This is a genomic window from Sinorhizobium fredii NGR234 (assembly GCF_000018545.1).
Classification (GTDB): Bacteria; Pseudomonadota; Alphaproteobacteria; order Rhizobiales; family Rhizobiaceae; genus Sinorhizobium; species Sinorhizobium fredii_A.
In genome coordinates, this window is record NC_012587.1 from 2,711,230 (window position 1) to 2,755,000 (window position 43,771).

Genomic DNA, 43,771 nt, shown 5'->3' on the forward strand with positions numbered 1-43,771 from the left:
CAGATCGAGCTAACGCGGTCGGGTCGCTCGGACGACATGACCGTCCATGTCGAATGCACGCTGGAAGCCGCCGATGAAGCGGCCCGAGCCGGGTCGGCAAGGGAGCTCGCCCACCATATCAAGAGCGTCGTCGGCGTCAGCACGACGATCACGGTCCATGATCCGGGCGGCGTTGCCCGCTCGGAGGGCAAGGCGAAACGCGTGGTCGACAACCGGCCGAAGGAATGAGCGCCGGACGGACGGTCGTGGACCTTCTTTGCCGGAGGACTTTACGGTCCTCCCCTATTCGTGGAATTGGACAGGTACAGAGTTAACAGGATCAACATGGCACGAACGCGCGCAATCGATTTTGAGGAAAAACAGCGTGGCATTCTGGCGAGCGCCGCGGCAGTCTTCGCCGAGATGGGCATGGAAAAGGCCTCGATGGCGCAGATCGCCGCGCACAGCAATGTCTCCAAGGCTCTCCTCTATCATTACTATCCAAGCAAGGACGCTCTGATCTTCGACATCATCCGCTCCCATCTGACCGAACTCGACGCCGAAATCGAAGCCGTTGACCGACCGGAGCTTGCTCCCGGGGAGCGGTTGCGCCTGCTTGTCCGTCAGGTGCTCGAAAACTATCGCGATGCCGACGACCAGCACAAGGTCCAGTTGAACGGCACGAGCGCTCTCTCGGCCGAGCAGATGGCCGAGATCCACGCCATCGAGCGGCGCATCGTCAAGCGCTTCTCGACCGTGATCAGCGCCATCAACCCTGACCTCAACAAGGACCGGCCGCTGCTGATGCCGGTTACCATGTCGCTCTTCGGAATGATGAACTGGGTCTATATGTGGTTCCGGCCAGACGGCCCTATCAGCCGCGACGACTATGCCGATGTTGCCACGACGTTGATTCTTGAAGGTATCAAGGCGGTGCGCTGATATTGGCTGCCGGGCAGAGGGGGTATCAACCCCCGCGTTACCGGCTTCCGCCACCGTCTTCAGCCTCTCGTCTTTGCCACCATCGTCAGCACGTCGTACCCGGCAACGGTCGCGCCCGTCTGGTTGGTGACGCGGCAGTCCCAGCGCACCTCGCCATGCTCGGCATTGATCCGCGGATTGATCTCCTTGCAGGTGAGCCGGACCTGTAGCGTGTCGCCGGGATAGACCGGCGTCAGTAAGCGCAGATTGTCGACGCCATAATTGGCCAGCACCGGCCCTGGTGCCGGGTCGACGAAGAGGCCGGCCGCGAAGGAGACGATCAGATAGCCGTGCGCGACACGTCCGTCGAAGAACGGATTGGCGCGTGCGGCTTCCTCGTCCATGTGGGCATAGAAGGTATCGCCGGTGAAACTGGCAAAGTGCTCGATATCTTCGAGCGTCACCGTGCGGGTCGCGGTCACCAACTGGTCACCGATCCGAAGCTCGGCAAGCGACTTGCGGAACGGATGTTCTCCGTCGACACGCGCCTCGGCGCCCTCTACCCAGCGGCCGGTAACCGCCGAAAGCAACGATGGCGCACCCTGGACGGCGGTGCGCTGCATATAATGCTTGACGCCGCGCATCCCCCCAAGCTCTTCGCCGCCGCCGGCCCGACCCGGCCCGCCATGGACGAGCCCAGGCAGCGGCGAACCGTGCCCGGTCGAAGACTTCGCGCTCCGGCGATTACCGATCATCACGCGGCCGTGGAACGGCGCGATGCCGAGCACCAGCTCCTCCGCAATGCGAGCGTCGTTGGTGAAGACGGAGGTGACGAGGCTGCCCTTGCCGCGCTTCACGAGCTCGATCGCCTCGTCCGCCGTGTCGTACGGCATGACGGTGCTGACCGGACCGAACGCCTCGACATCGTGCACCGCCCCGGCCGCGGCTGGCCTGTCGCAATAGAGGAGAACCGGATTGAGGAAGGCGCCCGCTTCCGGGTCACCCGACACAACCAGTGCGCTTGAGGGGTCGCCGACGACGATCTCCGCATCGGCGGCGAGATCGCGGAGGCGAGCCCGCACCTCCTCGCGCTGCCCGAGGCTTGCAAGCGGTCCCATCTTGACGCTCTCGTCGGCGGGGTTGCCGAGGGCGACCTTGCCGAGCCGCTCGCCGAGCGCGGCGATGAGCGCATCGCAATGGGCGCGCGGAGCGATGACGCGGCGGATGGCGGTGCATTTCTGCCCGGCCTTCGCCGTCATCTCGCGGGCGACCTCCTTGACGAAGAGTTCGAACTCCTCCGTTCCGGGACCCGCGTCGTGACCGAGAACGGCCGCGTTGAGGCTGTCGGCCTCCATGGTGAAGCGCACGGAATTCTCGACGATCGCCGGATGCGTCTTCAGTTTGCGCCCGGTCACGGCCGAGCCCGTGAGAGTGACGACGTCCTGACTGTCGACATGATCGAGGAGATCGCCGATCGAGCCGCAGACAAGCTGCACGGCACCTTCCGGCAAAAGGCCCGTCTCCACTATCCGCCGCACCATAAGCTCGGTGAGGTAGGCGGTCTGGCTCGCCGGCTTCACGATCGCCGGCATGCCGGCCAAGAGCGTCGGGGCGAGTTTCTCGAGCATGCCCCAGCAGGGGAAGTTGAAGGCGTTGATGTGGATCGCCACGCCTTCGAGCGGCGTCAGGATGTGCCGGGCCGAAAACGTCCCGTCGCTCGACAGGGTCTCGACGTCGCCGTCGACGAGCACGCGGGTATTCGGCAGTTCGCGCCTGCCCTTCGAGGCATAGGAGAACAGCGTGCCGATGCCGCCTTCAATGTCGATCCAGCTATCCGTGCGGGTGGCGCCGGTGGCCGTGGAGAGCGCATAGAACTCGTCCTTGCGCTCCATCAGCGCCTGGGCGAGCGCCTTCAGCATCGCCGCCCGCTCATGGAACGACATGCGACGGAGCGCCGGGCCGGCCTTATCGCGGCCATAGGCGCGTGCGGCGGCAAAGTCGATACCGGTGGAATCGACCAGCGCCACCGGGGCGCCGGTCGCGGCATCGAGCAAGGCCACGCCTTCCTTCGCACCCCTCGTCCAGACGCCGCCGACATAGCTTTCGAGCCGGCGCGGGCGGTCTGCCATTGCGTTCATCGCGACTTCCTTCCGTCAGTTCAATTTCAGTGCGGCAAGCTCAGCGTCGATCGCCGCCTGCCATTCGGCGAGCAAAGTCTCATTGGGCGTGTGGCGGAGACCGAGACGGGCGAGCGTCTCGTAGCGCGCCGAGCCGGCAAGTCCGAAACTCGCCGTCACCCGCGGCCGCCAATAGGAAACCGCTTCCCGCGCCGCGCGCCGCCCCTCCTCCGACGCGGCGATGCGCAGCAGTCCCTCGACCCCGAGCTCGGCGTGGCGCGCCTCGCGCGGCAGGATCGCCCGGAACACTTCGGCGAGCGGCTGGTAGGAGACGCGCGCCAGTTCGCCAAGCTGGATGGCGACCGCCCTGCCCATCAGCACGTTCATGACGACCGCGTCGACCCAACCTTGGAGCGGGTAGTGCAGCACTGAAAGCCGCATATCGCCGCCCCGGCGCTCCGCGCCGATATCGGCATCGCGGGGAAGCCTGGCGGCCCAGGGATGGTGGACCGCATAGCGGGCCGTATCGGCTCCGAAACTGCCCATGATCTCGAGCACCCTTCCGGCGTGATCGGCTTTCTCCAACACAATCCGCGCCGCCGCGATGCGTTCCTTGATCCCCGGGGCATCGTTGATGACATCGGCAAAGCCGGCCGAACCGGCGAGTTCGCTGTCGACGAAGCTCGCCATCAGCCGCAACAGCTCGCCGCGATAGCGGGGCGGCACATTGTCCGGCGAGGTAAGCACGCCGCCCTGGGCGAGGTAGTCCTCGATCGGCATCGTGTCGAACATCGAACCGGAATTTGAACCGGACTTTGAACCGGACATGGCTTCCTCCCGGCGGTCGGCCGCTCACTGGTCGTAGCTGACGACGATGCGGTCGCTCAGCGGATAACACTGGCAGGTCAGCACATATCCCTGTTCGACCTCGTAATCCTCAAGCGCATGGTTGGTCTCCATCTCCACCTCGCCCTCGATCACCTTGGCGCGGCAGGTGGAACAGACGCCCGCCTTGCAGGCGTAGGGCGCGTCCATCCTGTTTTCGAGTGCCGCTTCGAGGAGGCTCTGCCCCTCTTTCGGAAAGCTGAAGTTGCGCGTCGTGCCATCGAGGGTGACGGTCGCCTCGCACGTTGCGCGCCTGTCGGCACTGTCAGCGCTTACCACCTTGCGACGCGCAAGGCCGGGCTGCGAGGAGGCGAACAGCTCGAACTTGATCTGCTCGTCGCGAAGGCCGTGCGCGCGAAGCGCCGCGGCGATCGCCAGCATCATCGGCTCCGGACCGCAGATGAAGACGGTGTCGACCGACTTGAGGTCGATCCAGCTGCGGAACAGCGCCTCGCATTTCTCCGCGTCGATCCGTCCGGTGAAGAGGTCGATATCCTGGGCTTCGCTTTCGAGGACATACAGTGCCGCAAAGCGCCCGAGATGGAGGTTCTTGAGGTCTTCGAGCTCCTCGCGGAACATGATCGAGCTAACGTGACGGTTGGCATAGACCAGCGTGAACTGCGCCCGCGGCTCGCGCGCAAGCGTCGTCTTGATGATCGACAGGATCGGCGTGATGCCGCTGCCGCCGGCAAAGCCGAGATAGTGTTTTGCCACCTCGGGCTCGATCGGCGTGAAGAAGGCGCCCATCGGCGGCATCGCTTCCAGTGTCTCGCCCGGCTTGAGCTCCTCGTTGATCCAGGTGGAGAAGCAGCCGCCGTCGACCCGCTTGATGCCGACCTTCAGTACGCCTTCGTCCTTTCCGGCGCAGATCGAATAGGAGCGGCGCAGTTCCTCACCGTCGAACCGGCGGCGGAATGTCAGATATTGCCCTTGCGTGAAATCGAAAGCGGCCCGGTCCTCCTCGCGTGGCTGAAGCGTGATGACCACGGCATCGCGGGTTTCGCGCCGGACCTCGGTGACTTGAAGAGGATGGAATCGTGCCATTTAAGCGAGCCTCACTCCTGGCATTTGCGTCAGATGCACTTGAAATAGTCGAAGGGTTCGAGACAGTCGCGGCAGCGATAGTTCGCCTTGCAGGGCGTCGAGCCGAACTGGCTGATCTTCTCGGTCCGGGTGGAACCGCATCGGGGACAGGCAACCGTCAGGTTTGAGCCGCTGGAAAGGCGCTCGATCCGCTTCAGGAGCCGGCCATCGGCAGCGGTGCCGTCGATCGGCGGCGCGATGCCATAGGCATTGAGCTTCCGGCGCGCCTCGGTGCTGATCCAATCCGTGGTCCAGGCCGGCGAGAGCCGACGTTCGAGCCGGACGCTTTCGATCCCCTTGTCGTTCAACGCCTGTTCGATATCGAGGTTGATGGCCGTCGTGGCCGGGCAGCCCGAATAGGTCGGCGTCACCGTCACCACCAGCGTATCGCCGTCCCACGCGACATCCCGGACGATGCCGAGGTCGGTGACCGAGACGACAGGGATCTCGGGGTCCGGCACCTGCGCCAGCCAGTCCCAGATATCCTTGACCGAGGGATGTGCCGCAGCCACCAACGCCGCCTCCCCCTACCAGGTGGCGCCCGGATAGGCGCGCTGCAGGAACTGCAACTCGGCGAGGATATAGCCGAGTTGCTCCGTATGGATGCCGCGCTTGCCGCCCTTGTGCATATGGCCGTCGGCCGGCCTTTTCAGCGTCGCCACCGAAAGCGCTTCGGCGACCAGCGCATCCCACTCGGCCTTCAGGCTTTGCGGCTCGGGGGCCACACCGGCCGCGGCAAGAGCCTCGTCGGAGGTCTCGCCGACGAACATTTCCCCGGTGTACGGCCAAAGGTCGTCGAGCGCCTCCTGCATACGGGCGTGGCTTTCCGCCGTTCCGTCGCCGAGGCGGATCACCAGATCGCGGCTGCGTTCAAGGTGGTAGGACACTTCCTTCGACGCCTTCTCGGCGATTTCCGCAATACGCACGTCGGACGAGGCGCGCAGCGCATTCAGGATGACGTAATGCCACGCGTCGAACAGGAATTGGCGCATCATCGTCTTGCCGTAGTCACCGTTCGGCCGCTCGGTAAGCAAGAGGTTACGAAATTCGCGTGCGTCGCGGAGATAGGCGAGATCGTCCGCGCTGCGGCCACCGCCCTCGACCTCGCCGGCAAGTCCGAGCCAGAGCTGCGTCTGGCCAATGAGGTCGAGCGCCGTGTTGGCAAGCGCAATGTCCTCCTCGAGTGCCGGCGCATGGCCGCACCATTCCGAGAGCCTATGGGCGAGGATGAGCGCATTGTCGCCCGTCCTCAGCAGGAATTCGAAAAGTGCGGCCCGGTCGACGGCCGCTTCCCCTATGATCGCGGTCGTCATCACATGTGCCCCACTTCGTCGGGAATGTCGAAGAAGGTCGGGTGGCGGTAGACCTTGGAATTCGATGGTTCGAACAGCGGGCCTTTCTCGGAGGGCGCGCTAGCGCTGATGTCGGCCGATCGCACGACCCAGATGCTGACGCCCTCGTTGCGACGGGTGTAGACGTCACGCGCGTTGTTGATCGCCATTTCCGCGTCCGGCGCATGCAGGCTGCCGACGTGGCGATGATTGAGGCCATGCTGGCCGCGGATGAAGACTTCCCAAAGGGGCCATTCGCTGGACATCGTTTCTCTCTCCCAAATTCCTGCGCCTTATTCCGCAGCGGCCGATTTTTCGGCGCGGCGGGCCGAGGCCTTCTCGGCGTGCGCCGTCAGTCCGTCGCGGAACCATGCGCCGTCGTCCCAGGCCTTCCGGCGTGCGCCGAGGCGTTCAGCGTTGCAGAGGCCGTTGCCGGCGATCACCTCGAAGAACTCCTTCCAGTCCGGCTCGCCGAAATCGTAACCGCCCTTTTTCGCGTTCCATTTGAGGTCCGGGTCTGGGACCGTCAGGCCGAGATAGTCCGCCTGCGGCGCGGTCTGATCGACGAACTTCTGGCGGAGTTCGTCATTCGAGTTCTGCTTGATTTTCCAGGCCATCGACTGGGCCGAATGGATGGAGGCATCGTCCGAGGGGCCGAACATCATCAGCGACGGCCACCACCAGCGGTCAAGAGCATCCTGCACCATCGCCTTCTGGGCCGGCGTGCCCTTCACCATCTTCGCGAGGATGTCGAAGCCCTGGCGCTGATGGAAGCTTTCCTCCTTGCAGATCCGGACCATGGCACGGGCATAGGGCCCGTAGGAACAGCGCTGCAGCGGCACCTGGTTCATGATCGCAGCGCCGTCGACCAGCCAGCCGATGGCGCCGATATCGGCCCAGGAGAGCGTTGGATAATTGAAGATCGACGAATACTTCGCCTTGCCGCTGTGGAGCTGCTCATACATCTCGTCGCGGCTGATCCCGAGCGTCTCGGCGGCGCAATAGAGGTAGAGTCCGTGGCCGGCTTCGTCCTGGACCTTGGCGAGCAGGATCGCCTTGCGTTCCAGCGTCGGCGCGCGGGTGATCCAGTTGCCTTCCGGAAGCTGGCCGACGATCTCCGAATGGGCGTGCTGGCTGATCTGCCGCACCAGTGTCTTGCGGTAGCCCTCCGGCATCCACTCCTTGGGCTCGATCTTCTGCCCGGCATCGATGCGCTCCTGGAAGGCGCGCTCCTCGGGCGCCATCTCATCGAGCGATTTGACGCGGGCCGCGTCGGTTTTCACCATTTGCGCATACATGGGCTCTCCTCCGCCGGACGCGCTCGAGAATGATGGCGATGCCCTGGCCGACGCTGATGGACATCATGCACAGCGCGTAACGGCCACCCCTGGCGATGACGCTGACAGACGGCCGTCGTCACCAGCCGCGCACCGCACATGCCGATCGGATGACCGATCGCGATGGCGCCGCCGTGCGGAATCAGATGGGGCGCCTCATCGGCCAGGGCCGGAACGAGGTCGTCGGCGAAGACGCCGGCGTCGGCGCGACTGACGCCGAAATCCTCCGTAACATTGTCCGCCGTCTCCGGCATGGAATCAACACCGGCCGTCGCCTTGAGCCTTGGGCTGACGAAGGGCGCCTTCCCATATCCGCCAATCCGGATGCGTAGCGCATCGCAGCCGAAAGTTTCGGACATGCATTTCCTCCCTACCGGGTCGGCCACTTTCATTAACCGACCGATCGGTCAGATATATAGGGCAAAATATGTCACAATTCAACAGAGATTACGAATATTTCTGTGACATAGCCAAAACTGAGCTGCCAGCGCGTGGGACCTGCCAGAGCGGGCTATTTGAATATGTTCCGTCGCTCCGCGGTGACCTGAGCGCGACCTCAAATGTTAGTTTCCCCTAAGAGGCTTGTGGTCAATGGGAGAGAACGCATGGTTTCATCCGTGCCGCAGGAGGCGGTGGGGCGTGTTCTGATCGCGGAACGCAATCCGCTCGTCATTGCTGCCTTGCGTGGATTGTTTTCCGAAAATGCCCGCTTTTTCATCGTCGATACTGCGCGTACATCGGCCGAGCTTTGCGAGAAGCTTGCCTTGGTGGAAGCCGATTGCGTGCTGCTCTCCTGGCAGCTCGAAGATGCCGATGCCCCGGACGTGCTGGCGGATATCGGCCGCCTCGGCTTCGATCCGAAGATCGTCCTCTTTGCCGATACCAATAATCCCGCCGTCGTCAACGAGACGATCCGGCTCGGGGTAAACGGCCTTTGCTACCATTTCGAGGATCCGGAAATTCTTTTCGCGACGCTGACCGCCGTGATCAAGGGCCGGATCTGCATCCCCTATACGGCGCTGTCGAAGATCTCCAACCCGCCGTTTCAGCAACTCACCGCGCGCGAGACCGAATTGCTCGGCATGCTCGCCAATGGCTGGTCGAACACGCAGATCGCCAGCCGCACCGGCATTTCCGAGAATACGGTGAAATACCACCTCAAGAACCTCTACGATAAGCTCGAAGTGCGCAATCGCGCCATGGCCGTGGCCATTTACGCCAAGGAACGCCGGCGCAACCCGGCCTGAGACTACCTGCGGGTAGGTCCTCCCCTACCCACCCCTTCCCGGCAACCACCCATCGGGGCCGCGCCCGCGCTGCCCATCCGGCATTCGTTTCTGCCCGAGCGAGTGTTGTGCGGCGATGGCGCGAAAGGCAGCTTTGGCGTTGAGGAAACGCCGTCCGCGGACGCAGCCATTGGAGGAACGATGTCAGGCTACAACCATCTCTTCATTCCGGGCCCCACCAACATCCCCGAGCAGATTCGCCAGGCGATGAACCTGCCGATGGAAGACATGCGGTCTCCCCGGTATCCGGAGCTTACGCTGCCGCTCTTCGCCGACGTCAAGAAGGTCTTCAAGAACCGGAACGGCCGCGTCTTCATCTATCCGTCGTCCGGCACCGGCGCCTGGGAAGCGGCGATGACCAACGTGCTCTCCCCCGGCGACCGGGTGCTGATGAGCCGCTTCGGCCAATTCTCGCATCTCTGGGTCGACATGGCCGAGCGCCTCGGCCTCGAGGTCGATTGCCTCGACCGGGAATGGGGCACCGGCGTGCCGGTCGACCTCTACACCGAACGGCTCGCCGCCGACAAGGCGCACAGGATCAAGGCCGTATTTGTCACGCACAATGAAACCGCGACGGGCGTGACGTCGGATGTCGCCGCTGTGCGCGCCGCGCTCGACGCCTCAGGCCATCCGGCACTGCTCTTCGTCGATGGCGTCTCCTCGATCGGCTCGATCGACTTCCGCCAGGACGAGTGGGGCGTCGATTGCGCCGTCTCGGGCTCGCAGAAGGGCTTCATGCTGCCAGCCGGCCTCGGCTTCCTTTCGGTCAGCCAGAAGGCGCTCGAAGCTGCAAAGACCGCACGCCACATGCGCTGCTACTTCTCCTTCGAGGACATGATCAAGACCAATGACACCGGCTATTTCCCCTATACGCCGCCGACGCAGTTGCTGCACGGTCTGCGTGCCGCGCTGGACGTGATTTTCGAGGAAGGCCTCGAAAACATCTTCGCCCGCCACCGTCACCTTGCCGACGGTGTCCGTGCCGCAGTCTCCGCCTGGGGCCTCAAGCTCTGTGCGACCGAGCCGAAGTGGTATTCCGACACCGTCTCGGCGATCCGCCTGCCGGAAGGCATCGATGGCGTCAAGGTCATCCGCCACGCCTTCGACACTTACAACACCTCGCTCGGCAGCGGACTCAGCAAGGTGGCGGGCAAGGTCTTCCGCATCGGCCATCTCGGCTCGCTCAACGAGGTCATGGTGCTCGGCGCCCTTTCGGCCGCCGAACTGACGCTGCTCGACTGCGGCGTGAAGATCGAGCCGGGCGCGGGCGTCGGCGCTGCGATCCGCCAGTTCCGCGCCGCCGCGACGGCGACCGCCAAGGCAGCCTGAGCCAGGCAAGGGGAGGAATTCATGAGCCATACGATCAACCATCTCCGCCGGCTTCGCCTGCAGCGCAGCGAACTCGCCGTACCGGGCTCGAACCCCGAGATGATCGAGAAGGCCGCCAGTTCGGATGCCGACTACATCTTCCTCGACATCGAGGATGCGGTGGCGCCGCCGGACAAGGAGCGGGCCCGCGCCAATATCGTGCAGGCGCTCAACCAGATCGACTGGCGCGACCGCGGCAAGACGATCTCGGTCCGCATCAACGGGCTGGACACCCACTACATGTATCGCGACGTCGTCGACCTCATGGAGCAGGCCGGCGACCGGATCGACACGCTGCTCGTGCCGAAAGTCGGCGTGCCGGCCGACCTCTACATGGTCGAAGCCATGGTCAACCAGATCGAGATCGCCAAGGGCTACAAGACCCGCGTCGGTCTCGAGGCGCTGATCGAGACGGCCCTCGGCATGGCCAATGTCGAGACGATCGCCGCCTATGGCGGACGCCTCGAAGCGCTGCATTTCGGCGTCGCCGACTATGCCGCGAGCCTGAAGGCCCGCACCGTCAATATCGGCGGCCTCAACCCCGACTATCCGGGCGACCAGTGGCATTTCGGCCTGTCGCGCATGACCGTCGCCTGCCGCGCCTACGGCCTGCGCGCCATCGATGGGCCGTTCGGCGATTTCTCCGATCCGGAAGGTTACAAAGCTGCAGCACGCCGCGCCGCCGCCCTCGGTATCGAGGGAAAATGGGCAATCCATCCGAGCCAGATCGCGCTCGCAAATGAAATCTTCTCGCCGCCGGAAAAGGAGGTCGACCGCGCCCGCCGCATTATCGAGGCGCTGAAGGTGGCCGAGAGCCAGGGCAAGGGTGCCGCCTCGCTCGACGGCAAGATGATCGACGCCGCCTCCGAGCGCATGGCGCGCAATGTGCTCGCCACCCATGAAGCCATCACCGCCGGCCGCTGAGAGGAGGAAGACATGGACATTCACGAATACCAGGCCAAGGAACTTCTTTCCCGCTACCAGATCCACATCCCGCGCGGCGGTCTCGCCTACAGCCCCGAACAGGCGGCCTATCGTGCCAGGGAGATCGGCGGCGACCGCTGGGTGGTCAAGGCGCAGATCCATTCCGGCGCGCGCGGCAAGGCGGGCGGCATCAAGCTCTGCTCGACCGATCACGAGATCGTCGAGGCCGCCGACTCCATGCTCGGCCGGACGATCGTGACGCACCAGACCGGACCGCAGGGAAAACTCGTCAGCCGCCTCTATGTCGAGGAGGCGATGGATATCGCGCGCGAGATCTATATCGGCTTCGTGCTCGACCGCAAATCCGAGCGGATCATGATCGTCGCCTCGTCCTCGGGCGGCATGGAGATCGAGGAAATTGCCGAGGCCGAGCCGGATTCGATCATTCGCGCCACCGTCGATCCGGGCGTCGGCATGCAGGACTTCCAGGCCCGCGAGATCGCTTTCGGACTCGGCATAGACAATGCCCTGATCGGCCGTGCCACCCAGACGCTGCTCGGCTGCTATCGCGCCTTCGTCGACTATGACGCCTCGATGCTGGAGATCAATCCGCTGGTCGTCACACGCCGCGGCGATCTCGTTGCGCTCGACGCCAAGATGAGCTTCGACGAGAATGCGCTCTTCCGCCGGCCGCATATTGCCGAGATGCGCGACAAGAGCCAGGAGGACCAGCGCGAGACCTATGCATCCGACCGCGGCCTCTCCTATGTCGGGCTCGATGGCAATATCGGCTGCATCATCAACGGTGCGGGTCTGGCCATGGCGACCATGGACATGATCAAGATCGCCGGCGGCGAGCCCGCGAACTTCCTCGACATCGGCGGCGGCGCCTCGCCCGACCGCGTGGCGAAATCCTTCCGCGCCGTACTCACCGACAGACAAGTCGAGACTATCCTCGTCAACATCTTCGCCGGCATCAACCGCTGCGACTGGGTGGCCGAGGGCGTGATCAAGGCACTGAGGGAAGTCGGCGTGCCGGTGCCGCTCGTCGTCCGCCTCTCCGGCACCAACATGGAGGAGGGTCGGCGCATCCTCGCCGAGTCGGGCGAAAACATCATCGTCGCGGAAACGCTGGCCGAAGCTGCGGACAAGGCAGTCGCGGCATGGCGTTCGTTCACCGCCAACAAGGCTGCTTGAGGGAGGCTCCCATGTCCATTCTGCTCGACAAGAACACCCGCGTCATCGTTCAGGGCTTCACCGGCAAGATCGGCAGCTTTCACGCCGAAGACATGAAGCGCTACGGCACCAATGTGGTCGGCGGCGTCACCCCCGGCAAGGGTGGCCAGGCGCATCTCGGCATGCCGGTCTTCAACACGGTAAAGGGCGCCGTGCAGGAAACCGGCGCCGATGCCTCTATCATCTTCGTGCCGCCGCCCTTTGCGGCCGACTCGATCATGGAGGCGGCGGATGCCGGCATCCGGCTCTGCGTCTGCATCACCGACGGCATTCCCTCCCAGGACATGATCAGGGTCAAGCGATACATGCGGCGCTACCGCTTCGAGGATCGCATGACCCTGATCGGGCCGAATTGCGCCGGCATGATCACGCCCGGCGAGGCGATGATGGGCATCATGCCGGGCTCGATCTACCTGCCCGGCCGCATCGGCATCGTCGGCCGCTCGGGGACGCTCGGCTATGAGGCCGCAAGCCAGATGAAGGCGCTCGGCGTCGGCGTGTCGACCTCGATCGGCATCGGCGGCGACCCGGTCAACGGTTCGTCCTTCAAGGACATGCTGGAACTCTTCGAGAAGGATCCGGGCACGGATGCGGTGCTGATGATCGGCGAGATCGGCGGCCCGCAGGAGGCGGAAGCAGCGCTTTGGGCGCGCGACCACATGAAGAAGCCGCTGATTGCCTATATCGCCGGGCTCTCGGCTCCGAAGGGGCGCCGCATGGGGCATGCCGGCGCGATCATCTCCGCCTTCGGAGAATCGGCCCAGGAAAAGGTCGAGATCCTGAAGAGCGCCGGGGTCACCATCGTGCCGACGCCGTCTTCCTTTGGGGAGACCGTGGCCGACGTCTTGTCGGCCATGAGCAAGGCAGCCTGAGTGGGGCTGCACGCGTTTTTGCAGCCGGCGCTGGCCGGAGGCGCAGCGCGCTTGATCACATAAGAAAACAATCAAAACGGCCGCGATCCGCCGGACAGGGTCGCATGAGTGGGACAGCGGCCCGGATTGGAGCGGGCCAGCGCAAAATCAACTGGGAGGACCAACAATGCAGCAATCACGACCTAGTGGGATAGATCCGGCCGTCTTCTGGCCGGCGATGTTCATCATCCTGGGGTTTGTCGGTTGGGGAACGATATTTCCCGACAACCTGTCGTCGATCTCGAAGGTGGTTCTCGACACGATCATCGACGATTTCGGCTGGGGCTTCGTGGTCTCGTCGGCCGGTTTCCTGATTTTCGCCCTCTTCCTGGCCGTGAGCCGCCTCGGCAAGATCCGGCTCGGACAGGACGACGAGCGGCCGGAATTCCGCACCGCATCCTGGATCTGCATGATGTTCAGCGTCGGCATGGGTATCGGGCTGATGTTCTGGGGCGTCGCCGAGCCGATCTATCATTTCGCCAGTCCCCCGCACGGACAGGCAGCGCCGAAGAGCCTGGAAGCGGCTCTCGTCGCGATGAAATATTCGTATTTCCACTGGGCGCTGCACCCCTGGGCCATCTATGCGGTCGTCGGCCTGGCGATCGCCTATTTCACCTTCCGGAAGGGCAAGCCGAACCTGATCTCCGCCGCCTTCACGCCGATCCTGGGAGAGGCGGCGAGCGGCCCGATCGGCAAGGCGATCGACGTGCTTGCCTTGATCGCGACGCTGTTCGGGACTGCCACATCGCTCGGTCTCGGTGCCCAGCAGATCAACAGCGGCATGGATTTCCTCTGGGGCACCGGTGTTTCGAATGGTATCGCGCTGACCATCATCGGCGTCATGACCGTGCTGTTCATCCTCTCGGCCGTCTCGGGCGTCGGCAAGGGAATTCAGTTTCTCTCCAACATGAACATGATCGTTGCCGTTCTGCTATTGGCCTTCCTGCTCTGCATCGGCCCGACGATCTTCATCTTCAACACCTTCGCGGAATCGCTCGGCTTCTATCTCAGCGACATCGTCAACATGTCGTTCCGCACCGCGGCCTTTAGCGACGGCAAATGGCTCGGCAGCTGGACGATCTTCTACTGGGCCTGGTGGGTTTCCTGGGCGCCCTTCGTCGGCGTGTTCATCGCCCGCATCTCGCGCGGCCGTACGATCCGCGAATTCGTCATCGGCGTTCTGTTGATCCCGAGCGGCGTCACCTTCATCTGGTTCACGATCATGGGCGGCACTGCGCTCCATTCCGAACTCTTCGGCGCTGGCGGCATCGTCGATGCGGTCAACAACCAGGGCGCGGCTGTCTCGCTCTTTGCACTGCTCGCGCAATATCCGTTCGCCTGGCTGACGTCGCTGATCGCCATTTTCCTCGTCGCGATCTTCTTCATCTCGGGCGCGGATGCAGGTTCGGTGGTGATGGGAATGCTGTCGTCGCGCGGCACGCTCGAGCCGAAACCCGGCGTCGTCGTGCTCTGGGGTGTGCTGGCCGGCGCTTCGGCCTCCGTGCTGCTCGTCATGGGCGGGCTTCAGGGCCTGCAGACCGCCTCGATCATCGCCGCGGCTCCATTCCTGCTGGTCATGGTCGGCCTCTGCGTCTCGCTGTGGCACGCCCTCCTCGACGAACTCGAGGAGGGACGGTCGTCGCGAAGGGCGCCGGCTTCCGCTACCGCCGCCGATGCCGCCGGGCCTTGAGCCGGAAGCAGCGAAATAGTCCCGCCCACTACCAAGAAGCGGTCAATCCGCGCTTCACATGCAGCGTCGCGACCTTGGAAGCGTGCATGAAAATGCGTGCGCCCGATCGTCTCGAAGCATCCCATGTCGCAATTTGCACCACCTTGGACGTCGAATTGTCCAACATTGTCGCCGGAGCAACTACCCGATCCCGGGATCGAGATTGGCACATTCGGCCACAACGAATGTCCGTTTCAACGATCACCAACGACGGGAACGGTCCTACCCCAACACAGAGGTTAGAAATGATTTCCGACTCAGACCTTTTCGCTCATCGGCTGGAAGCAATGAAGCGTACCGAAGGCGGCGCCCCTTCGCTGCCGACAAATCCGTTCTTCGGAGTCGGCCCAATCACCGATGCAACGACGGACGAGGTCGACAGCAGGCTGCGGCGGTATGAATTCGACAAATGGATCGAGAGCACCTACCGGAAATACGATGACACCGGCAAGGATATCGGCGCGTTCACAACCGCTGAGCTTTCGCGCAGCATGCACCGCGGTTACCCGGCGGATAAGATCCTGCTTGATATGATGCGGGCCATCCATCGGTATTTCGCATTCCCCAAGTCGAACAGGATAGCAGTGGGCCTGGGGGGCGGACACAGCGGCTATACCGTGTGCGTGCAGCATCTCCTCAATGCAAATGACGCGAGCCAGCGGGTCTACGTGGACACGCCGCGCCCCGAAAGTGATGGCGCCGGCGGTTCCGGTTTCTTCAGGCAATCCTGGGCAACCCAGCTCATCGAGATGCATCGCTTCGCGGAGAAGGGCGACGAGAGCAGGATTCACTTTGCGAAACGCGAGGGGGCAATCCCCTCGGCAAAGGCGCTCGCCGAACTCGGCGTCTCGGTCTTCATTGGCGTCGGTCACGAAACAACCGGTGCGAATTCCTATACCAAGGAGGAGATTGCGGAACTTCTGGCATGGCTGGACGGCGATCCGGAAAACCGGCATGCCGTGTTCGACGCGACGTCCATGCTCGGGGCGATGCCTTGGGATCCCGAAGTCGTCCGGGCGGTGATGGCCAAGTGCTGCTTGTTCATGCCGTTCCAGAAAGCGATTGGCGGCATATCCGGCTACTTCGTCGCATCCTTCACGCCGGCGGCTCTGGCATTGATCGAGCGCAACCAGAGCAATCCGTCCTGGGCAATCCCGAGGCAGCTGAAGATTGCGCCGCCAATCAATCCCCGGCAGCCGTTCAGCAGCAAGCGGTCCGTCGATGCCGGCCCGTTCTACGACGCCGAGGAAGACAAGATGCTCGGCGGTGTCATCAACACCTATAGCGCCCTGGCGTTTGCCGAGACGACCTTTGGACTCCTGCAGACCGAACGGCGCGTCGGCTCGGTCGACGAATTGAACAAGCGCTCGGCCACGAACCGCAGGCTGGTAAACGAATGGGTGGACCGCAACCGGCTGTTTAGCCTGGTCGTGGAAGACGAGGAGCGGCGCGGCGCGGCGGTCACGCTGTTGAAGGTCAATGACGGCGGCATCTCATCGTCTGATCTCCATGCGCGCATCATTGCAAGGTCGAAGCAGATCCTGGGCTACGAAGGAATTACCCATCCGAACGGTGTCCATGAAAAAGGTCTGGATGCCGCGCGTTACGTGAACGCCTTCCCCGGCACTCCCGGTGATTATCGCGCCTGGATCGGCGGCATTCGGGAACCTGAGGATGTCATCGCACTGCTCGAGAACCTCAAATACGCCTATCTCCGGGCCAAGATCGTGGTCATCGAGGAAGAACTCGAGAGCAGAGGAAGCCGCGTCGATTACGACGAACCTGCGGGCGATGGCGCTGCGTCCGTGCGCGAAGGCACTTTCAAGGTGTTGATCGCCGATGCGATTGGCCTGCGCTTCAACGCGGCAGGCGGCCTCGATCACAGTGAATTGGCCGCATACATTTACGAAAAAGGCGGCGTGTTCCACGAAAACTCCGCGAACGACGTGAGCTCGGCCGAGGACGGCAAGATCCATTTCTTCTACCGGCCCCACCTTAGCACCGCCGATGAGTTACTGGCTGAGGCGGGCGACGGCCAGTATGACGCGGTCATCGCGGCCGCAACGTTCATCCCTCAGGGTGCGAAGTTCCGTCTCGGCGGTGTCCGCATCGGCACGGGCACCGGGAACATGGGATCGGCTTCCTGGGGCGGGCCGAATGGCGAGGGAGGCGAGGCCCCGCTGATGAACACGCCGGGCATCAACAGCCGGGCGACCGCGCAGATGGCGGTAAAGGCGCTTCTCAAGGTCCTGCCCGATCTGCCGGTGGAGGAGTTGCACGCCCGGGTCATCGGCGGTGACTTCGATACAGGCAAAAACCTGGCCGAATATCCGACCGAAAAGCTTGAAGGAAAGAGGATCGCGATCCTCGGCTATGGCAACATTGGCCGGGAACTCGCACGCCTGGCGAAGGCGTTCCACATGGATGTTGTCGTCTATGCCCGACCGGCACATCGCGACAACATCATCGCGGAAGGTTACGAGTACGCCGCTACTCCGGCGGAGGCCGCGGGTGGTTCGGACGTATTGTCGGTTCATCTGGGCCTCGGAAAACTGGATCCGGCTACGGGGACGTTCTCCAATACCGGAGTCGTCGATGCCGAGGTCCTGTCCGCGTTGAACGACAAGGCAGTCCTGCTCAACTATGACCGCGGCGAGCTCGTGAACGTGGCCGACCTGGACAAGGCATTGACATCCGGCAAGGTAAGGCACGCGGCAATCGACGCCGACATCTTCAAGACCTCGGACGGACCGAGCGGCCCGATGAAGCCGTATCTTTCGCTTCTGCCGAAGCATGCCGGGAAGCTCGAACTCCTTCCGCACGCGGCCGCCGATACCGACCATCCGACCCGTGTGGCCGGGGCGAAGCAGGCTGTCGATCAGATCGTTGACGCGATACGCCTGCACTCGGTCACGAACCTCAAAGGTGATCTGCCCGCCGGCTATGTATCGCAAGGTGCGAGAACGCCGTCGGGAATTGGGCCTGTCACGCGATCCGCTCTCAACCGTGTCGCCAATGACAAGAACCTTCTCGTCCAACTGCGGGATGTGAGCGAAAAGATAGCCGCGATCCTCGGAGCGCTCGATGCGGTCTCTGAAGATGCACACAAGGCCCGGATCGTCGAGCGCTATCGCTCACTGCTTGCAGAAAACGCGATGCTGCAAGGTCAGCTTCTGAAGTCCGCGGGTCTAGTGGCGCCTGCCGCCAAAGACTGAACTGATAGTTCCAAGACCAGCCGGGAGCCGCCGTTTGCGGCTTCCGGCCGCCCGCCGAAGGAACCTTGTCAGCGCAAACCTACTCGCTCCTGCATTTCAGCTGGTCGCTCTCAACGACGTGCGGAATTGTTGGGGCGTGTCGGCGAATCTGCGGCGGAACAATCGGCTGAGATGCGATGCATCGCAGAAGCCGCTTTCGGCGGCAATCAAAGCGATTGACTTGTCTGTGTTTGCGAGCAGGTGGCGGGCCAGCAAAAGCCGCATATCGATAAAGGCGACCAGTGGCGAACTTCCGAGTTCCTCGCGGAAATGCCTTTCAAGCCGACGCTTTCCGACGTTGAGATGACTTGCGATTTCCGCAACAGGGAGCGGAGTGTCGAGGTTCTGCTGCATCAGCAGAAGCGCCTTCCTGACAAGCGGGTCCTTCGTCTTGAAATCGAGCGTAAGCCCCGGCTGCGGCGCTCCTCCTTCCTCCGCCCCACTGATCATCATGATGTTCAGGCTCTTCGTTGCCTGTGCTTTGCCGATATGCCTGTCGACCAGGAATGCGGCGAGGTGAGCGGTGCTGGCGCCGCCCGAGCACGTCAGACGGTCGCGATCGACAACGAAGATTTGGTCGGACACCGGCTTCAGACCATCGAATTGCGACAGAAAATCCTGGTGATGAAACCAGCTCACGCAGCCACGGTACCCATCCATCAGCCCGGCACGATGGAGAGTGAATGTGCCGGTGCACAGGCCAACGAGCGGAACGCCGGCCGCCGCGGCCTTCTGCAGGAATTCGTCTATCTGCTCATCACTGCGAGCCACTTCGTCGAGAAGACCGCCGACCACGACGATGTAATCAAATCGCCTTGGATTGCCAAACGGCTCCTGGGGCTGAATTGAAACGCCGCAACTGGCGCTGACCGGTCTCATATCGGCGGCAATGACGCTCCACCGGCACTGAATGGGGCGGCTGCGGTCCCCCTCGTCCGCGGCAAGCCGCAAGACGTCCACGAAGTTGGCGAAGGCGCAGAGCGTAAAGCGCCGCAACAGCACAAATCCCACCGTGAGGCGAACGTCTTGATCGCGCCGCGAGCTGACGTGGGAGGGGTTGACTGAAGTCATCGGCCAATGTCTCGTTTCTACCGGCAATATGACGCATTCATTCTTTTCAGAATTTGCGCATAGGTCAATACTCCCTGCGTGTTGGAGGAGCGAACAGCCGCGCTGACCCGGATGGTGCGGCGGCTGTTTCGGCATGGATCGGAGGCATTTGCATGAGAACGCTGAGCGCTGAACCGCGTCTGTTTGTTTTCTACCTGGTCCCGGACTTCACGATGATGGCGTTCTCCTCCGCGGTCGAGGCGCTCAGGATGGCCAACGCCGTCCTCGGATACGACGCCTATGCCTGGCGGGTGGCCACTGCCGATGGCGGGAAGGTCCGTGCAAGCTGCGGGCTCACCTTGGAAGCGGACAGCTCCATCGCGGTAGAACGCCAGCATCTCGCGACGCTCCAGCGACCCTCCATGGCTCTCGTTTGCGGCGGCAAGCACATCCATAGACATGTCGACCGGGCAGCCGAGGCATGGTTACGCGAATGTCGGCAGCGTGGCGTCGCGCTCGGAAGCCTGTGCACAGGCACGCATATCCTCGCCAGAGCGGGGCTGCTCAACGAGAAAAAATGCGCGATCCACTGGGAAAACATCCCCGGCTTTGTCGAGCAGTTTGGCAGCGCAAGCGTCAACACGGGTATCTACGAAGTTGACGGCAACATTTTCACCTGCGCCGGCGGCGCCACGTCTTTCGACATGATTCTCCACATCATTCAGCGTGATGTAGGCGAGGACATAGTCGGCAGCATCTGCGAACTGGCGCTCGTCGATCGTGTGCGCGGTCCGGGTGAACGGCAGCGCCTTCCCTTCGCGCAGCGCGTCGGTGTCCAGGACCAAACAGTGCTGATGCTGGTCGAGAAGATGGAGCAGAGTCTGACCGATCCGATGCAGATCGACGAACTCACCGCATCCGTGGGGCTCTCACGCCGGCAGATCGAACGCATCTTTCGCACCGAACTGCGCTGTTCTCCGGCACGCTACTATCTGAAGCTTCGCCTCGAACGCGCCCAGCATCTGCTCGTTCAAACCTCGATACCGGTCGTCGAAGTCGCCATCGCCTGCGGCTTCGTGTCGGCTTCGCACTTCTCGAAATGCTATCGCGAAACGTATGGCTGCTCCCCCCAGGAAACCAGAAACCGCAGCACTCTCAGCGCGAGAATGCGGGCACCACTGCCGGAATGCGCCTCCGCCGCATAGAAAGTCTCGCTGTCGCCGGGCCGGCGCGAAGAGGTCTGGTCGCGTCTCGCAGCAGTGGCGGATCTGATCTACCATTCGAGGTGGCGAAGTCCTGTCCGCCACCTCGGATGTCGAATGCTGTTTAAGCGGCCTTCAACTCACCATGCGGATCCAGCACGAACTTCTGGGCGACGCCCTGGTCGAAACTCTCGTAGCCTTGCACCGCATCCTCGAGCGAAATGACCTTCGCATTGACGATATCGGCGATCGGCAGACGATCGTGCAGGATGGCCTGCATCAACTGTCTGTTGTAGCGAAGCACGGGCGTCTGCCCCGTGTGGAAGGACTGCGCCTTGGCCCAGCCCAGGCCGAGGCGAAGCGAGAGGCTGCCGTGCTTGGCAGCGTTGTCGACCGCGCCGGGATCTTCCGTCACATAGAGGCCCGGAATTCCGATCGAGCCCGCGGCACGGGTGATTTCCATCATCTGGTTCAGCACGATCGCCGGCTGTTCGCCGCCGCTATGGCCGCGCGCTTCGAAGCCGACCGCATCGATGGCGCTGTCCACCTCGTTGCTGCCGGTCACCTGGGCGATCATTTCGCCCAGATTGTCGCCGGCATTGAGGTCGATCGGCTCGAAGCCGACCTTGGCGGCATGGGCGAGGCGGTCCCTGTTGAAATCGCCGACCATGACGACAGCTGCGCCCAGGATGCGGGCCGAAGCCGCAGCGGCCAGGCCGACAGGCCCGGCGCCGGCGACGTAGACGATCGAGCCCACGCCGACCTTCGCGTTGATCGCGCCGTGGAAGCCCGTCGGCAGGATGTCCGAAAGCATGGTCAGGTCGCGGATCTTCTCCATCGCGCGGTCCCGATCGGGGAACTTCAGAAGATTGAAGTCGGCATAGGGCACCGTCACGTAGCGCGCCTGTCCGCCGATCCAGCCGCCCATGTCCACATAGCCGTAGGCGCCGCCCGCGCGCGACGGATTGACTGTGAGGCAGACGCCGGTGTCCTGCGACTTGCAGCAGCGGCACCGGCCGCAGGCGACGTTGAAGGGAACAGAGACGATGTCGCCGATGTCGAGCATCTCGACATCAACGCCCTTCTCGATCACCTGTCCGGTGATCTCATGGCCGAGCACGAGCCCGGGCATGGCCGTCGTCCGGCCGCGCACCATATGCTGGTCCGAGCCGCAGATATTGGTGGAGATCACTTTGAGGATCACGCCATGTTCGATGCGGCGGCCGTCCGGCGCCTCGAGCTTCGGATCGTCGATATCTCGCACTTCGACCTTGCCGGGCCGCATGTAGACGACACCTCTGTTCTTGCTCATGCACTTCTCCTCCTGTGGGTGAACTTTTCGGCCGGCCCCTTGAAATTGGAAGGCTCAATGCCGCTGCCGCCGGCGTCGCCGCGGTTGCTGGAGTATGGTGAGCGTGGCCTGGTGCAGCAGGTTCCTGAGCGACAGGAGCTGAACGCTGGGCGCCGCGATGCCGTCGATCCGGGCAATCTCGCTCAGTGCCGCTCGACCGACATTGACGCCATCGGGCAGGCCGAAAAACCAGGCAAGGAACATGTCTTCCGGCGTTCCAAGGTTTTGCAGGCTGGCTTTCCGTTCCATGTCACGCCTCGATCTCGACAGGGGTCGTTGGTCGCGAGCAGCAGGCCAGCACGTAGCCGGCATTGATTTCCTGATCGCTGATGCCGCCGTTGTGGTGCATCACGACCTCCCCCGATCGCTTCAGCACCTTGCAGGTGCCACAGATGCCGGATTCGCAGGCAGCGGGAATGCGCACGCCCGCAGCACGCGCCGTCTCGAGAATGGTCTTGCCGGGTTCGCAGACCTGCTCCTCGTTCGAACCGAGGAAGCTGACCGTCACACCTGTCGGCTTTCCGTCCAGCACGATCTCCCGGGCCTGCTTGTGCACGGTTTCGGCAATCGACGTCGCGCCGAAACTCTCCTGGTGGTAGTGGCCCATGTCGAAGCCTTCGGCGCGAACGATCGCGCTTACCGCCCTCATGAAGGGATCGGGGCCGCAGCAGAAGATCTCCCGCCCCATGAAGTCGGGTGTCAGCATCGACAGCTTGTGACGATCGATACGGCCCATGAGGCCGGCCCAGGGCGAGGCAACGGAACGGGCCTCCGGAAGGAAGCCGAGCGACAGGTTCGGCATGCGCTTGGCGAGAAGTTCGAGTTCCTCTCGAAAGATGATCTCTTCCGGCCGCCGCGCCGAGTTGATGAACACGACGTCGATATCCGGCGCGCAATCGGACAGCCAGCGCAGCATCGACATCATCGGCGTGATGCCCGAGCCGGCCGAGATGAACAGGTACTTCTTGCCCGGATTGCGAGAGAGCGTGAAGTGGCCGCTCGGCCCGTAGGCGCGGACGCGGCTGCCGGACCGGACGTTCTCGAACATCCAGCGCGTGCCGATGCTCGTCGGCTGCGCCTTGATGGTGATGGCGATCGCATAGGGCCGCGAGGGTGACGACGAGACGGTATAGGTGCGATGCAGGTCGCCGCCCTTTGCCCGGAGCTCCACGGTGATGAACTGCCCCGGCATGTAGTTGAACCAGCCGCCGCCCTCGACCGCGAAGGTGAAGGTCTTCACGTCGGGTGCCTCGTCCGTGACACTCGTGCAGACCAACATCTGCCGGGCCGAGTTCCACGGCTTCATCTGGTCCAGCGGAAGCGGAGTGGGCGTCGTACCCGTCAGCATCATGGTCATCGTCGTCGTGCTCCGGCTCAGGCGACGGATCGCAGGGAAGGCTGGCCAGCACCGTCGAGCCGCTCGTCCATGACGTTCGAATACCACTCGACGAACTGGGAAACGCCGCCCTCATGCAGCTCCGAATAGGGCCCGGGCTCATAGGCGGGCGAGTGAATGCCGCGGGCATTTTCCTCGACGATCTGGCGGTCCTGGTCGTTGGTCTCGGTCCAGACGTGAATGAGTTCGTCGAGCCGGTAGTCGATGCCCTCGACCGCATCCTTGTGGACCAGCCACTTGGTAGTGACGGCCGTCTCGGTGGCGCTGATCGGCAGCACGCGGAAGGTGATCGCGTGGTCGCTCAGGATATGATTCCAGGTGGTGGGATAGTGATAGAGCAGCAGCGAGCCGATCCGATCCATGTTGATCTGGTCGGATAGACGCATCTGCACCGCCTTGCGGCCCGAAATCGTGTAGCTGATCGCGTCGCGCAGCAGCGGAACGCGCGTGGTGCGGTACTGGCCGCGATCATCCATCACGAAGGCGCTCGGAAGACCGGCGGCCTCGCACTTGGCCCAATGCTCGGCGATTTCCGGGTCGTCGGCGGCGCCATTGACGCCCGTCACCGTCGGCGCTTCCGGATAGGTCTTGCAGAGCTCCGGATGGTTGCCGGCGCAATGGTAGCATTCGCGGTTGTTTTCCCAGACGAGCTTCCAGTTGCCCTTCTCGATGATCGTGCTCTCGTAGGCGATCTTGGCGTCGCGCAGCCGGTGCGGCAGGAAATAAGGCTCCATCATCGCGCGGAACGGGGCGAAATCCATCGGCTGCTTGGCGAGACAAATGAAGATGTAGCCGCCGGCCGATTCGCAGGCCACCGGCTTGAGACTGAAATTGGAGGTATCGAAGTTGTCGCCCATCTGGCGTGCATAGAGCAGCTTGCCGTCGAGCTCGTAGGTCCACTGATGGTAGGGGCAAACGAGCTTTGCGGCGGTGCCCCGGTGCTCCTGGCAAACGCGCGAGCCGCGGTGTCGGCAGGAATTGTGGAGCGCGTTGATCTTGCCGTCGTGGCCGCGGACGATGACCACGGAATAGGCCCCGACCTGAACGGTCAGGTAATTGCCCGGATTGGGAATTTCGCAACCATGGCCGATGAACAGCCAATCCTTGTACCAGATGTGCTCAAGATCGAGCTGATAGAATGCCGGATCGATGTAGAAAGGCTGGTCCAGGCTGAAGCCGGGTGTGCGGCCCCTGAGCCGCGTGAGCAGGTCGGAACGGATATCCATGGTCGGTCCTCGGTTCAAGGACTGGGCATGGTGGACATGAAGGGGAACGTTCGACCGCGCATCTTCGGATTGGGAGCTCCGACGGCCACGGTCATCCGCCTCTTGACCGCCCACCGCGATCAGTCGAGTTCAAAACGTCGAGGCTGGTTTCCGGGCTCCAGAACCGTCCTTTCGGACCTGCGACTCCTTCCCAGGCATCTTGCCCAGTGGACTTCCGTCGCATTTGAGTTCTGCTACCGTTGCGGGGGCAGCGCCGGCATCAAACCGGCTTCCCAATTCTCCGACCGGTCCGAAAACCGGTCAGCACCTCAAGCGTGTTCATATGAGCATAGCCATCGGGACATCGCCGCACTGTTTGCGACATCCGAATGGCGTCGTCACAACATTCTTGCGCGGACTTGCCCGACGCCCCCGAGGGTTTACCTCTTCGATGATTTTGCCCTCGCCAAACAGGGCACCCTCAGACGGCTCCTTCACTCCTCCTGAAACGCCTCCTCTCTCTTCCTGCGAACTGCGGGCAGAGCCACCAGCAGGAGCAATATTGCAGCGATGGCGAGCAGCACGGCGCTCAGCGGTCGCGTCAGGAAGACGCTCGGATCACCCTTGGAGAAGAGCAGCGTCCGGCGCAGGAATTCCTCCATCATCGGCCCCAGGATGAAGGCGAGCAGCATGGGAGCCGGCTCGGCGTCGAGCTTGCGGAACAGGTAGCCGACCACACCGAACAGGGCCATCGCATAGACGTCGAAGATGCTGTTGTTGACGCTGAAGACGCCGATGGCGCAGAGCGCGATGATGGACGGGAAGAGGAAATGATAGGGGATCGCGATCATCCGCACCCAGAGGCCGATCATCGGCAGGTTCAGCACCAGCAGCATCAGATTGCCGATCCACATCGAGGCGATCAGACCCCAGAACAGGGTGGGCTGCTCGGTCATTACGGACGGGCCGGGCTGGATGCCCTGGATCAGCATGGCTCCGATCATCAGCGCCATCACCGAGTTGGACGGCAGGCCGAGCGTCAGCATCGGGATGAAGGAGGTCTGCGCCCCGGCATTGTTGGCCGATTCCGGCCCCGCCACCCCTTCGATTGCGCCCTTGCCGAAACGCTCCGGCTCGTTCGACAGACGCTTTTCCAGCGAATAGGAGCCGAAGGACGCGAGCGCCGCCCCGCCGCCGGGCAGGATGCCAAGCACCGAGCCGAGGGCGGTACCTCGCGCGATCGGCCCGACAATGCGTTTCCAGTCGTCGCGCGTCGGCATCAGGTTCGTGACCTTGCGGGTGAGGAGCGTCCGTTCCGCCTCGTTTTCCAGATTCGCGGCGATTTCGCCGAGGCCAAAAATGCCCATGGCCAGCACGACGAAATTGATGCCGTCGGCGAGCATAGGAACGCCGAACGTGTAGCGCGGCACGGCGGAATTGACGTCGGTTCCGACCATGCCGAGCAGCAGGCCGACCAGGATCATGCCGAGCGCATGCAGGAGCGAACCCGAGGCCATGACGACGGAGGCGACGAGCCCGAGCACCATCAGGGCAAAATATTCGGCCGGGCCGAATTGCAGCGCCACCTCGGCCAAGGCCGGGGCGAACAGCGCGATCAGGATGGTCGAGGCCGTGCCGGCGATGAAGGATCCGATCGCGGCGGTCGAGAGCGCGCGGCCCGCCTGCCCCTGCCGGGCCAGCTGATGACCGTCAAGTGCGGTGACCACCGATGACGGTTCCCCCGGCAGATTGACGAGGATCGCGGTGGTCGAGCCGCCATATTGGGCGCCGTAATAGATGCCGGCCAGCATGATCAGCGCCGATTCGGGCGGCAGGCCGAATGTCAGCGGCAGGAGCATGGCGATGGTGGCAACCGGGCCGAGGCCCGGCAAAACGCCGATCGCAGTACCGAGGAAAACGCCGAGCAGGCAGTAGCCGAGATTGGTGAGCGTCGAGGCGACGGTCAGGCCAAGCCAGAGGTTGGAGAGCATGTCCATGATGTGCGCCTCAGGGGATGATTGTGCCGGCAAACCATGATCCGAGAAGCGGCATCGGCACGCCGAGCCCCTTCACGAACACAATCGAGCAAAAAAGGACGAGTGCGATCATGGCGGCGATCGCCTTCGGGCCGAGCGCGAATTTCTCGCTGGCCATGGCCGCAACCAGGATCAGCACGGCGAGTGCCGCCGGCAGGCCAGCACCCGACAGAAGCGCGCCGAACAGGCAGACGGACAGGGTGACGAGGCCGAGCCCCTTCCAGTTCACCGCCCCGATCACCGGTCCCTCGACGAGCAGGGCCCGGACGAGCGTCACGGCACCGAAAAGGAGGAGGAGTGCGGAGATCGCCGTGGGGAAGTAACCGGGCCCCATTCGGCCAGCGGTACCGAGACCGTAGTCCCGTGCGATGGCAAAGCCCGCGCCGCCGAGCAGGAGATAGAGGAGCCCGCTGCCGAGATCCTTTTCCGACCTTATCCTCAAAGCCATCGTTTCCTCCCTTATCGTGTTCGGCCCGCTCGTTCAGGCAGGCCCGCTCGTGTTCAAGGGGTGGCCGTCCAGACCGACGCCCCCTCCACCTCATGCATCTGCGTGAAGGTCAGCCCATAGGGCGCCTGCGGGTCTTCCCAACGGCTCTTCAGCCGCGCATAAAGCGCCTCTGCCTGTTCCAGCGCGCTGTAGCCGACCAGATGGAAGAAGCTGTCGCGCTCCGTCTCGATGTCACTGCGCCCCAGCAACAGGATCGAGATATCGTCCGGAACCTTGATGCCGCGGGCGAAGAGGCCGGCGCGCAGGCGCTGCCCGCTCTCGACACCCCAGAGCAGCATGGCCTTCCGACTTCGGCTCGGGCTTCTGGGGCTCGGGCTTCTCGCAATCGCCGCGATGCGCTCCAGGATGGCCAGCTCGAATTCCTTGGACGGCAGGGCCGGGATCAGGCTCGGCTCCTGCAGGAAAGGTGCCGTTTCCGCCTCTTCGCGGAGTTGGCGATATCGATGCAGGCCGAGTTCGTTGGCGAGGAAGGAGCGGGCCGTCGTCAGGAAGTGGATCTCGTCATGCCCCCTCGACAACAGCAGCCGCGTCGCATGCTCGACCGGGCGACCCCATTCGAAGCCGATCGCATCGATGTCGGTTCCGACCAGCCAAGCGCCGTCGACGATGATGTTGTCCGTCTTGCGCCGGAGCGCCGACAGCATCTCCACCGGCATCTGCTCGAACGAATTCTGGATGATGCAGGCATCGAAGCGCGGTAGCGACTGCAGCACGTGTCGGGCATGCTCCGCATCCGAATAGCCGACCTCCAGCGTCAGGTCGCCGCCATCCATCACCATCGCCTGCAATCGATCCATGACCAGACGGGCCCGCTGCGTCGCGATCGGCCGCCGCAGCAGAATGACACTGCGTCCGCGCCGCGAGGCCACCCGCCCCGTCGGCGCCGTCAGTGGCACGCCCGCGCCGGTGAAGAAGGTTCCGCGCCCGATCTGCGCGTCGATAAGGCCTCCGTCCTTCAGGGCCTTGAGGGCGCTCTGGACACCCGGCTGGGACAATTTGAAATCACGCATCAGACTTCGAACCGTCGGCAAGCGATCCCCCGGCTGCGCACTGGTCGCAACCGATTTCAGATAATCCTGCAGCTTTTCAATCTTGCTCATGGCGGCCTCCGTAACACAATACAAATTGTATCAGCAAGAATGTATCTACAAAAGCCGCAAGAATCCGACTTGAAGCAAAACTGAATGCAAAATACAGCAATACTGAGGGCGAAACGAAACTTCGCACGTTGATACAAATTGTATTAATACAGCAGAGGAGGACTGCACAATGTCTCGTTCAATCTGGAAAACATTCGCAGCGCTGGCGATTTCGGCCCTGCTCGCCTCGCCCGTTGCGCAGGCGCAGTCGACGGCTCCCATCACGCTCCTCGTCGGCTATTCCGCCGGGGGCAGCGCCGATCTGGCGGCACGCATCATCGCGCCTGAAATCGCGAGCCGGTTGGGGCGCACCGTGGTCGTCGAGAACGCCACCGGCGCGAGCGGCATGATCGCGCTTCAGAAGCTGATAAACGGCGCGGCGGACACCAACACGATTTACTACGGCGGTTTCGACACCGTGGCGGTGCCGATGACCAATGCCAAGGTTAGCGTCGATTGGGAAACCAGCACGGCGCCGGCCAGCCGCACGACGACCACATCGATGGCGGTCGTGGTACCCTCGCAGTCGGCACATCAGGATCTCGCGGCCCTGATCGCGGCCGCCAAGGCCGCGCCCGAAACGGTGAGCTACGGCTCTCCTGGCATCGGCTCGGCGCAGCACCTGCTCGGCGAACTCATCTCCCAGCGCGCCGGCGTAAAGTTCCTGCATGCGCCCTATCGCGGCGGCGCACAGGTGACCAACGACCTGCTCGCCGGAGTGCTGGATTCGGCCGTGCTTACCCTGTCCACAGCCTTGCCGCTCGCCAAGGAAGGCAAGATCCGCGTGCTCGCGATCTCCGGTCCGGATCGCGCCGCGCAATTGCCAGACGTTCCGACCCTCTCCGAGCTTCCGGGCTTCGACGGCCTGACCTTCCCGCTCTGGCAAGGCGTCTTCGCCAAGGCCGGTTCACCGGACGATTTCGTCGCCGCGCTCGATAAGGCGATCGCCGAAGCGCTTGCCACTCCGGACGTCGAGAAGCGCTATGCCGATGCCGGCTTCGCCGCCTCGCCGCTCTCTTCCGGCGCGTTCAAGGCCTTCATCAAGACACAGGCCGAGACCTACAAGAGCATCATCGACAGCGCCAAAATCGTGGTCGAGTGAGTTCCTCCCGGGCGGCACCGGCAACCTGTCTACTGCATGATTCCTTAAATCGGAATCGATTTAAGGACAAAATCATGCAGCAGTTCAAAGTGCTACAGCGACCTTAGCGCGTCCGATTGGACGCGCGGCGCTGTACGGTGCCGCCCCATTTCCCAGCATCGTCAGCGTCCGAAAGGGGGCCGAAATGACCATCGGCATGTTCAGTTCGTTCATCACCCGGCATTGGTTCAGCGAAGTGGCGATCGATATCTGGTCGGACGAGGCAACGCTCCAGGCGTGGCTGGATGTGGAGGCTGCATTGGCCCTCGCCCAGGCAAAACTTGTTCTCATCCCACCCGAGCCAGCTGAGAGGATCGCAGCATGCTGTGACGCCAAGGGCTTCGACTATGAGCGGCTCAGCAAGGAGATCGCTTTCGCACAGCATCCCTTCGTGCCTGTCCTCAAGCAGCTCGAGGAACTCTGTGGCGAACCGGCTGCCGGCTTCATTCATTGGGGTGCCACCACTCAGAATATCTTCGACACCGCGATCGCTCTGCAGCTCAAAAAGACCCATCTGCATCTGATTGCCGTGCTCGAAAGGACGGAAGAACGATTGAAAGGCCTCGCCTTCGAACACCGCCAGACCCTGCAGGCCGGGCGCACGCACGGCCAACATGCGCTGCCGATGACCTTCGGCTTCAAGGTCGCCGGTTGGCACGAGGAGATACGCCGCAGTCGAGAACGACTGGCGGCGCGGGGCAAAACATCATTCCTGGCCTATTTCGGCGGCGCCATCGGCACCTTCGCCGCCATGGACGGCAAGGGCCGGGCGGTGGAAGACGAGGCTGCCCGGCTGCTCGGGCTGCAGCCGGCCCGTCTGCCGCTTCGATCCTCCTTCGACCGCGTGACCGACTATCTCGCCGCGCTCGCGGTCCTGGCTGGATCGATCCACAAGATCGCCCAGGACATCGTGTTCATGCAGAGATCGGAAATCGGCGAGATCGAAGAGGCCTTCCACATGGGCAAGGTCGGCAGTTCGACGATGGCGCAGAAGCGCAATCCGTCCGCCGCCCTGGTTCTCGTCAGTCTCTGCCGTATGCTGGAGGGCCGGCTTCCGATGGTCCTCGCCGCAATGGTCCGCATGGACGAGGGCGATTCCTCGGCCACCAATATCGCGGACATTGTCGTCGGCGAAATCGCAGTCCTCGCCGCATCGATCGCGGAGGGCGCCGATCGGGTCCTTTCCGGTCTGCATGTGAATGCCGAGAAGATGCGGCGCAATCTCGACCTCAGCCGAGGCCTTATTCTGTCGGAATCGGCGATGATGCAGCTTTCGCCGCGCATCGGCCGGCACAAGGCCCACCATCTGCTCTACGAGGCGGCGCAAAGGACGGCAATGGAGGGGACGGCCTTCTCGCAGACGCTGGCCGATGCAATGAAAGACGCCGGGCTTGCCGATGTGGAACTCGATCTCTCGCCGGATGATTATCTGGGCGAGATCGGCGAGATCATCGAGGATCTTTGCACACCGAGGCGTGGCTAGATGTTTAGTCGCGGCATTTGATGGATGGAGCGGGAAGCCCCAGGAGCCGCCGACTCCGTCGGCTGAATACGGAAAAGCCCGCGCGAGGCGGGCTTTCCGGGTGTGGCCAAGGGCCGTCAACGGCCGGTCTTCTTGCGCCACTCGGCGTAGTCGCTCTGCGCCTTGTCCGTCGTCGGCGGGTAGAGCCCGATGACGGCGGCGCCGTCGAGAACCTGCTCGAGCACGAAGTCCTCAAAGCTCTCCATGCCGGTGCACTCCTCGGCGATCTCGTCGGCCAAATGCGCGGGGATGACCATCACGCCGTCCGCATCGCCCAGCATCACGTCGCCGGGGAAGACCGCAACGTCGCCGCAGGAGATCGGCACATTGATGTCGAGCGCCTCATGCAGCGTCAAATTGGTAGGCGCCGAGGGCCGCTGGCAGTAGGCGGGCATTTCGAGCTTGCCGATGCCTTCGGCATCGCGGAAACCGCCATCGGAGACGACACCGGCGCAGCCGCGCACGGCAAGGCGGGTGACCAGGATCGAGCCGGCCGAGGCCGCGCGGGCGTCCTTGCGGCTGTCCATCACCAGCACATGCCCCGCCGGGCAGGTTTCCACCGCCACGCGCTGCGGATGGTCGGCGTTGCGGAAGACGGTGATCGGATTGCGGTCCTCGCGCGCCGGAATGTAGCGCAGGGTGAAGGCCTGGCCGACCATATTGGCGCCCTTCCAGCCGACCGGCTGGACGTTCTGCACGAACTGGTTGCGTAGGCCCCGCTTGTAGAGCGCGGTGGCGACTGAGGCGGTCGATACCTTCATCAGCTTGGCGCGGGTCTCTGCGGAAAGAATATAGTCTGTCATGATTGCCTCGAATCGTTCGACGGTCAGTTGATGGCCGGCTCGTCCACCGGACGGCCATAGTCGGTCTTCAGAAAATCGAAATCGCAGCCCTTGTCGGCCTGCTCGATATGCTTGGTGAACAGGAAGCCGTAGCCGCGCTCATAGGGCGGCTCGGGTGCTCGCCACGCCGCACGGCGCGCCGCCAGATCCTCTTCCGAAATCAGCATGTTGAGGCTGCGCGCCGGGATATCGAGCTCGACCATGTCGCCGGTCCGGAGCAGCGCCAGCGGCCCGCCGACGAAGGATTCCGGAGAAACGTGCAGCACGCAGGCGCCGAAGCTCGTGCCCGACATGCGCGCGTCAGAGATCCGCACCATGTCGCGCAATCCGAGCTTCAGGAGTGCTTTCGGCATGGGGATCATGCCCCATTCCGGCATGCCCGGCCCGCCTTGCGGGCCGGCGTTGCGCAGCACCAGCACCGTGTCGGGCGTCAGCGGATAGTCCGGATCGTCGATGATCTTCTTCAGTTCCGGATAGCTGTCGGCAACCAGCGCCGGACCGCGGTGCCGATGGAACTTCGGATCGCAGGCCGCGGGCTTGATGACGGCACCGTCCGGCGCGAGGTTGCCCTTCAAGACCGCAAGCGAGCCCTCATGATAGACGGGGTTCGACAGCGGCCGGATGACGTCCTCGTTCCAGATTTTCACATCGCCGAGCCCTTCCGTCAGCGGCTTGCCGGTGACCGTGATCGCCGAGCTGTCAAGCTTGTCGCCGAGCTGCTTCATCAGCGCCCGCAGGCCGCCGGCGTAGTAGAAGTCCTCCATCAGATAAGCCGTACCCGATGGCCTGATATTGGCGATGACGGGTGTCGTGCGGCCGGTGCGGTCGAGATCGTCAAGTTGCAGTGGCACGCCGGCCCGACGCGCCATGGCGATCAGGTGAATGATCGCATTGGTCGAACAGCCGGTCGCCATGGCCACGGTGACGGCGTTCTGGACAGCCGCAGGCGTGATGATCCGGTCGGGCGTCAGGTCTTCCCAGACCATGTCGACAATGCGCCGGCCGCATTGGGTGGACATGCGCTGGTGGTTGGCGTCGGCCGCCGGGATCGATGAGGCGCCGGGCAGCGTGAGCCCCATTGCTTCGGCGATCGCCGTCATGGTCGAGGCCGTGCCCATGGTCATGCAGTGGCCGTAGGAGCGGGCGATGCCGCCCTCGATGCCCTGCCATTCCTCCTTGCTGATCGTGCCGGCGCGCCGCTCGTCCCAGTATTTGAAGCCGTCAGTGCCGGAGCCAAGGTATTTTCCGGCATAGTTGCCGCGCAGCATCGGGCCGGCCGGCAGGTAGATGAACGGCACGCCCATGCTGACGGCCCCCATGACGAGACCCGGCGTTGTCTTGTCGCAGCCGCCCATCAGCACCGCGCCATCGATCGGATGGGAGCGCAAGAGCTCCTCCGTCTCCATCGCCAGCATGTTGCGGTAGAGCATGGTGGTTGGCTTGACGAAGTTTTCCGAGAGCGAAAGCGCGGGCAGTTCCATCGGAAAGCCGCCGGCCTGCAACACGCCGCGCTTCACCCATTCCACGCGGTCCTTGAAGTGCATGTGGCACGGCTGGGCGTCCGACCAGGTGTTGATGATGGCGATGATCGGCTTGCCTTCCCAATCGGCCGGATCATAGCCCATTTGCATGGTGCGCGAGCGGTGGCCGAAGGAACGTTGGTCGTCCGGCACCATCCAGCGCGCGGAGCGCAGCTCTTCATATTTCTTCCTGCTCGCCATCGACGTCTCCGTTTCCTGCTTGACCGCTCAGAAGCGAATGCCGTTGGACTTGATGAAGTCCTGCAGCGCTGTCTGCTGCGCGCCGGTCAGTGGCCAGGCGGAGGGCGGGCGTGTCGCACCGCAGTCGTAACCGATAGCAGCGAGAGCCGCCTTCACGCCCGTCACGTTGGTGCCGTTCATCTCTTCGGCGCGGATATCCTCAAAGGCCCTCATCCGGGCGATCAGTCGATTGGCCTCGCGATAGTCGCCCTCCTCCAGGGCAGCATGGATCGCAACCGATCGCTGCGGCCAGACATTGATCAGGCCGGAAGTGAAGCCGCGCGCGCCGACCGCGTAGAAGGCCGGTGCCCAGACTTCTGCCAGGCCGCCGACCCATACGATGCCGGGATCCGTGGCGCCGATCGCCTCCGCAAGCTTCAGCGGGTTGGGCGTGGCCCATTTGACACCGATGACCGACGGCAATTCGCAGAGCTCGCGGATTGCCTTGATGCCGATGGCGTCGTTGCGCAGATAGAGCACGGTGGGCAGCCCTTCGGCCGCATCGGAAACGGCTTTGACATAGTCGACGAGGCCACGCGGGGCAGAGAACGGATCCGGCGGCTGGTGGATCATCAGCGCCGCGGCGCCGGCGGCCCGCGAGTTGCGCGCCAGCCGGCACGCATCGCGAACGCCGCGCCCGACACCGGCCAGCAGCGGCACGCGTCCGGCGACATGCTCGGCGGCAGCGCGGACCATGATCTCGGCTTCCTCGATCGTCAGTGCATAGAATTCGCCCGTATTGCCATTGGCGACCAGGATCTGCACGCCGGCGGCGATCGCCTTGTCGACGATCGCCTTCTGGCGCGCAGGATCGATTTCGCCTTTGGCGTCGTAAGGCGTGACGAGGATGCCGGATATGCCGGTAAGTGCGGAGCGCAGATCATGTGCCATTCTTAAATCTTCCTTGCTGTCAGAAAATATCGGGTTCGCCGACCGTTGGGCCGAAGCCGGCCTCGAGGTAGTCGAAGTCGCAGCCCTTGTCGGCCTGCATCACGTGTTGCGAGAACATCCAGCCAAAGCCTCGCCCGAACTTCGGTGCGGGCGGAGCCAAAGAGGCTCTGCGCGCCGCGAGTTCCTCCTCCGCCACCAACATGTCCAGGCGGCGGCGCGGCAAATCCATCCGCACGATGTCCCCTGTGCGCAGCAGGGCCAGTGGTCCGCCAACATAGCTTTCCGGAACGACATGCAGCACGCAGGCGCCGTAGGAAGTGCCGGACATGCGGGCATCCGAGATGCGCAGCATGTCGCGATGGCCCTGTTTGATGAGTGCCTTCGGGATCGGCAGCATGCCCCATTCCGGCATGCCCGGTCCTCCCTTTGGTCCTGCATTGCGCAGCACGAGTACGGTGTCCGGCGTGACGTCGAGCGCCTCGTCATCGATTGCGGCTTTCATTTCCGGATAGCTGTCGAAAACGAGCGCCGGCCCCTCGTGCTGCCAGAATTTCGGATCGCAGGCGGCGGGTTTTATCACCGCGCCGTCCGGGCAGAGATTGCCCCTGAGAACTGCCAGGGACCCTTCCGGATAGACCGGATTGGAGAGCGGCCGGATGACGTCGTCGTTGTAGACAGCGGCGCCTTCCAGCGTCTCGCCGAGCGAACGCCCGGTGACGGTCAGTGCCGATCGATTGAGCCTGTCTTCCAGTTGCAGCATGAGAGCGCGAAGCCCGCCCGCATAGAAGAAATCCTCCATCAGGTAGTCCTTGCCGGATGGCCGGATGTTTGCGATCAGCGGGGTCGTCCGCCCGAGCGCATCGAGGTCGTCGAGGGAAAGGGGAATATTGGCGCGCCGGGCGATGGCCAGCAGATGAATGACCGCGTTGGTGGAGCAGCCGGTCGCCATGGCGACGATCGCCGCGTTGCGTATCGATGCCTCGGTCACGATCCTGTCGGGGCGAAGGTCTTCCCAGACCATCTCGACAATGCGGCGCCCGCATTCGGAAGACATGCGGATATGACCCGAATCGGCCGCAGGAATGGAGGACGCGCCCGGGAGGGTGAGGCCCATGGCGTCGACGATCGCCGTCATCGTCGATGCGGTGCCCATCGTCATGCAGGTGCCGAAGGACCGTGCGATGCCGCCTTCTATGCCGAGCCACTCGCTGTCCGAGATGTTGCCCGCCCGCCGCTCGTCCCAGTATTTCCAGGCATCCGAACCGGAGCCCAGGATCTTGCCGGCATGGTGCCCCCTGAGCATCGGGCCTGCCGGCAGGTAGATCATCGGAACACCGGCCGACAGCGCACCCATGACAAGCGCCGGTGTCGACTTGTCGCACCCGCCCATCAGGACCACGCCGTCGAGCGGGTGGCACCTGATCTGTTCTTCCGCCTCCATTGCAAGCAGGTTGCGATAGAGCATGGAGGTCGGCTTGGTGAATGTCTCGTCGACCGAAATCGAAGGAAGCTCGACTGCGAATCCGCCCGCTTGGGCGATTCCGCGTTTGACGTCGTGCACCCGGTCCTTGAAATGCGCGTGGCAGGGATTGAGATCGGACCAGGTATTCAGAATGCCGATGATCGGCTTGCCGATATAGTCCCCGGCCGAATATCCCATCTGCATCATCCGGGACCTGTGGCCGAAACTGCGCAGGTCGTCCGGTCCGAACCATCGGGCACTTCGCAGTTCGTCCGCCGTCTTTCTCTTTCGTTCCATCATCTCGCTCCTTGCGGCCGGCACGTCGGGTCGCGATATCCGCCGGCATCGGGCTATTCTGTAAACGCCTCTTCCCTTTTCCTGCCGATGCTGGGCGAGAGCACGAGAGCAAGGACGATAGCGGCGACGACCAGCAGCGACAGGCTGAGCGGGCTGCGCACGAAGATCGTCGGATCGCCCTGGCTGATCAGCATGGCCCGCCGGAGGTTCTCCTCCAGCATCGGACCGAGGATGAAGCCGAGGAGCAGCGGCGCCGGCTCGAAACGCAGCTTGCTGAGTGCGAAGCCAACGACGCTGAACAGGGCCATGACGAAGACGTCGAAGACGCTGTTGTTGATGCTGTAGGCGCCGATGCAGCAAAACCCGATGATCGCGGGGAACAGCAGATGGTAGGGGATCGTCAGCATACGGACCCACAGGCCGATCAGCGGCAGGTTGAGGATCACAAGCATGAGGTTGCCGGCCCACATTGACACGATCATTCCCCAGAAGAGCGCCGGTTCGTCCGAAATGACGTTGGGCCCCGGGGTGACACCCTGAATGATCATCGCGCCGACCATCAGCGCCATCACCGGGTTGCCGGGGATGCCGAGGGTCAGCATCGGGATGAAGGACGTCTGCGCACCGGCATTGTTGGCCGATTCCGGCGCGGCCACCCCTTCGATCGCGCCTTTGCCGAATTCGGCGCTGTTGGGAGACACGCGCTTCTCCACGGCATAGGAGGCGAAGGACGCCAGCATGGCGCCGCCGCCCGGCAGCATGCCGAGCACCGATCCGAGCGCGGTCCCGCGCAAGACCGGAGCGACAACACGCCTGAAATCTTCCCCGTTCAGCATCAGCCCGGTGACTTTCTTTACGCCAACTGAGCGCTCGTGCTCGCTTTCGAGATTACGCAGAATCTCGCAGATACCGAATATGCCCATGCTGACGGCAACGAAGTTGAGGCCATCGTATAGTTGCGGCACGCCGAAGATGTAGCGCGGCACGCCGCTCTCGACATCCGTGCCGACCGAACCGAGCAAAAGGCCGAAGACGATCATCGCCAGAGCCTTCAGCAAGGAGCCGCTCGCCAGCGCCACGGAGGCCACCAGCCCGAGAACCATCAACGAGAAGTATTCGGCAGGCCCGAATTTCAACGCGATTGCGGCGAGCGGAGGAGCCGCCACGGCAAGAAGGATTGTCGCCACCGTTCCTGCGAAGAAGGAGCCCAAAGCCGCCGTTGCCAAGGCCTTGCCGGCTTGGCCCTTGCGCGCCATCTGGTAACCGTCGATCGCCGTAACGACAGACGAGCTCTCTCCCGGCAGATTGATCAGGATCGCGGTGGTCGAGCCGCCATATTGGGCGCCGTAGAAGATGCCGGCCAGCATGATCAAAGCGGATTCCGGGGGCAGACCGAAGGTGATCGGCAGCAACATGGCGATCGTTGCTGTCGGGCCGAGACCGGGCAAAACGCCGATAGCCGTTCCGAGAAGACAGCCGATGAAGCAATAAGCGAGATTGGCGGGCAGAAATGCCGTCGCGCCCCCCAACCAAAGATTCGAAAAAAGATCCATGAGCATTCCGATTCGTTTCGTCAGCGTGGACGGCGCGCTTTACGGGCCACCGACAAACGGTACCCATGGCCCGAAAGCACTGACGGGAAGCGATAGAAGCCGCGTGAAAAGCACAACCGAAGACAGTGCCATGAAAAGACCCAGTGCGATCGAGTGGCGCCAGTTCGCATATCTGCTTGCCATGGAAACCGCGGCGATGGCGAAGAGCATGGTCGGGGCGAGCCCCAAGCCGGAAAGCGTCAGCCCGAAGAAAACCGGAGCCAGTATCACGAGACAATAGGCCTTCCAGTTTGCCGTTTCCGACCCTTCATCTTGCGCCGCCACGACGAGCGACTGGACGATTATCGATAGGCCGATGGCCATCAGCAGCAGGCTGAGCATCATCGGAAAGTAGCCCGGCCCCATCTGGAACGAGTTTCCGACGTCGAGTTCCCAGCCGAACCAGATGAAAAGCAGGCTGATGAGGACCATTGTCGCGCCGCCGACGAAGTCGCGGCCGTTTCGAATCTTCAACATGACTTGGTATCCAAGGATCGTGTGGGACGCCGGCCAGGCCTTCGCCCGGCCGGCCGCCCGGATTACTGCAGCGGAACGTTCGCGGCCTTGATGACCTCGGCCCATTTCACCGTTTCGTCCCCGATGAACTTCTTGAATTCCTCGGGCGTATTACCGATCGGCGTGGCGCCCATGCCTTCGATCTTCGCCTTCATTGCAGGGTCGTGAAGGATGGCCTGGACTTCCTTGCTCAGCTTCTCGACGATCTCCGGCGGCGTGCCCGCCGGCGCAAAGATGCCGTGCCAGGAGGTCGCCTCGAAGCCGGGAATGAAGCTGGCCATAGTTGGCACATCGGGAAGAAGGGCGGCCTTGTCCAGGCTGGTGACAGCCAGGGCGCGAACCTTGCCGGCTTTCACCTGCTGCGCGGCCGTCGGGATATTGTCGAACATCATGTCCACATGGCCGGCGACGACATCGAGGATCGCCTGGCTGCTGCCCTTGTAGGGGACATGCGTCATCGTCACGCCGGCCTTCGTCGACAGAAGCTCGCCGGCCAGGTGGATGGAGGTCCCAACACCCGACGACGCGTAGGTATGCGTGCCCGGTTCCTTCTTGAGAAGGTCGACCAGTTCCTCGACGGATTTGGCCTGGATCTTGTCGGGATTGACGACGAGCACATTCGGCAGCGTCGCGATCAGCGAGATGGGGGCGAAGCCCTTTTCCTTGTCGTACGGCAGCGTCTTGTAGAGCGTCTGGTTGATGGCGTTCGAGCTGACCGTTCCCATGCCGATCGTATAGCCATCGGGGTTGGCACGCGCCAATTCGCCCAGCCCCAGATTGCCGCCGGCGCCCGGCTTGTTCTCCACGATGAATCGCTGGCCGAGGCGCTTGTCCAGTTCTTCGGCGACAAGGCGGCCGAAGGTATCGGTGTTGCCGCCCGCGGCAAACGGAACGATCACCGTGACCGTTTTCGACGGATAATCGTCGGCGCGACTTACATGTGCGGTTGCTGCGCACATCAATGCCGCAACAGCCGCAAGCGTAATCAAACGCGTGAATTGCATGAATTCTCCTCCCACTGCGCCGGCTCTGCCAGCTTTAGAAACAACACTCCTTCGGGTCCTCTTCCGAAATGGAAGCGCTTTCATTATACGCACGGCGTATACGAAGGCAAGAGGCGGCAGCTCGCGCGCTTGCCGTTGATATTTCGATATTTTTTAGAATATCTCGATGGACTGTTGAAAAAAGAATCGAGTGGGCGCAGAATGGAAACGTAAATCATTTTTGAGGAAAGACCGCGATGACAGGGCACCCAAAAGACGCGCGCTCAAAGGCGACTGCCCCGGTAACGTTGGCCGATATTGCCAAACTGGCAGGCGTTTCACTGGTAACCGTATCTCGAGCGATCAACACGCCCCACCTCGTGAAGCCGCGCACACTGGAAGCGATCGAGACCGCGATCGCGCGAACCGGTTATGTGCCGAATCTGCTTGCAGGAGGATTGGCGTCGCGGAAGACGAAACTTGTCGCCGCGATCGTGCCCTCGGTCGCAAGCACGATGTTCGCCGAAACCATCGAGGGCCTGAACGCTGAACTCGTTTCGGCGGGCTACCAGGTCCTGCTCGGCTTATCCGGATACGACATCGACCAGGAGCGGGAATTGACGCGGGCAATTTTGGCTCGTCGCCCGGACGGCATCATCCTCACCGGGATCGCGCACCTGAAAGAGACGCGAGCCATGTTGACGGGAGCCGGCTTGCCGATCGTCGAAATATGGGATTCGACACCTTCGCCTCTCGATACTGCCGTGGGCTTCTCCCATCCTGCCGTGGGTGCGTTGGTCGCCGAATATCTTCTCGCGGCGGGCTACGACAGATACGCCCAGATCGGCGCCAACGATCCCCGGGCAATGCAGCGTCGAGATGGATTCATCAAGAGGCTGACCGGCATCGCTACCGTTGAGACGTCGACCATCGAGATGAGTGCGCCGGCAACGTTCAAGGACGGGCGACGGGCCGTCGGCGAGTTGCTCGATCAAGGGGGTGGCTCGATCGCGGTCTTCTGCAGTTCCGACGTCGTGGCACACGGAGCACTCACCGAAGCCTACGTCCGAGGGTGTAGAATACCCGAAGATCTGGCTATCGTAGGGTTCGGAGACTTCGATTTCGCCCCTTACACGCATCCTCCGCTTACCACGGTGCGCATAGACCGGCGAATGATTGGAACCAAGGCTGCTCGGGCGATCCTTGCAAAATTATCGGGCGACGAAACAGTCGTACCGATGATCGACATTGATTTCGAGATTATCAAGCGCGCTACGGCGTAGGCCAAGCGTATACGCTGCTGCTCGGCGGCCGAGAGCGGGGCTGGAGACGCGGCGGGAAGCGGAAAAGCAAAAGGCCCGCCGGGGTGATCCGAGCGGGCCAGTTGTTTTTGGATTTGGTTGCGGGGGCAGGATTTGAACCTGCGGCCTTCAGGTTATGAGCCTGACGAGCTACCGGGCTGCTCCACCCCGCGTTACCTCTTGAACCGGGCGGCAGCCCGGTGGTTCCTTGTATGCCGGTCCTCGGCCTTTGGCCTGTGGTCCGGCGGGGCTGCTCCAGCCCGCGTTACCCGAGCAAATTGCCTTGGCAATTTGTCTCGTATCGTGCGAGCAAATCCGTGCGGATTTGTCTCGTTTGTCCGGTCCGAGTTTTGCGCAGCAAAATCTCGTTTGTTTCTGTTTGCGGTCCGGCCAAGCAAAAGGCCGCTTGGTCAGCGGCCCGGTGTTCGGCTTGGGCCGAGCGTGTGTCGAGAAGATGATCTTATGAGTGTTTTTTCTTGCGCTTTGCAGACCTGGCAGCGACCTACTCTCCCGCGTCTTAAGACGAAGTACCATCGGCGCTGGGGCGTTTCACGGCCGTGTTCGGAATGGGAACGGGTGCAGCCACCCCGCCAGAACCACCAGGTCGGCAAAGCGCAAGCTTTTGCGCCCGGAGGGCGCAAACTGAATGAGAAGCTGGTGAAGTCCGCGTAAACCGCCTGCGGTTTATCGCTTTCACTTCGTTTTTGAACACGTCATGCGTCTTATCCGGACAACTCCAGCAGCCGGCAGAGCCGAGCCGCCAGTCGTCTGGCGCGCCGTCCGCAGCGCCTTTGGCGCGTGAGGACAGAAGAATGATGCTCATCTATGATGAGCATAAGCAATGGGAACGATCAAGCCGATCGAACGATTAGTACCGGTAAGCTTCATGCGTTGCCGCACTTCCACACCCGGCCTATCAACGTGGTCGTCTTCCACGGTTCTCGAGGGAATACTCGTTTTCAGGTTGGTTTCCCGCTTAGATGCCTTCAGCGGTTATCCATTCCATATATAGCTACCCTGCTATGCCCTTGGCAGGACAACAGGTCCACCAGAGATATGTCCATCCCGGTCCTCTCGTACTAGGGACAGATCCTGTCAATATTCCTACACCCACGGCAGATAGGGACCGAACTGTCTCACGACGTTCTGAACCCAGCTCACGTACCGCTTTAATTGGCGAACAGCCAAACCCTTGGGACCTGCTCCAGCCCCAGGATGCGATGAGCCGACATCGAGGTGCCAAACAACCCCGTCGATATGGACTCTTGGGGGTCATCAGCCTGTTATCCCCGGCGTACCTTTTATCCGTTGAGCGATGGCCCTTCCACGCGGGACCACCGGATCACTATGACCGACTTTCGTCTCTGCTCGACTTGTCAGTCTCGCAGTCAGGCGGGCTTATGCCATTGCACTCGACGAGCGATTTCCGACCGCTCTGAGCCCACCATCGCGCGCCTCCGTTACTCTTTCGGAGGCGACCGCCCCAGTCAAACTACCCACCATACACTGTCCCGGATCCGGATGACGGACCGCGGTTAGACATCCATGACGATAAGGGTGGTATTTCAAGGATGGCTCCACGAGAACTGGCGTCCCCGCTTCAAAGCCTACCACCTATCCTACACATGCCGACACGAATGCCAGTGTAAAGCTATAGTAAAGGTGCACGGGGTCTTTCCGTCTGACCGCAGGAACCCCGCATCTTCACGGGGAATTCAATTTCACTGAGTCTGCGTTGGAGACAGCGGGGAAGTCGTTACGCCATTCGTGCAGGTCGGAACTTACCCGACAAGGAATTTCGCTACCTTAGGACCGTTATAGTTACGGCCGCCGTTTACTGGGGCTTCGATTCAGAGCTTGCACCCCTCCTCTTAACCTTCCAGCACCGGGCAGGCGTCAGACCCTATACGTCGTCTTGCGACTTCGCAGAGCCCTGTGTTTTTGATAAACAGTCGCTACCCCCTGGTCTGTGCCACCCCACAATGGTTGCCCATCATGGGGTCACGCTTCTTCCGAAGTTACGCGTGCAATTTGCCGAGTTCCTTCAACGCAGTTCTCTCAAGCGCCTTGGTATACTCTACCTGACCACCTGTGTCGGTTTCGGGTACGGTCTATACGGTGGAGCTATTTCCCGGGACCGCGTCCGAGCCTGGACAATCCAATAAGTCCAGACAAGTTAAGCGATCCGTCACTACCACCAGGCCCACGAATATTAACGTGGTTCCCATCGACTACGCGTGTCCGCCTCGTCTTAGGGGCCGGCTAACCCTGCTCAGATTAACTTTAAGCAGGAACCCTTGGTCTTTCGGCGAGAGGGTCTCTCACCCTCTTTATCGTTACTCATGTCAACATTCGCACTTCCGATACCTCCAGGACCCCTCACGGGTATCCCTTCACAGGCTTACGGAACGCTCCGCTACCACGTGCGATTGCTCGCACATCCTCAGCTTCGGTGCATGGCTTCAGCCCCGTTACATTTTCGGCGCAAAGACCCTTATTTAGACCAGTGAGCTGTTACGCTTTCTTTAAATGATGGCTGCTTCTAAGCCAACATCCTGGTTGTTTTGGGATCCTCACATCCTTTCCCACTTAGCCATGACTTGGGGACCTTAGCTGGAGGTCAGGGTTGTTGCCCTTTTCACGACGGACGTTAGCACCCGCCGTGTGTCTGCCGACTAGTACTCCCCGGTATTCGGAGTTTGGTTAGGATCAGTAAGACGGTGAGTCCCCATAGCCCATCCAGTGCTCTACCCCCGGGGGTATTCGGTCGACGCTCTACCTAAATAGATTTCGCGGAGAACCAGCTATTTCCGAGTTTGATTGGCCTTTCACCCCTAGCCACAAGTCATCCCAATCTATTGCAACAGATGCGGGTTCGGTCCTCCAGTTGGTGTTACCCAACCTTCAACCTGCTCATGGCTAGATCACTCGGTTTCGGGTCTAATGCGACATACTAAGGCGCCCTGTTCAGACTCGCTTTCGCTACGCCTCCACCTACCGGCTTAAGCTTGCATGTCACACTAAGTCGTTGACCCATTATACAAAAGGTACGCCGTCACCCTTATCGGGCTCCGACTGTTTGTAGGCATCCGGTTTCAGGTTCTATTTCACTCCCCTTGTCGGGGTGCTTTTCACCTTTCCCTCACGGTACTTGTTCGCTATCGGTCATGCACGAGTACTTAGGCTTGGAGAGTGGTCTCCCCATGTTCAGACAGG

36 protein-coding genes, 1 tRNA gene, 2 rRNA genes and 1 riboswitch (2 of these 40 running past the window's edge) are annotated in these 43,771 nt (G+C 62.6%); of the genes, 13 read left to right on the forward strand and 26 right to left on the reverse strand.

Features of this window, described 5'->3' with window-relative positions:
* Nucleotides 1-228, forward strand: partial view of a phenylacetate--CoA ligase PaaK gene (paaK, locus tag NGR_RS24190; RefSeq protein WP_012709125.1) — the end only. Its footprint begins 1,083 nt before the window's first position; the window shows 228 of its 1,311 coding nt (coding positions 1,084-1,311); the start codon falls outside the window, past its left edge; its stop codon occupies nucleotides 226-228.
* A 96-nt stretch (nucleotides 229-324) separates the two neighbouring features.
* Nucleotides 325-921, forward strand: a complete 597-nt coding sequence (locus NGR_RS24195; protein ID WP_012709126.1) for a TetR/AcrR family transcriptional regulator — start codon at nucleotides 325-327, stop codon at nucleotides 919-921.
* A gap of 59 nt (nucleotides 922-980) precedes the next feature.
* Here NGR_RS24195 and paaZ read toward each other — a convergent pair whose 3' ends face one another.
* From paaZ to NGR_RS33590, 8 genes are read right to left on the reverse strand one after another with little or no spacing between them, the layout of a single operon-like run.
* Nucleotides 981-3,038: a phenylacetic acid degradation bifunctional protein PaaZ gene (gene paaZ, locus NGR_RS24200; RefSeq protein ID WP_012709127.1), complete on the reverse strand. Its 2,058-nt coding sequence runs from the start codon at nucleotides 3,036-3,038 to the stop codon at nucleotides 981-983.
* 15 nt (nucleotides 3,039-3,053) lie between these two features.
* On the reverse strand, nucleotides 3,054-3,809 hold the full coding sequence (locus NGR_RS24205; protein ID WP_164924671.1) for a Phenylacetic acid catabolic protein: 756 nt from the start codon (nucleotides 3,807-3,809) through the stop codon (nucleotides 3,054-3,056).
* Nucleotides 3,810-3,869: 60 nt separating this feature from the next.
* Entirely contained in the window at nucleotides 3,870-4,946 is a 1,077-nt protein-coding gene (paaE, locus tag NGR_RS24210; RefSeq protein ID WP_012709129.1) for a 1,2-phenylacetyl-CoA epoxidase subunit PaaE, read from the reverse strand.
* A gap of 29 nt (nucleotides 4,947-4,975) precedes the next feature.
* Nucleotides 4,976-5,500, reverse strand: coding sequence for a 1,2-phenylacetyl-CoA epoxidase subunit PaaD (gene paaD / locus NGR_RS24215; protein WP_164924459.1), 525 nt, complete (start codon nucleotides 5,498-5,500; stop codon nucleotides 4,976-4,978).
* A gap of 12 nt (nucleotides 5,501-5,512) precedes the next feature.
* The gene (gene paaC, locus NGR_RS24220) at nucleotides 5,513-6,298 is read right to left on the reverse strand and encodes a 1,2-phenylacetyl-CoA epoxidase subunit PaaC (RefSeq protein WP_012709131.1); all 786 of its coding nucleotides are present in this window, start codon (nucleotides 6,296-6,298) and stop codon (nucleotides 5,513-5,515) included.
* Nucleotides 6,298-6,582, reverse strand: coding sequence for a 1,2-phenylacetyl-CoA epoxidase subunit PaaB (paaB, locus tag NGR_RS24225; protein ID WP_012709132.1), 285 nt, complete (start codon nucleotides 6,580-6,582; stop codon nucleotides 6,298-6,300). The genes paaC and paaB overlap by 1 nt, the downstream gene beginning before the upstream one ends.
* 27 nt (nucleotides 6,583-6,609) lie before the next feature.
* On the reverse strand, nucleotides 6,610-7,614 hold the full coding sequence (gene paaA, locus NGR_RS24230; protein ID WP_012709133.1) for a 1,2-phenylacetyl-CoA epoxidase subunit PaaA: 1,005 nt from the start codon (nucleotides 7,612-7,614) through the stop codon (nucleotides 6,610-6,612).
* Nucleotides 7,596-8,012: a beta-ketoadipyl CoA thiolase gene (locus NGR_RS33590; RefSeq protein WP_012709134.1), complete on the reverse strand. Its 417-nt coding sequence runs from the start codon at nucleotides 8,010-8,012 to the stop codon at nucleotides 7,596-7,598. Before NGR_RS33590 ends, paaA begins: the two co-directional genes overlap by 19 nt.
* Nucleotides 8,013-8,258: 246 nt before the next feature.
* On the opposite strand from NGR_RS33590, the gene NGR_RS24240 reads away from it, so the two are divergent.
* The 7 genes from NGR_RS24240 (at nucleotide 8,259) to NGR_RS24270 (ending at nucleotide 18,322) form a co-directional block, all read left to right on the forward strand.
* Nucleotides 8,259-8,900, forward strand: coding sequence for a response regulator transcription factor (locus NGR_RS24240; protein WP_012709135.1), 642 nt, complete (start codon nucleotides 8,259-8,261; stop codon nucleotides 8,898-8,900).
* A 180-nt stretch (nucleotides 8,901-9,080) separates the two neighbouring features.
* Nucleotides 9,081-10,268 carry an aminotransferase class V-fold PLP-dependent enzyme gene (locus NGR_RS24245; protein WP_012709136.1) on the forward strand — a complete coding sequence of 396 codons (1,188 nt, stop codon included), beginning with the start codon at nucleotides 9,081-9,083 and terminating at the stop codon, nucleotides 10,266-10,268.
* A 21-nt stretch (nucleotides 10,269-10,289) separates the two neighbouring features.
* Nucleotides 10,290-11,231 (forward strand): HpcH/HpaI aldolase/citrate lyase family protein, encoded by a 942-nt coding sequence (locus NGR_RS24250; RefSeq protein ID WP_012709137.1) that lies wholly within the window; start codon nucleotides 10,290-10,292, stop codon nucleotides 11,229-11,231.
* Nucleotides 11,232-11,243: 12 nt separating this feature from the next.
* Nucleotides 11,244-12,428 carry a malate--CoA ligase subunit beta gene (locus NGR_RS24255; protein ID WP_012709138.1) on the forward strand — a complete coding sequence of 395 codons (1,185 nt, stop codon included), beginning with the start codon at nucleotides 11,244-11,246 and terminating at the stop codon, nucleotides 12,426-12,428.
* A gap of 11 nt (nucleotides 12,429-12,439) precedes the next feature.
* Nucleotides 12,440-13,339: a succinate--CoA ligase subunit alpha gene (gene sucD / locus NGR_RS24260; RefSeq protein WP_012709139.1), complete on the forward strand. Its 900-nt coding sequence runs from the start codon at nucleotides 12,440-12,442 to the stop codon at nucleotides 13,337-13,339.
* A gap of 166 nt (nucleotides 13,340-13,505) precedes the next feature.
* Entirely contained in the window at nucleotides 13,506-15,068 is a 1,563-nt protein-coding gene (locus NGR_RS24265; protein ID WP_012709140.1) for a BCCT family transporter, read from the forward strand.
* 284 nt (nucleotides 15,069-15,352) lie between these two features.
* Nucleotides 15,353-18,322 carry an NAD(P)-dependent oxidoreductase gene (locus NGR_RS24270; protein ID WP_012709141.1) on the forward strand — a complete coding sequence of 990 codons (2,970 nt, stop codon included), beginning with the start codon at nucleotides 15,353-15,355 and terminating at the stop codon, nucleotides 18,320-18,322.
* A gap of 96 nt (nucleotides 18,323-18,418) precedes the next feature.
* Here the strand turns inward: NGR_RS24270 and NGR_RS24275 are convergent, their stop codons facing one another.
* Nucleotides 18,419-19,432 carry a GlxA family transcriptional regulator gene (locus tag NGR_RS24275; protein WP_164924460.1) on the reverse strand — a complete coding sequence of 338 codons (1,014 nt, stop codon included), beginning with the start codon at nucleotides 19,430-19,432 and terminating at the stop codon, nucleotides 18,419-18,421.
* 152 nt (nucleotides 19,433-19,584) lie between these two features.
* Between NGR_RS24275 and NGR_RS24280 the strand changes: the two genes are divergently transcribed.
* Nucleotides 19,585-20,616, forward strand: a complete 1,032-nt coding sequence (locus NGR_RS24280; protein WP_012709143.1) for a GlxA family transcriptional regulator — start codon at nucleotides 19,585-19,587, stop codon at nucleotides 20,614-20,616.
* Between the two features lie 121 nt (nucleotides 20,617-20,737).
* Here NGR_RS24280 and fdhA read toward each other — a convergent pair whose 3' ends face one another.
* The 7 genes from fdhA to NGR_RS24315 form a co-directional block, all read right to left on the reverse strand.
* Nucleotides 20,738-21,925 carry a formaldehyde dehydrogenase, glutathione-independent gene (gene fdhA / locus NGR_RS24285; RefSeq protein ID WP_012709144.1) on the reverse strand — a complete coding sequence of 396 codons (1,188 nt, stop codon included), beginning with the start codon at nucleotides 21,923-21,925 and terminating at the stop codon, nucleotides 20,738-20,740.
* 54 nt (nucleotides 21,926-21,979) lie between these two features.
* Nucleotides 21,980-22,213 (reverse strand): hypothetical protein, encoded by a 234-nt coding sequence (locus tag NGR_RS24290; protein ID WP_164924461.1) that lies wholly within the window; start codon nucleotides 22,211-22,213, stop codon nucleotides 21,980-21,982.
* A 1-nt stretch (nucleotide 22,214) separates the two neighbouring features.
* Nucleotides 22,215-23,321, reverse strand: a complete 1,107-nt coding sequence (locus NGR_RS24295; RefSeq protein ID WP_012709145.1) for a hybrid-cluster NAD(P)-dependent oxidoreductase — start codon at nucleotides 23,319-23,321, stop codon at nucleotides 22,215-22,217.
* 17 nt (nucleotides 23,322-23,338) lie between these two features.
* Nucleotides 23,339-24,586 (reverse strand): aromatic ring-hydroxylating oxygenase subunit alpha, encoded by a 1,248-nt coding sequence (locus tag NGR_RS24300; protein WP_012709146.1) that lies wholly within the window; start codon nucleotides 24,584-24,586, stop codon nucleotides 23,339-23,341.
* A gap of 124 nt (nucleotides 24,587-24,710) precedes the next feature.
* Nucleotides 24,711-24,912: riboswitch (cobalamin riboswitch) on the reverse strand.
* Nucleotides 24,913-25,059: 147 nt separating this feature from the next.
* Nucleotides 25,060-26,562 (reverse strand): tripartite tricarboxylate transporter permease, encoded by a 1,503-nt coding sequence (locus tag NGR_RS24305; protein ID WP_012709147.1) that lies wholly within the window; start codon nucleotides 26,560-26,562, stop codon nucleotides 25,060-25,062.
* 10 nt (nucleotides 26,563-26,572) lie between these two features.
* The gene (locus tag NGR_RS24310; RefSeq protein WP_012709148.1) at nucleotides 26,573-27,049 is read right to left on the reverse strand and encodes a tripartite tricarboxylate transporter TctB family protein; all 477 of its coding nucleotides are present in this window, start codon (nucleotides 27,047-27,049) and stop codon (nucleotides 26,573-26,575) included.
* Between the two features lie 53 nt (nucleotides 27,050-27,102).
* Nucleotides 27,103-28,209, reverse strand: coding sequence for a GntR family transcriptional regulator (locus NGR_RS24315; protein WP_012709149.1), 1,107 nt, complete (start codon nucleotides 28,207-28,209; stop codon nucleotides 27,103-27,105).
* A 169-nt stretch (nucleotides 28,210-28,378) separates the two neighbouring features.
* On the opposite strand from NGR_RS24315, the gene NGR_RS24320 reads away from it, so the two are divergent.
* Both NGR_RS24320 and NGR_RS24325 read left to right on the forward strand, forming a co-directional pair.
* Nucleotides 28,379-29,350 (forward strand): Bug family tripartite tricarboxylate transporter substrate binding protein, encoded by a 972-nt coding sequence (locus tag NGR_RS24320; protein ID WP_012709150.1) that lies wholly within the window; start codon nucleotides 28,379-28,381, stop codon nucleotides 29,348-29,350.
* 184 nt (nucleotides 29,351-29,534) lie between these two features.
* Complete coding sequence (locus NGR_RS24325) at nucleotides 29,535-30,872, forward strand: class-II fumarase/aspartase family protein (protein WP_012709151.1); 1,338 nt, start codon at nucleotides 29,535-29,537, stop codon at nucleotides 30,870-30,872.
* Nucleotides 30,873-30,988: 116 nt separating this feature from the next.
* Here the strand turns inward: NGR_RS24325 and NGR_RS24330 are convergent, their stop codons facing one another.
* The 7 genes from NGR_RS24330 to NGR_RS24360 all read right to left on the reverse strand — a co-directional run bounded on the left by NGR_RS24330 (nucleotide 30,989) and on the right by NGR_RS24360 (nucleotide 39,275).
* A complete protein-coding gene (locus NGR_RS24330) occupies nucleotides 30,989-31,714 on the reverse strand; it encodes a ribonuclease activity regulator RraA (RefSeq protein WP_012709152.1) in 726 nt (241 codons plus the stop codon).
* Nucleotides 31,715-31,737: 23 nt separating this feature from the next.
* Entirely contained in the window at nucleotides 31,738-33,474 is a 1,737-nt protein-coding gene (araD, locus tag NGR_RS24335) for an L-arabinonate dehydratase (protein ID WP_012709153.1), read from the reverse strand.
* Between the two features lie 27 nt (nucleotides 33,475-33,501).
* The gene (locus tag NGR_RS24340) at nucleotides 33,502-34,404 is read right to left on the reverse strand and encodes a dihydrodipicolinate synthase family protein (protein WP_012709154.1); all 903 of its coding nucleotides are present in this window, start codon (nucleotides 34,402-34,404) and stop codon (nucleotides 33,502-33,504) included.
* Between the two features lie 19 nt (nucleotides 34,405-34,423).
* Nucleotides 34,424-36,166, reverse strand: a complete 1,743-nt coding sequence (araD, locus tag NGR_RS24345; protein ID WP_012709155.1) for an L-arabinonate dehydratase — start codon at nucleotides 36,164-36,166, stop codon at nucleotides 34,424-34,426.
* Between the two features lie 50 nt (nucleotides 36,167-36,216).
* Nucleotides 36,217-37,716 (reverse strand): tripartite tricarboxylate transporter permease, encoded by a 1,500-nt coding sequence (locus NGR_RS24350; protein ID WP_164924462.1) that lies wholly within the window; start codon nucleotides 37,714-37,716, stop codon nucleotides 36,217-36,219.
* A gap of 39 nt (nucleotides 37,717-37,755) precedes the next feature.
* Entirely contained in the window at nucleotides 37,756-38,232 is a 477-nt protein-coding gene (locus tag NGR_RS24355; RefSeq protein WP_164924463.1) for a tripartite tricarboxylate transporter TctB family protein, read from the reverse strand.
* Between the two features lie 62 nt (nucleotides 38,233-38,294).
* The gene (locus NGR_RS24360) at nucleotides 38,295-39,275 is read right to left on the reverse strand and encodes a Bug family tripartite tricarboxylate transporter substrate binding protein (RefSeq protein ID WP_012709158.1); all 981 of its coding nucleotides are present in this window, start codon (nucleotides 39,273-39,275) and stop codon (nucleotides 38,295-38,297) included.
* A 236-nt stretch (nucleotides 39,276-39,511) separates the two neighbouring features.
* On the opposite strand from NGR_RS24360, the gene NGR_RS24365 reads away from it, so the two are divergent.
* Nucleotides 39,512-40,537 (forward strand): LacI family DNA-binding transcriptional regulator, encoded by a 1,026-nt coding sequence (locus NGR_RS24365; RefSeq protein ID WP_012709159.1) that lies wholly within the window; start codon nucleotides 39,512-39,514, stop codon nucleotides 40,535-40,537.
* A 114-nt stretch (nucleotides 40,538-40,651) separates the two neighbouring features.
* On the opposite strand, the gene NGR_RS24370 is transcribed toward NGR_RS24365, so the two are convergent.
* From NGR_RS24370 to NGR_RS24380, 3 genes are all read right to left on the reverse strand, one after another.
* Nucleotides 40,652-40,728 (reverse strand) — tRNA-Met (locus NGR_RS24370).
* 316 nt (nucleotides 40,729-41,044) lie between these two features.
* Nucleotides 41,045-41,159 (reverse strand): 5S ribosomal RNA (rrf, locus tag NGR_RS24375).
* A gap of 243 nt (nucleotides 41,160-41,402) precedes the next feature.
* Nucleotides 41,403-43,771 (reverse strand): 23S ribosomal RNA (locus tag NGR_RS24380) (it continues 430 nt past the right edge of the window).

Bases quoted from the DNA above. Each gene is read 5' to 3' on its own strand.
- NGR_RS24195 (WP_012709126.1), top strand. From the start codon at position 325: ATGGCACGAACGCGCGCAATCGATTTTGAGGAAAAACAGCGTGGCATT.
- paaZ (WP_012709127.1), bottom strand. From the start codon at position 3,038: ATGAACGCAATGGCAGACCGCCCGCGCCGGCTCGAAAGCTATGTCGGC.
- NGR_RS24205 (WP_164924671.1), bottom strand. From the start codon at position 3,809: ATGTTCGACACGATGCCGATCGAGGACTACCTCGCCCAGGGCGGCGTG.
- paaE (WP_012709129.1), bottom strand. From the start codon at position 4,946: ATGGCACGATTCCATCCTCTTCAAGTCACCGAGGTCCGGCGCGAAACC.
- paaC (WP_012709131.1), bottom strand. From the start codon at position 6,298: ATGACGACCGCGATCATAGGGGAAGCGGCCGTCGACCGGGCCGCACTT.
- paaB (WP_012709132.1), bottom strand. From the start codon at position 6,582: ATGTCCAGCGAATGGCCCCTTTGGGAAGTCTTCATCCGCGGCCAGCAT.
- paaA (WP_012709133.1), bottom strand. From the start codon at position 7,614: ATGTATGCGCAAATGGTGAAAACCGACGCGGCCCGCGTCAAATCGCTC.
- NGR_RS33590 (WP_012709134.1), bottom strand. From the start codon at position 8,012: ATGTCCGAAACTTTCGGCTGCGATGCGCTACGCATCCGGATTGGCGGA.
- NGR_RS24240 (WP_012709135.1), top strand. From the start codon at position 8,259: ATGGTTTCATCCGTGCCGCAGGAGGCGGTGGGGCGTGTTCTGATCGCG.
- NGR_RS24245 (WP_012709136.1), top strand. From the start codon at position 9,081: ATGTCAGGCTACAACCATCTCTTCATTCCGGGCCCCACCAACATCCCC.
- NGR_RS24250 (WP_012709137.1), top strand. From the start codon at position 10,290: ATGAGCCATACGATCAACCATCTCCGCCGGCTTCGCCTGCAGCGCAGC.
- NGR_RS24255 (WP_012709138.1), top strand. From the start codon at position 11,244: ATGGACATTCACGAATACCAGGCCAAGGAACTTCTTTCCCGCTACCAG.
- sucD (WP_012709139.1), top strand. From the start codon at position 12,440: ATGTCCATTCTGCTCGACAAGAACACCCGCGTCATCGTTCAGGGCTTC.
- NGR_RS24265 (WP_012709140.1), top strand. From the start codon at position 13,506: ATGCAGCAATCACGACCTAGTGGGATAGATCCGGCCGTCTTCTGGCCG.
- NGR_RS24270 (WP_012709141.1), top strand. From the start codon at position 15,353: ATGATTTCCGACTCAGACCTTTTCGCTCATCGGCTGGAAGCAATGAAG.
- NGR_RS24275 (WP_164924460.1), bottom strand. From the start codon at position 19,432: ATGACTTCAGTCAACCCCTCCCACGTCAGCTCGCGGCGCGATCAAGAC.
- NGR_RS24280 (WP_012709143.1), top strand. From the start codon at position 19,585: ATGAGAACGCTGAGCGCTGAACCGCGTCTGTTTGTTTTCTACCTGGTC.
- fdhA (WP_012709144.1), bottom strand. From the start codon at position 21,925: ATGAGCAAGAACAGAGGTGTCGTCTACATGCGGCCCGGCAAGGTCGAA.
- NGR_RS24290 (WP_164924461.1), bottom strand. From the start codon at position 22,213: ATGGAACGGAAAGCCAGCCTGCAAAACCTTGGAACGCCGGAAGACATG.
- NGR_RS24295 (WP_012709145.1), bottom strand. From the start codon at position 23,321: ATGACCATGATGCTGACGGGTACGACGCCCACTCCGCTTCCGCTGGAC.
- NGR_RS24300 (WP_012709146.1), bottom strand. From the start codon at position 24,586: ATGGATATCCGTTCCGACCTGCTCACGCGGCTCAGGGGCCGCACACCC.
- NGR_RS24305 (WP_012709147.1), bottom strand. From the start codon at position 26,562: ATGGACATGCTCTCCAACCTCTGGCTTGGCCTGACCGTCGCCTCGACG.
- NGR_RS24310 (WP_012709148.1), bottom strand. From the start codon at position 27,049: ATGGCTTTGAGGATAAGGTCGGAAAAGGATCTCGGCAGCGGGCTCCTC.
- NGR_RS24315 (WP_012709149.1), bottom strand. From the start codon at position 28,209: ATGAGCAAGATTGAAAAGCTGCAGGATTATCTGAAATCGGTTGCGACC.
- NGR_RS24320 (WP_012709150.1), top strand. From the start codon at position 28,379: ATGTCTCGTTCAATCTGGAAAACATTCGCAGCGCTGGCGATTTCGGCC.
- NGR_RS24325 (WP_012709151.1), top strand. From the start codon at position 29,535: ATGACCATCGGCATGTTCAGTTCGTTCATCACCCGGCATTGGTTCAGC.
- NGR_RS24330 (WP_012709152.1), bottom strand. From the start codon at position 31,714: ATGACAGACTATATTCTTTCCGCAGAGACCCGCGCCAAGCTGATGAAG.
- araD (WP_012709153.1), bottom strand. From the start codon at position 33,474: ATGGCGAGCAGGAAGAAATATGAAGAGCTGCGCTCCGCGCGCTGGATG.
- NGR_RS24340 (WP_012709154.1), bottom strand. From the start codon at position 34,404: ATGGCACATGATCTGCGCTCCGCACTTACCGGCATATCCGGCATCCTC.
- araD (WP_012709155.1), bottom strand. From the start codon at position 36,166: ATGATGGAACGAAAGAGAAAGACGGCGGACGAACTGCGAAGTGCCCGA.
- NGR_RS24350 (WP_164924462.1), bottom strand. From the start codon at position 37,716: ATGGATCTTTTTTCGAATCTTTGGTTGGGGGGCGCGACGGCATTTCTG.
- NGR_RS24355 (WP_164924463.1), bottom strand. From the start codon at position 38,232: ATGTTGAAGATTCGAAACGGCCGCGACTTCGTCGGCGGCGCGACAATG.
- NGR_RS24360 (WP_012709158.1), bottom strand. From the start codon at position 39,275: ATGCAATTCACGCGTTTGATTACGCTTGCGGCTGTTGCGGCATTGATG.
- NGR_RS24365 (WP_012709159.1), top strand. From the start codon at position 39,512: ATGACAGGGCACCCAAAAGACGCGCGCTCAAAGGCGACTGCCCCGGTA.